This window comes from [Zimmermannella] alba NBRC 15616 (assembly GCF_001570905.1).
Classification (GTDB): Bacteria; Actinomycetota; Actinomycetes; order Actinomycetales; family Microbacteriaceae; genus Pseudoclavibacter; species Pseudoclavibacter albus.
Genome location: NZ_BCSO01000001.1, coordinates 56,660 through 111,331, shown reverse-complemented (window position 1 = coordinate 111,331; position 54,672 = coordinate 56,660). Strand labels below are relative to the sequence as shown.

General features: G+C 64.2%; 59 protein-coding genes and 2 pseudogenes (1 of these 61 running past the window's edge). 27 read left to right on the top strand and 34 right to left on the bottom strand.

Going from position 1 to position 54,672, the window contains the following annotated elements; all coding sequences use genetic code 11:
- The first annotated feature begins 98 nt into the window (after nt 1–98).
- Nucleotides 99–527 carry a thiol-disulfide oxidoreductase DCC family protein gene (locus ZAL01S_RS00555; RefSeq protein ID WP_066078197.1) on the top strand — a complete coding sequence of 143 codons (429 nt, stop codon included), beginning with the start codon at nt 99–101 and terminating at the stop codon, nt 525–527.
- Nucleotides 512–1,339 carry a CPBP family intramembrane glutamic endopeptidase gene (locus tag ZAL01S_RS00550; RefSeq protein WP_159421523.1) on the top strand — a complete coding sequence of 276 codons (828 nt, stop codon included), beginning with the start codon at nt 512–514 and terminating at the stop codon, nt 1,337–1,339. The genes ZAL01S_RS00555 and ZAL01S_RS00550 overlap by 16 nt, the downstream gene beginning before the upstream one ends.
- 21 nt (nt 1,340–1,360) lie before the next feature.
- Here the strand turns inward: ZAL01S_RS00550 and malQ are convergent, their stop codons facing one another.
- The 3 genes from malQ to ZAL01S_RS00535 all read right to left on the bottom strand — a co-directional run bounded on the left by malQ (nt 1,361) and on the right by ZAL01S_RS00535 (nt 5,643).
- Nucleotides 1,361–3,496 carry a 4-alpha-glucanotransferase gene (gene malQ / locus ZAL01S_RS00545; protein ID WP_244875280.1) on the bottom strand — a complete coding sequence of 712 codons (2,136 nt, stop codon included), beginning with the start codon at nt 3,494–3,496 and terminating at the stop codon, nt 1,361–1,363.
- A gap of 169 nt (nt 3,497–3,665) precedes the next feature.
- Entirely contained in the window at nt 3,666–4,103 is a 438-nt protein-coding gene (locus ZAL01S_RS00540; RefSeq protein ID WP_066078195.1) for a Rieske (2Fe-2S) protein, read from the bottom strand.
- A 112-nt stretch (nt 4,104–4,215) separates the two neighbouring features.
- Nucleotides 4,216–5,643: a hypothetical protein gene (locus ZAL01S_RS00535; protein WP_066078191.1), complete on the bottom strand. Its 1,428-nt coding sequence runs from the start codon at nt 5,641–5,643 to the stop codon at nt 4,216–4,218.
- Between the two features lie 265 nt (nt 5,644–5,908).
- Between ZAL01S_RS00535 and ZAL01S_RS00530 the strand changes: the two genes are divergently transcribed.
- From ZAL01S_RS00530 to ZAL01S_RS00520, 4 genes are all read left to right on the top strand, one after another.
- Nucleotides 5,909–8,131 (top strand): NADP-dependent isocitrate dehydrogenase, encoded by a 2,223-nt coding sequence (locus ZAL01S_RS00530; RefSeq protein WP_066078188.1) that lies wholly within the window; start codon nt 5,909–5,911, stop codon nt 8,129–8,131.
- Between the two features lie 212 nt (nt 8,132–8,343).
- A complete protein-coding gene (locus ZAL01S_RS00525; protein WP_159421522.1) occupies nt 8,344–9,030 on the top strand; it encodes a hypothetical protein in 687 nt (228 codons plus the stop codon).
- Between the two features lie 25 nt (nt 9,031–9,055).
- Entirely contained in the window at nt 9,056–9,265 is a 210-nt protein-coding gene (locus ZAL01S_RS10180; RefSeq protein ID WP_159421521.1) for a hypothetical protein, read from the top strand.
- Nucleotides 9,266–9,443: 178 nt separating this feature from the next.
- The gene (locus ZAL01S_RS00520; RefSeq protein WP_083522932.1) at nt 9,444–11,150 is read left to right on the top strand and encodes a cation:proton antiporter family protein; all 1,707 of its coding nucleotides are present in this window, start codon (nt 9,444–9,446) and stop codon (nt 11,148–11,150) included.
- A 5-nt stretch (nt 11,151–11,155) separates the two neighbouring features.
- Here ZAL01S_RS00520 and ZAL01S_RS00515 read toward each other — a convergent pair whose 3' ends face one another.
- From ZAL01S_RS00515 to ZAL01S_RS00505, 3 genes are read right to left on the bottom strand one after another with little or no spacing between them, the layout of a single operon-like run.
- Nucleotides 11,156–11,542: a YchJ family protein gene (locus tag ZAL01S_RS00515; protein WP_066078182.1), complete on the bottom strand. Its 387-nt coding sequence runs from the start codon at nt 11,540–11,542 to the stop codon at nt 11,156–11,158.
- On the bottom strand, nt 11,529–11,912 hold the full coding sequence (locus ZAL01S_RS00510) for a DUF488 domain-containing protein (RefSeq protein ID WP_206394546.1): 384 nt from the start codon (nt 11,910–11,912) through the stop codon (nt 11,529–11,531). The genes ZAL01S_RS00515 and ZAL01S_RS00510 overlap by 14 nt, the downstream gene beginning before the upstream one ends.
- Entirely contained in the window at nt 11,909–12,424 is a 516-nt protein-coding gene (locus ZAL01S_RS00505; RefSeq protein WP_066078177.1) for a hypothetical protein, read from the bottom strand. The genes ZAL01S_RS00510 and ZAL01S_RS00505 overlap by 4 nt, the downstream gene beginning before the upstream one ends.
- Before the next feature lie 43 nt (nt 12,425–12,467).
- Between ZAL01S_RS00505 and ZAL01S_RS00500 the strand changes: the two genes are divergently transcribed.
- From ZAL01S_RS00500 to ZAL01S_RS00495, 3 genes are all read left to right on the top strand, one after another.
- Nucleotides 12,468–13,397 carry a patatin-like phospholipase family protein gene (locus ZAL01S_RS00500; RefSeq protein ID WP_370664263.1) on the top strand — a complete coding sequence of 310 codons (930 nt, stop codon included), beginning with the start codon at nt 12,468–12,470 and terminating at the stop codon, nt 13,395–13,397.
- 106 nt (nt 13,398–13,503) lie between these two features.
- Complete coding sequence (locus ZAL01S_RS10700) at nt 13,504–13,785, top strand: aminotransferase class I/II-fold pyridoxal phosphate-dependent enzyme (RefSeq protein ID WP_306301584.1); 282 nt, start codon at nt 13,504–13,506, stop codon at nt 13,783–13,785.
- Nucleotides 13,786–13,823: 38 nt separating this feature from the next.
- On the top strand, nt 13,824–14,642 hold the full coding sequence (locus ZAL01S_RS00495; protein ID WP_370664262.1) for an aminotransferase class I/II-fold pyridoxal phosphate-dependent enzyme: 819 nt from the start codon (nt 13,824–13,826) through the stop codon (nt 14,640–14,642).
- Nucleotides 14,643–14,683: 41 nt separating this feature from the next.
- On the opposite strand, the gene ZAL01S_RS00490 is transcribed toward ZAL01S_RS00495, so the two are convergent.
- The 3 genes from ZAL01S_RS00490 to ZAL01S_RS00480 form a co-directional block, all read right to left on the bottom strand.
- Nucleotides 14,684–15,154, bottom strand: coding sequence for an SRPBCC family protein (locus tag ZAL01S_RS00490; RefSeq protein WP_066078173.1), 471 nt, complete (start codon nt 15,152–15,154; stop codon nt 14,684–14,686).
- Nucleotides 15,155–15,289: 135 nt separating this feature from the next.
- Nucleotides 15,290–15,721, bottom strand: a complete 432-nt coding sequence (locus tag ZAL01S_RS00485; RefSeq protein WP_206394542.1) for an NUDIX hydrolase — start codon at nt 15,719–15,721, stop codon at nt 15,290–15,292.
- Nucleotides 15,721–16,989, bottom strand: coding sequence for an alpha/beta fold hydrolase (locus ZAL01S_RS00480; protein ID WP_066078170.1), 1,269 nt, complete (start codon nt 16,987–16,989; stop codon nt 15,721–15,723). Before ZAL01S_RS00480 ends, ZAL01S_RS00485 begins: the two co-directional genes overlap by 1 nt.
- A gap of 121 nt (nt 16,990–17,110) precedes the next feature.
- Between ZAL01S_RS00480 and ZAL01S_RS00475 the strand changes: the two genes are divergently transcribed.
- The gene (locus tag ZAL01S_RS00475) at nt 17,111–18,568 is read left to right on the top strand and encodes an amino acid permease (protein WP_217995453.1); all 1,458 of its coding nucleotides are present in this window, start codon (nt 17,111–17,113) and stop codon (nt 18,566–18,568) included.
- Nucleotides 18,565–20,010 (top strand): amino acid permease, encoded by a 1,446-nt coding sequence (locus ZAL01S_RS00470; RefSeq protein WP_244875279.1) that lies wholly within the window; start codon nt 18,565–18,567, stop codon nt 20,008–20,010. The genes ZAL01S_RS00475 and ZAL01S_RS00470 overlap by 4 nt, the downstream gene beginning before the upstream one ends.
- Before the next feature lie 284 nt (nt 20,011–20,294).
- Here ZAL01S_RS00470 and ZAL01S_RS10470 read toward each other — a convergent pair whose 3' ends face one another.
- The 3 genes and pseudogenes from ZAL01S_RS10470 to ZAL01S_RS10740 all read right to left on the bottom strand — a co-directional run.
- Nucleotides 20,295–20,600, bottom strand: a complete 306-nt coding sequence (locus ZAL01S_RS10470) for a hypothetical protein (protein WP_217995461.1) — start codon at nt 20,598–20,600, stop codon at nt 20,295–20,297.
- A 32-nt stretch (nt 20,601–20,632) separates the two neighbouring features.
- A pseudogene (locus ZAL01S_RS10745) lies at nt 20,633–20,752 on the bottom strand (TRIC cation channel family protein); the annotation flags it as partial.
- A 101-nt stretch (nt 20,753–20,853) separates the two neighbouring features.
- Nucleotides 20,854–21,039 (bottom strand): annotated as a pseudogene (locus ZAL01S_RS10740) (TRIC cation channel family protein); the annotation flags it as partial.
- Between the two features lie 258 nt (nt 21,040–21,297).
- Between ZAL01S_RS10740 and ZAL01S_RS00460 the strand changes: the two are divergent.
- Both ZAL01S_RS00460 and ZAL01S_RS00455 read left to right on the top strand, forming a co-directional pair.
- Nucleotides 21,298–21,870, top strand: a complete 573-nt coding sequence (locus tag ZAL01S_RS00460) for a suppressor of fused domain protein (protein ID WP_066079241.1) — start codon at nt 21,298–21,300, stop codon at nt 21,868–21,870.
- 99 nt (nt 21,871–21,969) lie between these two features.
- The gene (locus ZAL01S_RS00455) at nt 21,970–23,313 is read left to right on the top strand and encodes a glycosyltransferase family 39 protein (protein WP_083522929.1); all 1,344 of its coding nucleotides are present in this window, start codon (nt 21,970–21,972) and stop codon (nt 23,311–23,313) included.
- Nucleotides 23,314–23,529: 216 nt separating this feature from the next.
- Here ZAL01S_RS00455 and ZAL01S_RS00450 read toward each other — a convergent pair whose 3' ends face one another.
- The 3 genes from ZAL01S_RS00450 to ZAL01S_RS00440 all read right to left on the bottom strand — a co-directional run bounded on the left by ZAL01S_RS00450 (nt 23,530) and on the right by ZAL01S_RS00440 (nt 27,149).
- A complete protein-coding gene (locus ZAL01S_RS00450; RefSeq protein WP_066078160.1) occupies nt 23,530–23,724 on the bottom strand; it encodes a hypothetical protein in 195 nt (64 codons plus the stop codon).
- A 103-nt stretch (nt 23,725–23,827) separates the two neighbouring features.
- Nucleotides 23,828–24,511, bottom strand: a complete 684-nt coding sequence (locus ZAL01S_RS00445; RefSeq protein ID WP_066078158.1) for a DUF2625 family protein — start codon at nt 24,509–24,511, stop codon at nt 23,828–23,830.
- A 103-nt stretch (nt 24,512–24,614) separates the two neighbouring features.
- Nucleotides 24,615–27,149, bottom strand: coding sequence for a DEAD/DEAH box helicase (locus ZAL01S_RS00440; protein ID WP_066078155.1), 2,535 nt, complete (start codon nt 27,147–27,149; stop codon nt 24,615–24,617).
- A gap of 286 nt (nt 27,150–27,435) precedes the next feature.
- On the opposite strand from ZAL01S_RS00440, the gene ZAL01S_RS00435 reads away from it, so the two are divergent.
- On the top strand, nt 27,436–27,762 hold the full coding sequence (locus ZAL01S_RS00435; RefSeq protein WP_066078151.1) for a putative quinol monooxygenase: 327 nt from the start codon (nt 27,436–27,438) through the stop codon (nt 27,760–27,762).
- On the opposite strand, the gene ZAL01S_RS00430 is transcribed toward ZAL01S_RS00435, so the two are convergent.
- A complete protein-coding gene (locus tag ZAL01S_RS00430) occupies nt 27,759–28,286 on the bottom strand; it encodes an HXXEE domain-containing protein (RefSeq protein ID WP_066078148.1) in 528 nt (175 codons plus the stop codon). The genes ZAL01S_RS00435 and ZAL01S_RS00430 overlap by 4 nt on opposite strands.
- Nucleotides 28,287–28,853: 567 nt before the next feature.
- On the opposite strand from ZAL01S_RS00430, the gene ZAL01S_RS00425 reads away from it, so the two are divergent.
- Nucleotides 28,854–30,116: a RidA family protein gene (locus tag ZAL01S_RS00425; RefSeq protein ID WP_066078145.1), complete on the top strand. Its 1,263-nt coding sequence runs from the start codon at nt 28,854–28,856 to the stop codon at nt 30,114–30,116.
- Between the two features lie 269 nt (nt 30,117–30,385).
- Here ZAL01S_RS00425 and ZAL01S_RS00420 read toward each other — a convergent pair whose 3' ends face one another.
- Together ZAL01S_RS00420 and ZAL01S_RS00415 are read right to left on the bottom strand one after the other, a co-directional pair.
- Nucleotides 30,386–30,598: a VOC family protein gene (locus ZAL01S_RS00420; protein WP_066078142.1), complete on the bottom strand. Its 213-nt coding sequence runs from the start codon at nt 30,596–30,598 to the stop codon at nt 30,386–30,388.
- A 126-nt stretch (nt 30,599–30,724) separates the two neighbouring features.
- Nucleotides 30,725–31,162, bottom strand: a complete 438-nt coding sequence (locus ZAL01S_RS00415; RefSeq protein ID WP_066078139.1) for a GNAT family N-acetyltransferase — start codon at nt 31,160–31,162, stop codon at nt 30,725–30,727.
- Between the two features lie 169 nt (nt 31,163–31,331).
- Here ZAL01S_RS00415 and ZAL01S_RS00410 point away from each other — a divergent pair, with 169 nt between their 5' ends.
- Complete coding sequence (locus ZAL01S_RS00410; RefSeq protein ID WP_066078136.1) at nt 31,332–32,528, top strand: MalY/PatB family protein; 1,197 nt, start codon at nt 31,332–31,334, stop codon at nt 32,526–32,528.
- Here ZAL01S_RS00410 and ZAL01S_RS00405 read toward each other — a convergent pair.
- From ZAL01S_RS00405 to ZAL01S_RS10735, 4 genes are all read right to left on the bottom strand, one after another.
- Entirely contained in the window at nt 32,525–32,902 is a 378-nt protein-coding gene (locus tag ZAL01S_RS00405) for a hypothetical protein (protein WP_066078133.1), read from the bottom strand. The genes ZAL01S_RS00410 and ZAL01S_RS00405 overlap by 4 nt on opposite strands.
- Nucleotides 32,903–33,000: 98 nt before the next feature.
- Complete coding sequence (gene pcp, locus ZAL01S_RS00400; RefSeq protein ID WP_066078129.1) at nt 33,001–33,645, bottom strand: pyroglutamyl-peptidase I; 645 nt, start codon at nt 33,643–33,645, stop codon at nt 33,001–33,003.
- Between the two features lie 20 nt (nt 33,646–33,665).
- Nucleotides 33,666–34,616 carry a patatin-like phospholipase family protein gene (locus ZAL01S_RS00395; protein ID WP_066078127.1) on the bottom strand — a complete coding sequence of 317 codons (951 nt, stop codon included), beginning with the start codon at nt 34,614–34,616 and terminating at the stop codon, nt 33,666–33,668.
- Complete coding sequence (locus tag ZAL01S_RS10735) at nt 34,552–34,818, bottom strand: TetR/AcrR family transcriptional regulator (protein WP_159421520.1); 267 nt, start codon at nt 34,816–34,818, stop codon at nt 34,552–34,554. Before ZAL01S_RS10735 ends, ZAL01S_RS00395 begins: the two co-directional genes overlap by 65 nt.
- Nucleotides 34,819–34,866: 48 nt before the next feature.
- Between ZAL01S_RS10735 and ZAL01S_RS00385 the strand changes: the two genes are divergently transcribed.
- Complete coding sequence (locus ZAL01S_RS00385) at nt 34,867–35,466, top strand: TetR/AcrR family transcriptional regulator (RefSeq protein ID WP_066078121.1); 600 nt, start codon at nt 34,867–34,869, stop codon at nt 35,464–35,466.
- A 2-nt stretch (nt 35,467–35,468) separates the two neighbouring features.
- Nucleotides 35,469–36,266 (top strand): hypothetical protein, encoded by a 798-nt coding sequence (locus ZAL01S_RS00380; protein ID WP_066078117.1) that lies wholly within the window; start codon nt 35,469–35,471, stop codon nt 36,264–36,266.
- A 19-nt stretch (nt 36,267–36,285) separates the two neighbouring features.
- Here the strand turns inward: ZAL01S_RS00380 and ZAL01S_RS00375 are convergent, their stop codons facing one another.
- Both ZAL01S_RS00375 and ZAL01S_RS00370 read right to left on the bottom strand, forming a co-directional pair.
- Nucleotides 36,286–37,248, bottom strand: a complete 963-nt coding sequence (locus ZAL01S_RS00375) for an LCP family protein (RefSeq protein ID WP_066078114.1) — start codon at nt 37,246–37,248, stop codon at nt 36,286–36,288.
- Between the two features lie 167 nt (nt 37,249–37,415).
- The gene (locus ZAL01S_RS00370; protein WP_066078111.1) at nt 37,416–37,688 is read right to left on the bottom strand and encodes a DUF1963 domain-containing protein; all 273 of its coding nucleotides are present in this window, start codon (nt 37,686–37,688) and stop codon (nt 37,416–37,418) included.
- Between the two features lie 230 nt (nt 37,689–37,918).
- Between ZAL01S_RS00370 and ZAL01S_RS09650 the strand changes: the two genes are divergently transcribed.
- Nucleotides 37,919–38,110, top strand: a complete 192-nt coding sequence (locus ZAL01S_RS09650) for an ATP-binding cassette domain-containing protein (RefSeq protein ID WP_083522926.1) — start codon at nt 37,919–37,921, stop codon at nt 38,108–38,110.
- Nucleotides 38,111–38,227: 117 nt separating this feature from the next.
- Nucleotides 38,228–38,863 carry a hypothetical protein gene (locus tag ZAL01S_RS00365; protein WP_159421519.1) on the top strand — a complete coding sequence of 212 codons (636 nt, stop codon included), beginning with the start codon at nt 38,228–38,230 and terminating at the stop codon, nt 38,861–38,863.
- Nucleotides 38,864–39,031: 168 nt separating this feature from the next.
- Here ZAL01S_RS00365 and ZAL01S_RS00360 read toward each other — a convergent pair whose 3' ends face one another.
- Nucleotides 39,032–39,409 (bottom strand): DUF5997 family protein, encoded by a 378-nt coding sequence (locus tag ZAL01S_RS00360; RefSeq protein ID WP_306301582.1) that lies wholly within the window; start codon nt 39,407–39,409, stop codon nt 39,032–39,034.
- A gap of 63 nt (nt 39,410–39,472) precedes the next feature.
- On the opposite strand from ZAL01S_RS00360, the gene ZAL01S_RS00355 reads away from it, so the two are divergent.
- A complete protein-coding gene (locus ZAL01S_RS00355; protein WP_066078103.1) occupies nt 39,473–40,168 on the top strand; it encodes a LysR family substrate-binding domain-containing protein in 696 nt (231 codons plus the stop codon).
- A 15-nt stretch (nt 40,169–40,183) separates the two neighbouring features.
- Here the strand turns inward: ZAL01S_RS00355 and ZAL01S_RS00350 are convergent, their stop codons facing one another.
- The 3 genes from ZAL01S_RS00350 to ZAL01S_RS00340 all read right to left on the bottom strand — a co-directional run bounded on the left by ZAL01S_RS00350 (nt 40,184) and on the right by ZAL01S_RS00340 (nt 43,997).
- The gene (locus tag ZAL01S_RS00350) at nt 40,184–40,609 is read right to left on the bottom strand and encodes a tetratricopeptide repeat protein (protein WP_066078100.1); all 426 of its coding nucleotides are present in this window, start codon (nt 40,607–40,609) and stop codon (nt 40,184–40,186) included.
- A 186-nt stretch (nt 40,610–40,795) separates the two neighbouring features.
- A complete protein-coding gene (locus tag ZAL01S_RS00345; RefSeq protein ID WP_066078097.1) occupies nt 40,796–41,320 on the bottom strand; it encodes a type 1 glutamine amidotransferase domain-containing protein in 525 nt (174 codons plus the stop codon).
- A gap of 73 nt (nt 41,321–41,393) precedes the next feature.
- Nucleotides 41,394–43,997, bottom strand: a complete 2,604-nt coding sequence (locus tag ZAL01S_RS00340) for an excinuclease ABC subunit UvrA (RefSeq protein WP_066078094.1) — start codon at nt 43,995–43,997, stop codon at nt 41,394–41,396.
- Nucleotides 43,998–44,188: 191 nt separating this feature from the next.
- On the opposite strand from ZAL01S_RS00340, the gene relB reads away from it, so the two are divergent.
- Together relB and ZAL01S_RS00330 are read left to right on the top strand one after the other, a co-directional pair.
- On the top strand, nt 44,189–44,404 hold the full coding sequence (gene relB, locus ZAL01S_RS00335; protein ID WP_066078091.1) for a type II toxin-antitoxin system RelB family antitoxin: 216 nt from the start codon (nt 44,189–44,191) through the stop codon (nt 44,402–44,404).
- A complete protein-coding gene (locus tag ZAL01S_RS00330) occupies nt 44,401–44,685 on the top strand; it encodes a type II toxin-antitoxin system RelE family toxin (RefSeq protein ID WP_066078089.1) in 285 nt (94 codons plus the stop codon). Before relB ends, ZAL01S_RS00330 begins: the two co-directional genes overlap by 4 nt.
- A gap of 390 nt (nt 44,686–45,075) precedes the next feature.
- On the opposite strand, the gene ZAL01S_RS00325 is transcribed toward ZAL01S_RS00330, so the two are convergent.
- The 4 genes from ZAL01S_RS00325 to ychF all read right to left on the bottom strand — a co-directional run bounded on the left by ZAL01S_RS00325 (nt 45,076) and on the right by ychF (nt 49,227).
- The gene (locus ZAL01S_RS00325; protein ID WP_083522925.1) at nt 45,076–46,584 is read right to left on the bottom strand and encodes an ATP-binding protein; all 1,509 of its coding nucleotides are present in this window, start codon (nt 46,582–46,584) and stop codon (nt 45,076–45,078) included.
- 185 nt (nt 46,585–46,769) lie between these two features.
- The gene (locus tag ZAL01S_RS00320; RefSeq protein ID WP_066078086.1) at nt 46,770–47,165 is read right to left on the bottom strand and encodes a VOC family protein; all 396 of its coding nucleotides are present in this window, start codon (nt 47,163–47,165) and stop codon (nt 46,770–46,772) included.
- 160 nt (nt 47,166–47,325) lie between these two features.
- A complete protein-coding gene (locus tag ZAL01S_RS00315; RefSeq protein ID WP_066078083.1) occupies nt 47,326–48,069 on the bottom strand; it encodes an ASCH domain-containing protein in 744 nt (247 codons plus the stop codon).
- Between the two features lie 84 nt (nt 48,070–48,153).
- On the bottom strand, nt 48,154–49,227 hold the full coding sequence (ychF, locus tag ZAL01S_RS00310) for a redox-regulated ATPase YchF (RefSeq protein WP_066078081.1): 1,074 nt from the start codon (nt 49,225–49,227) through the stop codon (nt 48,154–48,156).
- 189 nt (nt 49,228–49,416) lie between these two features.
- On the opposite strand from ychF, the gene ZAL01S_RS00305 reads away from it, so the two are divergent.
- On the top strand, nt 49,417–50,043 hold the full coding sequence (locus ZAL01S_RS00305; RefSeq protein WP_066078078.1) for a 3'-5' exonuclease: 627 nt from the start codon (nt 49,417–49,419) through the stop codon (nt 50,041–50,043).
- Here ZAL01S_RS00305 and ZAL01S_RS00300 read toward each other — a convergent pair.
- Nucleotides 50,040–50,555, bottom strand: a complete 516-nt coding sequence (locus ZAL01S_RS00300) for a hypothetical protein (protein ID WP_066078076.1) — start codon at nt 50,553–50,555, stop codon at nt 50,040–50,042. The two genes, ZAL01S_RS00305 and ZAL01S_RS00300, sit on opposite strands and share 4 nt — an antisense overlap.
- 113 nt (nt 50,556–50,668) lie before the next feature.
- Here ZAL01S_RS00300 and rmuC point away from each other — a divergent pair, with 113 nt between their 5' ends.
- Nucleotides 50,669–51,952: a DNA recombination protein RmuC gene (gene rmuC, locus ZAL01S_RS00295; RefSeq protein WP_066078073.1), complete on the top strand. Its 1,284-nt coding sequence runs from the start codon at nt 50,669–50,671 to the stop codon at nt 51,950–51,952.
- Nucleotides 51,953–52,245: 293 nt separating this feature from the next.
- Here rmuC and glpX read toward each other — a convergent pair whose 3' ends face one another.
- Complete coding sequence (gene glpX, locus ZAL01S_RS00290; protein ID WP_083522924.1) at nt 52,246–53,259, bottom strand: class II fructose-bisphosphatase; 1,014 nt, start codon at nt 53,257–53,259, stop codon at nt 52,246–52,248.
- Nucleotides 53,260–53,490: 231 nt separating this feature from the next.
- Here glpX and fbaA point away from each other — a divergent pair, with 231 nt between their 5' ends.
- The gene (gene fbaA, locus ZAL01S_RS00285) at nt 53,491–54,516 is read left to right on the top strand and encodes a class II fructose-bisphosphate aldolase (protein ID WP_066078070.1); all 1,026 of its coding nucleotides are present in this window, start codon (nt 53,491–53,493) and stop codon (nt 54,514–54,516) included.
- Nucleotides 54,516–54,672, top strand: partial view of a DUF6264 family protein gene (locus tag ZAL01S_RS00280; protein WP_066078068.1) — the start only. It continues 338 nt past the right edge of the window; 157 of the gene's 495 nt are visible here — the first part of the coding sequence; the start codon lies at nt 54,516–54,518; the stop codon falls past the right edge of the window. Before fbaA ends, ZAL01S_RS00280 begins: the two co-directional genes overlap by 1 nt.

Here is a 54,672-nt window from a genome sequence, read left to right as displayed (position 1 = left end):
GTTACTTTTGTGTCACACTCGGCAAATAAATGTTGTTCATTTCCACATGGGGAGCCCTCCCCATAGATGCAGGTGAACTGCGTCGTAGACTCACGGCTATGCCCGTGACGCAAGATGACACAGAGGATGCGGCCGTCGAGCTCCCGAGTTCCTGCCAGTACCTCCTCGTGTATGACGGCGACTGCTCATTCTGTGAGTGGACGCTCGCCGTCATCCAGCGCATTCTCCCCGCTCTGCCGAAGGCCGTTGACGGCCGCAGCTATGACCTCATGAGCCTCGGGCTCGACGAGGACGACGTCGACTACTCATCGTGGTTGCTTGTGGTCGACGGAGACACCGTCACGCACTACGCCGGGTGGGACGGCTTCGCCGAGCTCCTGCGCCGTCAGCGCTCGGACTTCTGGCGCTTCCTCGGTAACGCCCTCATGCTTCCCGGCATCCGTGTGATCGGTAATCGCGGCTACGACGTTGTAGCGAAGAACCGCTACCGCCTCCCCCACGGCACGGCAGCGTGCAAGCACGCGTAGAAAACCGTTCCCGTCCATCTCCCGCGGGAGCGCACGCGCTGACCGGCATCCTCGACCGTGGACGGGCATGGCGCGAAGTGCTTATTGTGCTCGCGCTCTCGCTTATCCCCTCGAGTCTCGTGGCGGTCGTGGCACTCATCGACCGGCTCACCCGTAGCGAAACGCTGGCACAGCAGACGGCGACGCTCAATGCTGCTGTGAGCGAGCGCTGGGTGTTTGACCTGCTGTACCGGTCGATCTCGATCTGTGCGGACCTCGTCGTGGTGCTCCTCGCGTTGTGGCTGCTGCGGATCATGCTCCCCGACGGTGGCTCGATTCCTGGAGCGCACCGGCTTGGGCTTCTCTCCCGCAAGATTGTCCCGGATGCAGGATTCGGCCTTGGACTGGCCGCCTGCATCGGCATTCCCGGGCTTGGCCTCTACCTTGCTGCTCGGGCGTTGGGGCTCGCGCCCCAGGTCGTCACGAATGCGGACACACTGCATCCTTCGACCGTCATCATCCTGCTGCTGGCAGCCCTCCGTGCCGCGCTCATCGAGGAAGTCATCGTGGTGGGCTACCTCATGACGAGACTCTCGGACCTCGACGTGAAGCCGTGGGTCATCATCGCCGCAAGCGCGCTCCTGCGCGGCTCGTATCACCTGTATCAGGGCATTCCGATGGGCTTGGGCAATGTCGCGATGGGGTTCCTGTGCGCCGTGTGGTTCCGGAAGACCGGGCGCGTGGGCCCTCTCATCGCTGCGCACTTCCTCTTGGATGCGGTGTCGTTTCTTGGTCTGCCGCTCGCGCAGGCGCTCTGGCCAGGCCTCGCCTAGGCGAGGAGTCCGCGTCCACTGCTAACGACGACTCGCCTCCAGGAGCGAGACGGCCCACTCACTTGCGATCACCTGCTCGAGTGTGACGCGCTCGCCCGAGCCATTGCCGAGCGGCACGCACCAGTTCGGATATTCACGGTGCGTTCCAGGTTGATTGACGCTGCGGGTGTCACCGGCGAGATCAGCCAAGCTCACGCCCATCAGGCGGGCGGATGAGGACGCCAGGTAGCGGTGGAGCGCGAGGGTGTGCTCCTCCACCGAGCTGGCCGCCGGCGCGAGCGCTCCGCGAGCTCGCAGTGTGTCGAGCACTTCCTCGATCGTGGCCCGCTCACGTTGAATTTCATCCTCGAGCGCGACTTCGAGCAGGCCAAGCTCGTGGCGCAGGCGTACGTGGTCGAGCTTGAGGTAACCGGCGGTCGGCGGCAGATCGTGCGTCGTCACCGAAGCAAGCGCGTGGACTCGGTAGTGCTCGGGCGCGAGCGGCTCATCCGACATGCCACGCTCGAACCAGAGCACCGAGGTGCCGTCGATGTTGAAGTGCGCGAGCGTGTCACGGGTTTCTGGCGGGACAACGCCCATGTCTTCGCCGACGACGAGTGCGCCAGCGCGTTCGGCTTCGAGCGCGAGGATGCCGAGCATGGCTTCGACGTCGTAGCGGACGTAGCAGCCTGCATCCGGCGTCTGACCTTCGGGGATCCACCAGAGCCGGAACAGACCCAGGATGTGGTCGATGCGGAGCGCGCCACCGCAGCGAAGGGCCGCGCGGAGCATGTCGCGGTACGGCTTGTAGCCGAGCTCGGCGAGACGGTCGGGGCGCCACGGCGGCTGCGACCAGTTCTGGCCCAGCTGGTTGAACATGTCCGGCGGTGCGCCAACGCTCACGCCGCGAGCGAGAGCTTCGGGCATGGCCCAGGAGTCCGCACCGTAGGGGTGTACGCCGACAGCGAGGTCGTGCATGATGCCGAGCGACATCCCGGCCTCACATGCGGAGCGCTGCACCTCGAGCAGCTGTTCTTCGGTGAGCCATTGCACCCAACGCCAGAACTCGACGCGATCGACACGGGTGTCACGGAACTCACTCACTGCCTGTCCACTGACGTCGTGCAGCGCCTGCGGCCAGGCGCGCCAGTCTGCTCCGAATTCCTCGGCCAACGCGCAGTAGGTGGCAAAGTCAACGAGTTCTTGGCCTTCGCGCTCGCAGAACATGCCGAACGCGCGCTTTCGGACAGGATCCTTGAGGTCGTAGTCGAAGAGGAGTTCGAGACCTTCGCGCTTCGCACGCCACACGACGTCGCGGTCGATCGTGGGCGTCGCGTTGAGGGCCGTTGCGCGGCGTGAGAGCGTGGCGAAGCGTTCAGCGTCGGGGCCCTCGAGCAGTTGAACCGCGGGGATGACGTCCAGGTGCAGCACGAGTGGGTCTCGGAAGCGGCGGCTCGTCGGCAAATACGGCGACGGCTCGATCGGCTCGACCGGAGCTGGCGCGTGCAGGGGGTTCACGAGCACGAAGCTCGCGCCCTGCCGAGCACCCCAGCCCGCGAGCGCGCCGAGGTCACGGGTGTCGCCAATCCCCCACGACGTGTTCGACCGGAGCTGATAGCTCTGCGCCATGATGCCGAAACGCTTCGTCTCGTCGTTCGCGGCGGCCGTGTTGAGGCGTTCAGGGACAGTGATGAGCGGGCAGCGCGCGATGCGTTCGGTTGCACCGACGTCGGTGATCGCGACGAAGAGCTCGTGCCAGCCACGCGGCATATCTGCGGGAACGACGATGGTGGCGCGCCCGGTGAGGACGCCGTCGACTTTGCGCGGGTCGATCCAGTTGTCAATCTGTGGGATGTCGCGCGTGCTGCCGTCTTCGAGCACCGCCCAAGCGCGGAACTGGGCTCCGTGCGGCAGATGGACGAAGATCCACGGCGTATCGCCTGCACGCTGGACGATGGATGCCGGGAGCGGGCGTCGCCACGGGGCAAGCTCAGTGTCGCCAAGGGCTGAGCGGATGGCATCCGGGGTGCTCGCGTCGACATCGAGGGCACGAAGTACGGCAATGAGCGTCGATGCGGAGACGGTCGTGAGGCGTCCTCGCCAGTCAACAAATTCGCGGCTCACGCCATAGCGGGCGGCCAGTTCGAGAAGGTCGGGCGTTGCGTGCTCGTCGATCACGTCGTCAGTGTAGGCACGCCCGGTGAACACAATCGGGGCTTCTCGTGAGAGCGCGCTGATGACCACCCGCGGTGCTCGAGTACGCCCACACGAAACCCGAGGTGCTCGAGTGCGCACGAAGTGCGTGCATCGAGAGCACCGCCCGCTACGCGGCGCCCTCCCCTACACGCTACGAACCAAAGACGAGCTCGTCGCCCTCAATGTGGAACGGAACTTCCTTGAGCGGGTCCTTGGGCGGACCAGCGATGGCAGCACCCGTGGACGGGTCATAGTAGCCCGAGTGGCAGGGACACTTGATGCCGTCGTTGGTCACCTCGGACACCGGGCAGTTCTGGTGCGTGCAGTTGCCATCGAACACCTTGTATTCACCCGCCGTCGGCTGCGTGATCGCGACGTTCTGGGCAGGCAGCACGATGCCACCACCGACGGGCACCTTGCTGAGTGCCACTTTGCCCGTGGGAACGGCGCCACCAGCGCCTGCGCTTCCCTGCGAGCCGCACGCCGTGAGCATGCCTCCCAGGGCGACGACGCCACCGCCAATGGCGGCGCCTCGAAGAACGGTCCGACGATCGATCGAGCCTTCGCTCGGAAGGATTTCAGCTGCCATGCCGAGATCATATGAGGCCGGTCAGGGCATCCGCCAAGGTCTGTTGAGGCCCCACAACCTCGCTCGATGCTGCTCGTGCGCCGCGTCAGGAAAGGTGCAGTTCTCTGCGCGCTCAGTCCTGCTCGCTTCGACGAACCACCGGAAGGGTGCCCGTCGCGGGTGCCGAATCGTGCGCTCCGTCCGGCGACGCCTTGGAGGGTGGGGACGGCTGGGAGGAGGAGCTGCTCGATTGCTTCCACGGAGCGCGAGGTCGATGATCGCGCGGTCCAGGGGCCGACGAAGCGGGCGCTACTGACAGCTCTGGGCCCGGACGCTCTGGCGCAGCAGGGGCTGCGCCCTGTGGCAGCACGGCGTCCTCTGGCGATATCCCATCCGCTGCTCGTTTCCGCTGCAGGACCTCACGCTGCTCAGGCGTGGCAAAAGCGGTGATGTCTGGCAGTGCCGCGTGTCGGGCAGCTTCCTCGCGCCGCCGAGTGCGGTTTCGCAGCCACATCCAGAAGAGTGCTGCGATAAGGAGCACCGCGACAGCGCCGATCACACTTGGCCACAGCCATGCCGGGACCTCAGCGCCCGGAGCCGGAGCGGGTGCTGGCACCGTGGACTCGGTGGGCGCGGCGCTCTCGCTCACTGCCATCGGCGCATGGCTCGCAGCCGTCGGCGAGGCCGATGCCCCCTCCCTCACTACGGCACGGAACTCCACGAACCCCACGGAAAAGGGCAGGTCTTCCATCTGCAGAGTGAAGGTGTTTCCCTCGCGTTTGAGGTTGATCTCACCGTTCGTCGTCTCAGCCGTCACATTCACGAGATGGAAACCCTTGACCGGCTTCACCGTGATACCCATCGTCGTGGCAGGGAAGAAGACGTCGGCATTCGTGCGGTACTTCGCACTGCCGTCATCCCTCGCCGGAATCGTGGCGCCGTTCGAGAGGAAGGAGATATCAGCGTGGCCGGAGACAGGCTTCAGGGAGTTTCCTTCCAGACCCACGGTCGCAACAGCCTGAATCCCGGTGATCGCGAACTCCCCCTTCGTCTCGCCGGCACCGATCGAGACGCTCGCTTCAGCCATCCGCGGACCCGCGTCAAGCGAGTGCGGGGACTGATGGCCAGCCGGGTCAATGTATGTGCCACCAGAGAATGAAACGTCCGTGCGCTGGTTGAGGACGGCACCAGTTGCGGCATCCCGGACGACGCTTTTCACCTCGGGCCCATCGACCGCGAAGTACAGCGTGCCAGCACCCGCTGCCACGTTCGGGAAGTAGTAGTCACCCGAAGCATCCGAAGAACCCGCAATCCAGGCACCGGATGCGTCGTGGAGGTAGGCAAAGCCGTCGCTCCGCTTCCCATCCCGCGAGCCTGATTTGTTCGAAGTGTTGCCAGAAAACACACCGTCTACGACTCGGTCGTCGAAGACCGTCACGCGCAGGCTTGAACCGGCCGCATGAGCTGCGGGGATGTGCACCCAAGGCATCAGGAAGGCAACGACGAGGGCGAGCAAGAGCAGCGCGCCCGCGTGCGGGCCCCGCAGCGTTCTCAGCGTCATGTGCTGACATCCTCCCTCCGAATAGGCGGACAGGGTACGGCCCCGAAACAAACAACAGCTTTCCCGGCGAGACCGCCCACCCCATTCGACGGGTCACGACCTCGCGCGCGCTGGTTCTCCGGCCCTCTCATTCAGCCCTTCCGCACGAGGATGTCGGTCGACTCGGCTACGCTCAATACCCGTCCGCGCGAGTGTGCTCGCCGTCCTGTTCCGGCCTGTCGACGCTCGCGAACCTCACCTGAGCCGCATCCGGAGGATTCGCCGCATGGCCAAGATCATCTACACGAACACCGACGAAGCACCGATGCTCGCGACTTACTCGTTCCTCCCCGTCGTCGAGGCCTTCGCAGCCCGCGCCGACATCGAGCTCGAGACCCGCGACATCTCGCTCGCTGGCCGCATCCTCGCCGTGTTCGCCGACCGTCTTCCCGAAGAGCAGCGCGTCGCCGACGCACTCGCCGAGCTTGGTGCCCTGGCAAAGATGCCAGAAGCCAACATCATCAAGCTGCCGAACATTTCCGCATCCGTGCCGCAGCTCGTCGCGGCGGTGAAGGAGCTCCAGGCCCTGGGTTACGAGCTCCCCGACTACCCGGAGTCACCCGCCACGGATGAAGAGCGTGACATCCGCGCCCGCTACGACAAGGTGAAGGGCTCGGCGGTGAACCCGGTCCTTCGCGAGGGCAACTCCGACCGCCGCGCCCCGATGGCGGTGAAGAACTACGCGAAGAAGCACCCGCACTCGATGGGCGCTTGGTCGGCAGACTCGAAGACTCGCGTCGCCACCATGAACGCTGACGACTTCCGCTCGAACGAGCGCTCGACCGTCTTCGAGCAGGCCGACGAACTCACGATCCAGCTTCGCGCTGCCGACGGCACCATCACGAAGCTCAAGCAGGGCCTCGCGGTGCTCGAGGGCGAAGTGATCGATGCGACCGTCATGTCGGCGAAGGCGCTCGACGCCTTCATCGCCCAGTCGATCGAGTCGGCCAAGCGCGACGGAGTCCTCTTCTCGGTGCACCTCAAGGCGACGATGATGAAGGTCTCCGACCCGATCATCTTTGGCCACATCGTGAAGGGGTTTTTCCCGGAGCTCTTCGCCCGCTACGGCGAGGTGCTCGCAGAGGCTGGCCTCTCGGCGTCGAACGGCCTCGCAGGCATCCTTGCCGGTGCTGAGGAGCTCCCCGAGGCAGAGCGCGCGGGTATCAAGCAGGCCATCGAGCAGGGCCTCAAGGACGGCCCGCGCCTCGCGATGGTGAACTCTGACAAGGGCATCACGAACCTCCACGTGCCGAGCGACGTCATCGTGGATGCCTCGATGCCGGCCATGATCCGCATCGGTGGACACATGTGGGGCCCGGACGGCGAGGAGGCCGACACCCTCGCAGTCCTCCCGGACTCGAGCTACGCCGGCATTTACCAGGCCGTCATCGACGACTGCAAGGAGCACGGCGCGCTCGACCCGACGACGATGGGTTCGGTCTCCAACGTCGGCCTCATGGCACAGAAGGCCGAGGAGTACGGCTCGCACGACAAGACCTTCGAGATCGAGGCCGATGGCGTCGTCGAGGTCGTGAACAGCGCGGGCGAGGTTGTTTTCTCGCACGAGGTTGCCGCCGGTGACATTTGGCGCGCGTGCCAGACGAAGGACGCCCCGATTCGCGACTGGGTGAAGCTTGCCGTCACACGTGCCCGCATCGAGGGTGTCCCCGCAGTCTTCTGGCTCGACCAGGAGCGCGCCCACGACGCGCAACTCATCACGAAGGTCGAGCGTTACCTCGCCAAGCACGACACCGAGGGGCTCGAGATCCGCATCCTCTCCCCCATCGAAGCGACAAAGTTCTCGCTCGAGCGCATGCGCCGCGGCGAGAACACGATCTCGGTGACCGGTAACGTCCTCCGCGACTACAACACCGACCTCTTCCCGATCCTCGAGGTCGGCACCTCGGCGAAGATGCTCTCGGTGGTGCCGCTCATGAACGGCGGCGGCCTCTTCGAGACCGGCGCTGGCGGCTCGGCACCGAAGCACGTACAGCAGCTCGTCGAAGAGAACCACCTGCGCTGGGACTCCCTCGGTGAGTTCCTCGCGCTCGCCGAAAGTCTGCGCCATCTCGCCCGCGCCGAGAACAACTCGCGTGCCGCAGTCCTCGCCTCGACCCTCGACGCCGCAACCGAACGTCTCCTCGACGAGGACAAGTCACCCCGTCGCAAGGCTGGCGAACTCGACAACCGCGGTTCGCATGCCTGGCTCGCCACCTTCTGGGCTGCGGAACTCGCGAAGCAGACGGACGACGAGGCACTCGCTGCCGAGTTCCAGGAGGCCGCGAAGCAGCTCACCGAACAGGCCGAGGCCATCCAGCAGGAGCTCGCTGCCGTACAGGGTTCTCCGGTTGACCTCGGCGGCTACTACCGCCCGGACGCCGAGAAGGTCGCCAAGGTGATGCGCCCCTCGAGCACCTTCAACAGCATCCTCGCTCAGCTCGCGAAGTAGCACATCGAGCGCACAACGGGTCGGCAGCTTCGGCGCCGGCCCGTTCTGCGTGCTCGCTGTCAATCGCGTGGTCATGTTGCATGGCGCGTTTGGACCGACAGATGAGGCGCCCCAGATCTGCGACAGATTTCCCCTTTTGCGGGACCTTGGAATGCTCTAAGCGTTTTGTCAGACCTGTTGCCCCCAAGCAAGCGCATGAAACAGTTGCATCGTTGTTCAAGGTCGATGAAGACCATTGCACGCAGCACGACAAAGGGAAGGCAGTGGCCTACTTCAGTTCACGACGCCTAGCAGCTCAGGCTCGATTGGTGTCAATCCTGGTATTGATCGCAGCGATCTTCATCACGATGGTCCCGAGCCCTGCCAGGGCAGACTCCGGGGCCTCGGGCCACGACACGACACAGACAGTCAACCTGCTGAACACGGCAGTGGACGGCGAGTTGAGGTCGTTTGACGCGCAGAAGGCGCGCGACCTCGGTGTCTCCACGGAAGACATCACGGACTTTGGAGCTGGTTACGCAGCTGGCGGTGGTCAGGTACTCAACATCGAGATTTCTCAAGACGAGGTCGACGCCCTGGCCGCTGCCACTGTTCAGCTCTACAGTGCCGCCCAATGTGCCGGGAAGAATGCCAACGATTACACAGGAGCACAATCGAACCTCTACATGGATTCATGCGCCACGCAGAAGGTCATCGCAGCTCTCTCGACAGGGGCGAGCGCAGCAGCCCTTGCGGGAGTGGTGGCCTCGGAAACCGGCGTTGACGGTGTAGCCGGCGCAATCATTTCAGGCATCCTTAGCCTTGGGGCAGGTGCGCTCGGTGCCTGCGCTGCCAATGGCACAGGAACCATCATTCGTCAGATTCCTCCGACTGGCGTCATTTGGTGCGATGCCCAATAGATCAGCAATCAAAGGACCCACAACAATGGCGAAGTCTCAGTTGCAAGTCACATTGGCCCTGCTCACTGCGGCTGGTGCGGGAGCTACCTTGGCAGTCGCGCTGATCGGCCTCTTGACGCCAGCTTCAACAGTCTGGCAAGTGCCGTTGATCATCGCCGGAATCTTCATGCTCGTTGCCGGAAGTGCGTATGCCGTGACAGCTCATCAACGCCGGCGCCCTGACAAACGCGATTGAGCGACCACATCACCGCACGCGATGTTCATGCACAGGACCCGACTGACGAAGTAGCACATCGAGCACACAACGGGTCGGCAGCTTCGGCACCGGCCCGTTCTGCATGCTCGCTACACTGCTGTCGTCGTCGCGTGTCCCCTGCCGCCCCATGCGCGACGGTGGAAGGACCTGTCGCGCCGTGGAGACCCTCATCCCCTACCTCGCTGTCACGATCGTTGGGGGTTTGCTGGCCTTCGCAGTGAAACTGCCGCCACTCATTGGCTTCCTCGGGGCAGGATTCGCGCTCGCTGCGCTCGGCGTGCAGCCGTTCGAGGGGCTCGACGCGATCGCCGATCTCGGCGTCACGCTCATGCTCTTCACGATCGGTTTGAAGTTCGACATCCGCACGCTCCTGCGGAAGGAAGTGTGGAGCGCGGGGCTCTCACACATGGCAGCGTCGACACTCGTCGGCGTGGGCGTGCTTGCCGTGCTCGCCATGTGTGCCGTTCCGATGCTCGTCCCGGGCGACTGGAAGGTCTTCGCGGTCGTCGCCTTCGCGCTCTCCTTCTCGAGTACCGTCGTGTGCATCAAGGTGCTTGAAGAACGCAACGACCTCGGCACCCTCTACGGCCAGACCGCGATCGGTATTCTCGTCATCCAGGACCTCGCGGCCGTGATCTTCATGACCCTCGCGCACGGCGAACCGCCGAGCCCGTGGGCGCTCGCGCTCATCGGTGTCGTTCCGGTGACGATCCTCGCGCGAAAGATCATGTCGAAGATCGCCTACCCGGAGCTCGTCGTCCTCATGGGCGTCGCGATGGCGCTCGTCCCCGGCTACTGGGCGTTCGACGCCGTGCACTTGAAGGGCGACCTCGGCGCGCTCGTCGTCGGCATGCTGCTCGCATCCCACCCGAAGGCGAGCGCCATGTCGAAGTCGCTCTTCGGCGTGAAGGAACTCTTCCTCGTCGCCTTCTTCGTCTCGATCGGTGCCGCTGGCCTCCCGACGCTCGAGGACTTCATTACCGCGGCGCTCCTCGTCATCACGCTCACGCTCCCGCAGATCGCACTGTACGTGCTCGTGTTCCGCACATACCGACTCCGCAACCGCACCGCTGTGCTCGCCGGGCTCCTCCTCGGCAACTTCTCCGAGTTCGCGATCATCGTCGCGCATGTGGGTGCTGAGGAAGGCTTCCTCGACGGCCGCTGGCTCACGATCCTCTCGCTCGCCGTCGCGATGAGCTTCGTGCTCGCCACCATGCTGAACCGGCCCGACCTCAAGCTCGTCGACTGGATCGTGGAACGTACCCCGAAGCAGAACCCCGACAAGATTTCAAAGCGCGACCGGCTCGTGGATGTGGGCCGTGCGAACGCCATCGTGCTCGGTATGGGTCGTGTGGGCCGCGCCGCCTACGACCGGCTCGCGAACGACTACCAGTGGTCGGTAGTGGGTGTGGAGAACAACCACACCCGTGCCGAGGAACTCAAGGCGGCCGGATACCGTGTGCTCGAGGGCGACGGCACGGATGCCGAGTTCTGGCAGCGAGTACAATCAGCAGACTGCGTGGAGATGGCGCTCCTTGCGATGCCGCAGCATCACTCAAACGAGTACGCCTACGACCACTTGAAGACGGCTGGGTTCTCGGGCCGGATCGCGGTCGTCGTGCAGCGGGATGACGATGCTGAGGCGATGCGTGCGCGCGGCGCGGTCGACATCCTCCACCTGTACGAGGGTGCCGGTATTGAGCTTGCCGATCGGGCGGTTCATGCCACGCGTGAGGCTGAGCATCTCGAGGACCCGACGCCGAAAGACGCACCCCGCGGCGACAACGGCCCGCTCACGGGCCCGCAGCCGCAGGGCCGTGGCTGGATGACCGACGACACCGACGAGCCCGCCGACAACAGCTGACTGGCTCAGTGAACCTCACCGTCGAGGTAGACCCAGCGGCGGGCACGGCGCACGAAGCGCGAACGCTCCTGCATGACGAACACCTCGCCGTCCTGCACCCCGTGCGCCCGAAACTCGACAATGCCGTCCTCGTCGTCGGCGCCACCGTCGACCGTGTCGAGCACCTCAAGCCGCTGCCACGTTGTGCCCGGCGAAATGAGCGGCGGTTCCGGCCGTGTCCGCGGATGCCAGCTGCGCATGAGGTGCGACTCGAGCTGCAGCGCGAAGGCGGAGTACCGAGAGCGCATGAGCGCCTCCGCAGTCACCGCATCCTCCCCTTCATGGATGGGCATGCAGCACTCGGCATACCGCTGGCCACTCGAACAGGGGCAGGGCTCGTCAGCGAGTCGCATCAAGACCACCTTCCAGGATCCAGTCATGCAGCACCGTCGCGTGGTTGAACTCGGTGTTCGCGGCGTCAAAGAGCAGCGTCACCGTCTCGTGCTCGGCGAGCAGGCGGCGAAGCTCCACTCGGGCTTCTGCTCGCGCTTCATCATCAGCTTCGAGTTCGCCACGATAGGCGGCCGCAAAGGCATCCGCATCAAGCTCACCGCCGTGGTAAGCCTTCCGGAGCTCGGTGCTTGGCGTGATCTCCTTTAGCCACATCGTGAGTGCCGCGCGTTCCTTCGAGATGCCGCGGGGCCAGAGCCGGTTCACGAGGATGCGCGCGCCGTCGCGCTCATCCGCTGCGTCCCGAATCCGCTTCATCTGAATGGTCGTCAACGTGTCGTCCCCCGTTGCTGGATGAGGAGTTCAATGCGCTCCTCGAGGTAGTCGGCAAGTGACCTCAGCGCGGCGCCCGGCATCGTCGACCAGCGCACCGCGAGCACGCCTCCGTCCTCAACAAGCGGCCCGGCAACCGTGAGCGACGGCTCCCCCGGGCGCCGCAACAGCTGCGGGTCAATGTGGACGGCGCTCCCGATCGGGATGCCCGCACGGGACGCCATGGTGCGCAGCTCATCCCGGGCTCGCTGGCGTTCCGAGGTGTAACCGATGGGGCGGTCCTCACGTGGCGTCACCGTGTCGCCAGCCGCAAAGAGGCTCTCGTCGTCGCCAAGAAGGAGCTGACCGAGCGGCCACACCGGGACATCCAATTCGAGCCGAGCGCGCCGCGGGATGCCGAGGATTCGCTTCGGTGTAACGACCCGCGCATGCCGATCGAGCGGCACTCCAGCGTCGTCGAGCCGGACACGCGCGCTGGCGAGCAATTCTGGCAGCTGGGCTCGGCTCGTCATACCCTCAAGAGTACGCGGAGGCCGACGAGCGAGGAGCGTGCACGTGGAGGACACACCGGAGCTGCACCGCACGCGTCCGCGCACCGCGGAAGAGCTTGCCCCAAATGTGCCCGGTGTTGCGCTCGTCTTTGAGGGCGGCGGAATGCGCGCCAGCCTCACGAGCGCCGTTGTTGTGCGTCTCATCCGGGAGGGCATCCGCTTCCCCTTCGTCTCGGGCATTTCGGCCGGCTCCTCGAACACGGCGAACTACCTCGCGCAACAGGCTGGACGTGCCCGCCGCTCCTTCGTCGAGTTTGCGAACGACCCGAAGCTTGGAAATCTGCGCACCTTCGCGCGCGGCGATGGCCTGTTCAACGCGAAGTACATCTACGAGGAAACGGGCCTCCCCGACCAGGCGCTCCCCTTCGACTGGGAGACGTTCTGCACGAATCCCGCCGAGCGCCGCTTTGGTGCCTTCGACGCGGACTCGGGCGAGCAGGTGTGGTGGTCGCAGAAGGATTTCCATGAGATGAACGACCTCATGGTGCGGGTGCGTGCTTCGTCGACGATGCCCGTGCTCATGCCGCCCGTGCACCTGGATGGCCGCGTCTACGTTGACGGCGCGCTCGGGCCCTCCGGCGGCATCCCGATCGACGTTGCTGAAGCATCCGGCTACGAGAAGTTCTTCGTCGTCCTCACGCGCGAGCGCGGCTATGTGAAGCGTCCGGAACGGTTCCCCGCGTTCTATCGCCGCTACTTCCGTCGCCACCCGGCGGTTGCGGATGCGCTCGAGCAGCGTTGGCGCCGCTACAACGCGACCCGCGAGCTTCTCTTCGAGCTCGAACAGGAGGGCAAGGCGTACCTCTTTGTGCCGGAGCGGATGCCGGTGTCAAATGGCGAGCGCAAGGTTCGAAAGCTTCGCGCCGCGCACGAGCTGGGCCTCGCGCAGATCGACCGCGAGCTGCCGAGGCTGCGCGAGTTCCTCGGCATCTAGCCCGGCGCCGTTGTCGTTTCGTTCGCACGGCAAGGTGCAGCGCTCGCCCCAGGATCAGCCGATGTGGCTGTGGCAGGGTGTTGAAATGGCGCAACTAGTTCAACGAATGACGAAGTTCGGAACGGCAATCTTCACGGAGATGACACTGCTCGCGCAGGAGCACGACGCCATCAACCTCGGCCAGGGAGCGCCCGATAACCAGGCGCCCGCCATTGTCCACGAGCGAGCTATCGAGGCGATCCGCGACGGGCACAACCAGTACGCGCCCGACATCGGCATCCCGGAGCTACGCGAGGCGATCGCCCACCACCAGCAGCACCACTACGACATCACGCTCGACCCGGCGACGCAGGTGCAGGCTTCGGCAGGTGCTGCGCCGAGGCGCTGACGGCATCCATCCTCGCCTTGTGCGAACCGGGCGATGAGGTGATCGTCTTCGAGCCCTACTTCGATGTGTATCCGGCTGCGATTGAGCTTGCGCAGGGTGTGCTCGTGCCGCTGCGTCTTGAGGCGCCGGAGTTCCGCGTGGATGAGGCGAAGCTGCGCTCGCTCGTGACTGAACGCACGAAGCTCATCCTCGTGAACACGCCGCACAACCCGACCGGGCACCTCGTGACGGTGCCTGAGCTTGGGATCATCGCGCAAGTGGCGATCGAGCACGATCTCACAGTCATCACGGATGAGGTGTACGAGCACCTGGCCTTTGATGGCCGCGAGCACACGCCGATCGCGTCGCTGCCGGGCATGTTTGAGCGCACGCTCACCATCTCGTCATCCGGCAAGACCTTTTCGACGACAGGTTGGAAGATTGGCTGGTTCTCGGGGCCTGAGCACCTCGTGGAGGCGGTTGGGACCGTGAAGCAGTTCCTCACCTTCGCGAACGGTCACCCGTTCCAGTACGGGATTGCGGCGGGGCTGCAGCTGCCGGATTCGGAGTTCCACGCAATTCGTGACCGTCTCTGGCGGCAGCGCGATGTGCTCGTGCCTGCGCTCGAGCACGCGGGCTTTGAGGTGCTCGCGGCGGATGCAGGCTATTTCGTGTCGGTGGATGTCGCGCCGCTCGGCTACGACAACTCGTATGACTTCTGCCGTGAGCTGCCCGCGAAGGCCGGCGTTGCGGCGATCCCGATGATCCCGTTCTACACGGATGCGTCAGGTGCGGAGACTCTCGTGCGCTTCGCGTTCTGCAAGCGCGTCGAGGTGCTCGAAGAAGCCGCCACCCGCCTCGAACGCGCCTTCCGCTGATCCCGCGCTGAGAGGGTCGACGAGTTTGGGCGGCGACGAGTTCAGTGAGCGAGCGACGAGTTCTCGCTGAGGCAACGCTCGAGCGCCTCAAGTGAACGCTGCAGATAATCCTCATTCGTGGCGAGCGCACGGGCGTACCGCGTTTCGTCCTCGAGGCGCGTCCAATCGTAGGTGTGCGTCACCTTCGTCTGGCCGTCTTCGAGAGGCTCGAGCTCCCACCGCCAGAGGTGCCCGCGCGGCTGTTCGCCGACCGGGGCCGGAAGCCAGGCAATGAGCCGCTTTTCTTCGAACTCCACGACGTGGTTCTCGCGAGTCTCACCGTTCGTGAGTTCCATCGTGAAGACGTCCCCGACGGCGCTCACGCGCTGCTGGCCGTCGGTCGCGCTGAGATTGTCGTTCCCGTCAATGCGGATCTGCTCGGCGGGGGTCGCCACCAACGCGAAAATCTGCTCGGCGGGAGCCGCGATGGTTCGGCTGGCGGTGACAATGCGGGCGGAGTCGGTTCCGGTCATGGCCCCATCACACCATCCATGGCTGAACGCCAGGTTGACCCGAGGCACTCGTCGAGCGTGCCGCTACTTCCCGAAGGCTGGGCCACGCGGCGGCGAGATGGAGTTTCCCCTCACCCACGCCGCGGCGGGACAGAGCTATCCTTCGGCGCCCATATGCAGCAGCATCGGCAACACCTGCTCGACGAGCATCGGTGCGAGGTCGTCCGGCAGCGGCTCAACCGTCACGTCGAGCCAGCGGATCTCCTCAATCTCGGCTGCGGCGGCAAGGTCATCCGCCACAACCGGCGAGAGCGCACGGTAGGTGGTGCCCTCAACCTGAAACCCCGCTTCATTGGCAGCGGCGGCACGCACCACACCGATCAGCGCAAGGTCATCCGGATTGAGCGTGATCTGCAACTCTTCACCGACTTCTCGAACGGCGGTCTCAAGCGGCGTTTCACCCGGTTCTGGCTTGCCGCCCGGCAGCATGAAGCGGTCAGTGCCGCGCTTTCGCACCGTGAGGATGCGGCCAGCTTCGTCGCGGAGGACGACTGCCGACACGACAATGAGCCCCGCATCACCCGCCACTAGCGCACCACCCGACCGTGCGCGAGTTCGATGAGCTGAGCGAGGACAGCGCCACCCGAAGCACGGAGGCCGTTGTGCTCGTGGGCGCTCGTCACAAACAGCTCAACGTTCGGCAGGAGCTTCGCCGTCTCGAGCGAGAACTCGAGCGGCACGAAGAGGTCATTCACGTACACCGAGGCGGCACCGCGCACACCGGATGCGGCGATCGCATCCTTGTCGTACAGCGTCGGCCACTCGGTCTGGGCGATCTTCTCGGCGACACCCTTCCACGGCTGGAAGTCGGGCACCGTATCGAGCCATTCGCGGAACACGTGCTCACCCGTGAGGAGCGTGGCATCCTCACGGAAGTCGTCCGGGAGCGTGCGCTCGGCCGACCAGTTTGTCACACAGCCATCCGAGTAGCTCGACTCGTGGATGACGTAGTAGAGCGGGTTGCGGCCAGTGAACGGCATGAGCGCGGCAAGGTCGTGGCGGAACGCGTTCGAGCGGTGGTCGTGATCGAGGAGTTCGTGGATGAGCTGCCAGCCGTCGTTCGTGCCGAGGCGGTGGCCGATCGAGCGAAGACGCGTTTCGGACACAATCTCGCCGTTCGGCAGCTCGACGCGACCCTCGCGTGCGTGGTCGACGAGGGCGCGCATCCGGTTCCGGTCCTCCGGGAAGCGGCGGTAGTACTGCTCGGAGATGAAGCGGGTCTTCTCGTAGCAGAGCGAGTACACGTCATCCACGTGGCGGCCGACTGCTGAGAGACCGCCGGTGATGAGCACTTCCCGGAGCGAGCTCGCGTACCGGCTCAGGTAGTGCAGCGTCGTGAAACCGCCGAAGGACTGGCCGAGCACCGTCCACTGCTCGACGCCCAGGAACTCCCGCACCGCTTCGCAGTCGCGCACGATCGAGTCGGCACGAAGGTGCGTGAGGTGCTCGACGAGGACATCCTCCCCCATCGCGAGATCGTCGTCGCTCACGGGCGTCGAACGACCAGTGCCGCGCTGGTCGAGCATCACGACGCGGTAGTGCGCGAGTGCCGAGTCGAGCCAGTTCGGCTGGCGCGGCGCGAAGCTCGGGCGGGGAGCCTCGCATCCCGGGCCGCCCTGCAGGAACACGAGGTACGGCAGCTCTTCGCCACCGGCACGCGTGATGACGCGAGCAAACACGTCGATCGTGCGCGAATCGGTCGGGGCGTCCCACACGAGCGGCAGCGCGAAGAGGTGCTCGCTCAGGGAAAGGTCTCCGAGGGTGGTCGTGGTCGTGGTGACGTTCGGCTGCAGCATGCCTCGATGGTAGGGCTTCGCTGTGCCTGCGCACTGGATCCCTCGTGCAGGGCCGCCGCCGACCAAGCTGAGAAAACGCTTAGAATGAGGCTTCGATCCCAACGCGCCAAGGAAGGCCAACGTGAGTGCCCCATCGACCTCGCCGATCCCCGTCCAGAGTTCGACGAAGGGTTCGAGCGAGCGTCATCACGAGCTCACGAAGGGACTCACGACCAGACACATCCAGTTCATCGCCCTCGGTTCGGCGATCGGTACCGGCCTGTTCTACGGTTCCGCGGGCGCCATCGAGCTCGCCGGTCCTGCCGTGCTCCTCGCGTACGTTGTCGCTGGCCTTGCTGTGTTCATGGTCATGCGTTCGCTCGGCGAAATGGCGCTTCGTGAGCCCAACGCCGGCGGCTCCTTCGGCCGCTACGCCCGCCAGTACATGGGTCCGGGCGCGGGCTTCCTCGTCGGCTGGATGTTCGTCATCGAAATGCTCGTCGTCGCGATCGCCGACGTGACTGCCCTCGCCGTGTACCTCGGCCGCTGGTGGCCGGATGTCCCCGCCTGGGTGTGGATCACCGCGGTGATTCTCCTCGTGACCGGCCTCAACCTCATCCACGTGAAGGTCTTTGGTGAGACCGAGTTCTGGCTGTCGATCCTCAAGGTCGGTGCGATCATCGCGATGATCCTCGGTGGCCTCGCCATCATCGTGTTCCACCTCGGCCAGCCGGGCAGCGCCCCCGTTGGCGCCCAGAATCTCGTCGAGCACGGCGGATTCGCACCGAACGGCATGCTCGGCATCCTGCTCTCGTTCACGGTCGTCGTCTTCGCCTTCGGTGGCGTTGAGACGCTCGGTCTCGCCTCGGCCGAAGCCACCGAGCCGACGAAGGCCGTCCCACGCGCGATCAACACGATCCCGTGGCGCATCCTGCTCTTCTACATCCTCGCGATCTCGGTCATCCTCTGCCTGATCCCGTGGACGGAGATCACCGGCGATGAGAGCCCCTTCGTACAGATCTTCGACGCGCTTGGCTTCCCGTGGGCGGCAGACCTCCTCAACGTGATCGTCATCACGGCAGCGTTCTCAGCCCTCAACGCGGACAGCTTCGCGATCGGCCGCATGCTGCACGGGCTCGCTGCCCAGGGTGACGCCCCGGCTCGCTTCGCCCGCACGAACGGCCGCGGTGTCCCCTTCGTGGCCGTGCTCATGGTGGCGACTGCCCTCGTGATTGGCCTCATCCTCAACGTCCTCATCCCCGAGAACGTGTTCACCGTGATTGCCGCGATCGCCACCTTCGCGACCGTGTTCGTGTGGGTCATCATCCTGCTCTCGCACCTCGGCATGAAGCGGAAGATCGCCCGCGGCGAGATCGAGCAGGGCCCCTTCTCGACGCCGGGCTGGCCTGTCGCCAGCTGGTTGGCGCTCGTGTTCATGGTGCTCGTCATCGTGTTGTTCGCATTCGACGAATCGACGCAGCCGGCCCTCTGGGCGGGTATCGTCGGCACCATCGCGCTCGTCGCGATCGAACGCTTCCTCGTGCGTCCGCGCCGCAGCGCGCAGGACGCCGCCACCCCGTCACGTGAAAGTACCTTGTGAGCTCATCATCGGAGATTGACGGACCGCGCCCGAACGGCGACGTCCAGCAGCTCGCCACCTCGAACCCCGAACACGAGAAGACCGCGCTCTCGCGAGGGTTGACGACCCGCCACATCCAGTTCATCGCGCTCGGGTCCGCGATCGGCACGGGCCTGTTCCTGGGTTCCGCGGGCGCCATCCAGATGGCAGGTCCTGCTGTCCTCCTCGCCTACCTCGCGTCCGGTGCGGCCGTGTACATGGTCATGCGCGCCCTCGGCGAGATGTCGCTGCGGGATCCGCTCAAGGGTGGTTCTTTCAGCCGCTACGCGCACGAGCACCTCGGCTCAACGGCCGGCTTCACGATGGGATGGCTGTTCATCCTCGAGATGCTCGTCGTCGCCATGGCCGATGTGACAGCCTTCGCCACGTACCTCGGGCGCTGGTTCCCAGCGGTGCCGGCGTGGGCGTGGATCATCCTCGCGATCTCGCTCGTGACGCTCCTCAACATGGTGCACGTGAAGGTATTTGGCGAGACCGAGTTCTGGCTCTCGACGATCAAGGTGCTCGCGGTGATCGCCATGATCGTCGCCGGCATCTTCATCCTCATCTTCCATCTCGGCTCCCCCACCGGCGCTCCCACGGGTGTGCAGAACCTGTGGGATCACGGTGGCTTCGCGCCGAACGGCGTCATGGGCGTGCTCTTCTCGCTCACGATCGTCGTGTTCGCCTTCGGTGGTGTGGAGACGCTCGGCCTTGCCTCGGCTGAGGCGAAGGATCCGGGGAAGGCTGTGCCGCGCGCGATCAAGACGATCCCCGTGCGCATCCTCCTCTTCTACATCGGCGCGGTCGGGGTCATGCTGTGCCTCGCACCGTGGAGCGACATCACGAGCGAGACGAGCCCCTTCGTGCAGATCTTCGACCTCGTGGGACTGCCGGCTGCAGCGGATGTGCTCAACTTCATCGTCATCACTGCCGCGTTCTCGGGACTCAACGGTGTGACCTTCTCGATCGGCCGCATGCTGCACGGGCTCGCTGAGCTCGGGGATGCGCCGAAGCGCCTCGCGCACACGAGCGGTCGCGGCACCCCGGTCGCGGCGATCCTCATGGTCGCGGTCGCACTCGGTGTCGTCCTCGTCCTGGGGCTCATCATCCCCGAGGGCGTGTTCATGATGGTCGCCTCGATCGCCTCGTTCGCGACGGTGTTCGTATGGCTGCTCATCCTCGCCTCCCACATTGCGATGAAGCGACGTATTGCGCGCGGCGAAATCGAGCAGGGGCCGTTCCCGGTGCCGATGTGGCCGTTCGCGAGCTGGGCTGCGGCGCTCTTCATCGTGGGCGTCATCGTGCTGCTCGGCATTGACGAGCCGTCACGCCCCGCACTCATCGTGGGGGCGGTGACGACGGCGCTCCTCGTCGTCATCGAGCGCCTCGTGCGCCACCGCCGGGCGTCCCATCAGGGCTAATTCGAGCCGCATGGCGTGAACAGCCGCCGCCTTTCGATGGCTGCGTGCGTGAATCTGCAATATGTGGGCAGCCGAGGCACTATTTTCATCGGCTGCCCACATATTGCAATTTCACGCAGCCGACTAGAGCTCTTCGGCTGCGCTGCCCTCAGTTCGAGTCGGCTACTCCGCGTCGGGGCGAGCTGAATCAGACCCCGTCGCGTCGGGCCACTCCGCTTCGCGCGGCGGTGCGTCAGACCGACCGGCGTCGCCCGGGGTGTCTAGCCGACCGGCGTCGCGCTGCTTCACGCCGTCCGACCTCCGTGCGCGTGCCCGCGAGCTGAGCGCGTGTGCTTGCGCGAATTGCGGCGCCACCAACGCTTCGTTTCGTTCGCGTTCGGCAGGTGGTCAGGCAGCAGTTCCTCCGCCTCTTCCGAATTCGGCAACCTCCAGCCACGTTCACGTGCCAGAAGCGTCAAGCCGGTGCCGACCACGACACTCGTGGCGAGGGCGATGTTCGGCATCCCGATCCGCTCGAGCAGCACGAGCACCCCGGAGGCAAGCAAGGCAGACGAGGCGTACAGAGTGCCGCTTCGAAACACCGCCAGCACGCGCTGCAAGAGGATGTCACGGATGACCCGCCGATGCCCGTAATGAGCCCAAGGAGCGTTGCCGGCATCCAATCCATGCCGTAGGCGAGCGCCCGATCTGCACTGGCCGCAGCCCAGAGCCCCAGTAGCAGCGCGTCAAGCCATGGGTACACGCGGTCCCAGAGCTTGCCGCGGATCGGCAGCACGTACGCGACAAATGCCCCCACAATCGCCAGCACGATGTAGATGGAGTCAGTGAGTGTGACGGTGTGCCCTTCTGGATGAGCGTGTCGCGGACGATCCCGCCGCCAAGCCCCGAGGCGATCGCGATGACGACGAAGCCGACCGGGTCGAGCTTGTCGGCTCGAGCGAGCACGCCACCGAGTAGGGCAGCCAAGAACACGCCCGAGAGATCAATGATCTGCGAGAAGAGCGAGATATCAACTTGTGCAGTGTGCATGGAGTGGGTTCCACTTCCCGGGGGTCGCACAAGCACATCAGGGGGACCGCTCGTGTGACCACCGTTGGGGGACAGTTCGGGCAGGTCGCGTGGCCGAGTGGAGCAGCCGCCGCGGAATTGCCAAGCTAGCCAGGGACAGGCCAAGCGGGCTGGCATTCACCTCACTTCGTGAGGGCCGTGATCAGGGTTTCTCCCGCACGACGCGTGTCGACACGCAGCATCCCGCTCCTCCACAACGTCGGCTGCGATGATGGAGGTGTGAGCGAGACACACGAGACTGCAAGCCGCCTCGAGCAGTACCTTGACTACCTCGACGAACTCGTCGGTGAGGCGGAATCAGGTGAAGACCGGGTCGAGTCGACAATGAAGGGCGTCCCGGATGTCCTTGCGATCGACTACGAGGACGCTCCCGAAGAAGGCCTCATGATCGGCTTCACCTACGGCCTCTCGCTCGTCACCCATGAGGACTGGACGAAGGCACGCCCCGAACTCTGCATTTGTGTCGAAAGTGACGACCCGGTCTGGGCGCTTCGCATTGCCGAGCTTGCGGAGCGCGAACGCGGCATCTCGGGCTTCGAGTATGGCGAAGTCTTCGAACTCGATGATCCGATTGCGCCGGACACCGACATGGATGGCTTCTTCGTCGCAAATCCGATCGTCATGGATGAACCACTTGCCATTGTCGAGGTGGGCGAAGACCTCCCCATCCGAATCTTGGGCGTGTACCCGGTGTACGCGAGCGAGCGCGACTACATCGACGAGTACGGTGTGGAGGCGTTCTGGGAGCTCGATTGGGATCCGTACGATCCGAAGCGCTCCCCCGCCATCTAGCCGCGCGCCGTTCCTTTCTACGTCGATCGCCGCTGATACATTGCCGCGCGGAATGGTGCGGCGAAGTTTGACTGCCGCGTGGTGGGACGTGAGGACAATATGTCGAGCTCAGAGCGGCTGCCCGGGGCACGTTCGTTGACGCTTCGCATCCCAGACTCCGTGTCCAAGCACGGGGACGTCATTTGGCGCGTGCTGCTCGTGCTCCTCGCGATCGCCTGGGTGGGAGCGAACGTGTATTTCCACGGCGGCATCCTCTCGGCGTATGACGAGTGGGTCTACGTCGACTACCTGGACAAGCTGCCCGAGCAGCCCTACGTGAAGCAGGGCGAGACCATCGGCCCGTTCACTGGCGGGCTCATGTCCTGCTTCGGCATTGAACGCACCGGCCCTATCGGCGCGCCGTGTGGCGGTGACTACTCGAATCCGCTCGACTACCCGCAAGCCGGCGTCTCGGGTGCAGCAGCCTATCCCCCGGTGTTTTTCTGGGTGACTTGGGCGGTGTCTCGCGTCTTCGCGATCGTTCCCGGCGTGGATGAGCTCGGCGCGTTTCGACTCACCGGCATGGTGTGGCTCATCCCCACCGTGCTCATCATCTACCAGCTCGTCCGCTACCTCTCGGTGTCACGGTTCACGGCGTTCTGCCTGAGCGCGCTGTTCATCGTGACGCCGTTCTCGTGGTGGACGTACACCTTCGTGTCGACGGATGCCCCGGTGGCAGGTCTCGGGGCGCTCTCGCTGCTGCTTGCCTTGCGCGCCCTTCGCGACGAAGGATCTCTGTGGCCGCTCGTCGTGGTGAGCTTCGCGGGTGGGCTCGTGAAACTCACGCCGGTGTTCGGTTTGGGCCTCGCGGTGCTCGTGCTGCTCGTGCGGCGGTGGCGCGGTGAGACGGAGCTTTCCTGGCGGCGCGTTCTCGTCGGGAGCGGCGCCTCGGTGCTCGCGCTCGTCGTGCCGCAGGCGGCGTGGATGGTGTTTGCGAAGGTGACGGCCGTTGGTGCTCCGCCAGACCAGGGCATCCTGCTGCCCCGTTCCTCGCTGCCTGTGGCGATCCAGGAGACGATCACGCTGTTCCTGGATGACACGGTGCCGGTGCGCTCGCAGATGGAGTTTTACGCCATCACCGAGACGCTGACGTTCTTCCTCCACGCGATCATCGTCGTGGGTGTGATCGGGACGGCGTTGCTTGCGGCGCGCGGCACCGAGGAGCGCGCGCTCGGGATGTCAACGCTCATCGCGGCGCTCGTCTTCGGCCCGGTACTCATGCTGAGCCTTGCCGTGATCGGTTCTGCGTTCCCGCTGCCTGCGCGCTACGGTGCCGGGCTTGTGCCGGCGTTCTTCCTGTGCGCGGGCCTGTTTGCGCAGCGTGCGACGACCCGCTGGCCGTTTGCGTTCGTGTCGCTCGCCGTGGTCGCGTTCCAGCTCGTGCGCATCCCCGCCTCGGCCTAGCTCAGATTATTGCGTACCGCCAAAGGCGGTGTATCGAGACCACCGGCGTGGGTACGTGTGTCCGGTTTTGGTTATATAGCGGCTATCTCGCTCCCTACGCGAGATGCGCAACATATAGCCGAAACCGGACACACATCCGGCGCGTGCCACCGAACCTGAGGTGGTCAAGTGCGGAGCGGAGCTCCGTGTATCGAGACCACCAGCCCCGCACCGCCGCTACGCGACCTGTTCGCCGCAGACGTTGCACACGCCGGTGAGACTCACGGCCACCCAGCAGCTCTGGCAGACGGGCGTCGTGACTTCGATGCGTTCTGCCGCCTGTTGGGCACGCTTGCGCGCGGCGTCCTCGGGCGCGTGATCCGCGATGGTCGGGGTGGTCTTTGTGCGTTCGATCGTGCTGGACTGGCTCATCTCGCTTGCCTCCCGTATCCATGCTCGCGAGCGAAACTGAAGTTGGCACGAGCGCGAACCGATCACTTCCTGACGATCGGGTGACGCGCAGTTGACGCGGCGGCTATGCCTCGGCTGGCGCGGCCTTGTAGTGCGGGACGGGATGCGGCGCGTGGCCGTCGATTTGCGTCGCAATGTCAACGTTGAACGCGACGAGTTCAGCCACCGGCACGGCCCGACGACTCGCTTTCTCGAGGGGCTTGGATTCGCGGGTGCACAGGAGCGGGTACACGTGGATGCCTTCGTCGAGCGCAAGCGTCGCGACTTCGGCTTCCCAGCCGTCCCAGCGGAGGCCCTCGTAAAACTCGGCGTCGTGACCGTCGAGCATGGCGGAGATGAAGGTGTGCAGGCCTGCTTCGAGATCGGTCCAGTCGAGGGTGTCGGGTGCCCAGTAGTGGAGCTGCCCGTCGGCACGCTCAAAGGCGCCACCATCGATGGCGTAGAGGCCGCCGAGGACGTCGGCACCAACCACGTACAGTCCAGCTCCACGGTCGTTAGCCTCGTCGAGGGATGGCAGACGCGGCCCCGTGGCGGGTGCGCCGACGCCGCCGAGGAGTCGAACCCATCCGTCGGCGAGAAGCACTCCCCCGGTGTGCTTCGTGAGCGCGCCGAGCGCTGAACGCTCTGAGAGGCCGGTCACCGCGAAGGTCGGTGAGTTCTCGCTCACGGGGATGACCGCCGCGCGCGAGCCCGGCGCGTCAAGTTGTGCGGAGAGTTCTGGCCAAAGTGCCTCGTGCCCCAATCGCATACCCCGAGGCTACCGGGCGGCGCGTTGCCACACCGCGTGATCTCGATACGGGCTACGCCCTACTCGACCAGCTCAGCGGTGAGACTCGACGAGCTCAGTGGGGCTACAGGCGGCGGAGGGCGGTGATGTGGAGGATGAGCTCCCCCGCCTCATCGCACGCATCGAGGTCGACCGTCGCTTCGAGGCGCCAGTCGTGGTTGCCCGCCGGGTCATGGATCGTCTGCACGACCTCCCACACGCGGCCACGCGGCACGATCGAGAGCATCGCGGGGCCGCGGGCGTCCGCATCCACGAGCATCTCTTCGTGTTCGTCCCAGTAGTCGCCGAGCGCGCGGTCCCAAGCATCCTCGCTCATGACCGGGTCCGGATCGTTCGCGTCAAGCGCCGCGAGCTGCTCGACGCGGTCGCGAGACATGAGTTCCACGCGGTGCCACATCGCATTCCGCACCATGACACGGAAGGCACGCTCATTGCCGGTGACCGGACGCTGCGCCATGAGCGGATGCTGCGCCTGCTCGACTCGCTCCTGCCCCGACTTCGACGGGTCAGTGAGCGCCTCCCACTCGTCAATGAGCGAGGAGTCGGTGAGCCGGATGACCTCGCCAAGCCACTCCACGAGATCGTCAAACTCCTCGGTCACGTACCGCTCGGGCACGGTCTGGCGGAGCGCACGGTACGCGTCCGAGAGGTAGCGGAGCAAGAGCCCCTCGCTGCGCTGCACCTTGTAATGCGCGACAAACTCACCGAATCCCATCGCCCGGGAGTACATGTCACGCACGATCGACTTCGGTGCGAGGGCGTTCTCCCCCACCCACGGGTGGCTCGGGAGATACGCGAGATACGCCTCCGTGAGGAGTTCCTCAAGCGGTTTCGGCCACTCGATTCCCTCGAGCACCTCCATCCGTTCCTCGTAGTCGTAACCATCAGCCTTCATCTCGGCGACCGCCTCACCGCGCACAATGAACTGCTGCTGCACGAGGATCGCCATCGGGTTGTCGAGCGTCGCTTCGATGACGCTCACGATGTCGAGCACAAAATCGGGGCTTGCCGGGTCGAGCAGCTCCAGTGAAGCAATCGCAAACTCCGAGAGCGGCTGGTTGAGCGCGAAGCCATCCTGGAGGTCCATGTTCAAGCGGTAGCGCTTACCGCTCGGGAGCGGCTCGGGCAGTCGCTCCACCGTGCCGGCGTCCAGGAGCGACTTCCCGAGCGCCAGGGCACGCTTTCGGAGCTTGCGCTCCTCGGTCTCGTCCCGCGCCGACTCGTGGATGAGGTTCGCAACCGCCTGCACAGTGTCCGCGTCTCGCTCGAGAAGGTTGAGGAGCATCGCGTGCGTCATCTTCATGCGCGGATGCAAGGTCTCTGGCACCGAGGCGATGAGCTTCTCGAAACTCGCTTCCGTCCACGACACAAAGCCCTCGGGCGGTTTCTTCTTCTGCACCTTGCGGCGTTTCTTCGGATCGTCCCCCGCCTTCGCGAGTGCACGCTCATTCTCAATGACATGCTCGGGCGCCTGCGCGACGACGTGGCCGATCGTGTCGAAGCCTGCGCGGCCTGCACGTCCCGCAATCTGGTGGAATTCTCGGCTGCGGAGGATGCGCATCCGCCGACCGTCGAACTTCGTGAGGCTCGTGAAGAGCACGGTTCGGATGGGGACGTTGATGCCAACGCCGAGCGTGTCCGTGCCGCAGATCGCCTTGAGCAGCCCCTGCTGCGCAAGCGTCTCGACGAGACGGCGGTAGCGCGGCAGCATGCCGGCATGGTGGACGCCGATGCCCTGCAGGACGAGCTTCTTGAGGGTCTGCCCGAAGCCTTTCGTGAAGCGGAAGTGGCCGAGGGCCTCAGTGATCTGGGCTTTCTCGTCCTTTGAGATGAGCTGCACCGACATGAGCGACTGGGCGCGTTCGAGCGCTGCGGCCTGCGTCGAGTGGACGATGTAGACGGGCGCCTGCCCCTTGTCGACGATCTCCTGCACGGTCTCGTGGAGGGGCGTCATCGCCCAGCGGTAGTCGAGCGGGACGGGACGCTCTGCACCCGCGATGATCGCGGTCTCGCGGCCGGTGCGGCGGGTGAGGTCGTCCTGAAGCTGGTTCACGTCGCCGAGTGTCGCACTCATGCAGGTGAACTGTGCCTGCGGAAGCTCGGTGACGCCGACCTGCCAGGCCCAGCCTCGGTCGGGCTCGGCGATGAAGTGGAACTCGTCCATGACGACATTGCTGACGTCGGCCTCACGGCCTTCGCGGAGGGCGATGTTCGCGAGGATCTCGGCGGTGCAGCAGATGATCGGGGCGTCGGCGTTGACGGATGCGTCACCGGTCACCATGCCGACGTTGTCGGCACCAAAGATGTCGCAGAGGGCGAAGAACTTTTCGCTCACGAGTGCCTTGATCGGCGCGGTGTAGAAGGAGACGCCGTCGGTGGCGATGGCGCGATAGTGGGCAGCGAGTGCGATGAGAGACTTGCCGGAGCCGGTCGGTGTGGTGATGATCGCGTTCGCGCCGGTGAAGATCTCGAGGGCGGCCTCGTCCTGGTGCGGGTAGAGCGTGGTCCCGTTGGATTCGGCCCAGACGGTGAAGTGTTCGTAGAGATCGTCGGCGGTGGGCTCAGAGCCGAGCTCGGAAAGCGTGTCGATGAGGCGCATTGTGCCTCCATCGTCCCATGCGGCGTGACGAGGTGGCCGAGTGCCAGGCTGAGGTGGCCGAGCGCCGCCGGAGGCGGTGTATCGAGACCACCGGCGTGAGTTGGGCTGACCGATTTTGGTCATATAGCGACTATCTCGCCGTATTTGAGGGGATGCGCGATATATAGCCAAAACTGGTCACCGTTCAAGCGCGGCTGCCACACCGTGTGATCTCGATACGGGCTGCGCCCTACTCGATCAGCTCAGTTTGGGGCCTCAATCAGCCCGGTTTCGTAGGGTCGGGGCCATGATCCTCATCAATGTGAAGTTCCCGGTAAAGCCTGAGCACGCCGACAACTGGCCCGAAATCGTCCGCCCCTTCACGGAGGCAACGCGCGCCGAGCCCGGCAACAAGTGGTTCGAATGGTCGCGCAGCATCGACGACCCGAACGCCTACGTCCTCATCGAAGCATTCGAGGATGAGGGCGCCGCCCCGCACGTCAACTCGGAGCACTTCAAGCAGATGCAGCAGGACTTCCCGCAGTACCTGAGCGCGACCCCGCAGATCGTCTCGCAGCAGGTCGACTGCGAGGGTTGGGGTCCGATGGGCGAGCTGCAGGTGGACGAGGCTTAGCGCGTCATCTCAAGTTCGGGCTCGTGCCGCCTCGCGCCCAGCCACGTGGCGCGCGGCAGTGCGAGGCGCGCGAGCCCGTGAGAGAGCAGCGCGAGCGACAGCAAGAAGCCGATCCCGCGCAGCCCATCTGGAAACGTCAGCGGCCGCCCCAGTTCGGCGAGTTCCTGACGAGCCCGCCGAGCACCCGGCAGCATGACGAGCGGCGCCGTCACCAAACCCGCCGTGTAGCCCCGACGCGCAACGCTCGCGAGGACATGCGTGAGCACATGCAACTCCAGGCCAGCTACTGTCCCCCGGTACAGCCGCGAGTGCCCCTTGCTCGCCGCGCCACGCTGGCACGCGTACCGGACGCCGAGCCCGGCAAGCGTCACCGCGAGCCACGACTGCGCTGCGGTTATCCGAAGGGGTGCGATGCCGGTCAGGACGGCGAGGTCGTCGCAGGTGCTCGGAAACGCGAGGGCTTCCTCGACGTCATGGATGAGCCAGGCGCGAAACAGTTGACTCGGTCCTTCCAGGCGTTTCACGACTCCCCCGTTTCTGCCTCGCGCCGCATGAACACGCTCGAACGCGGCCGCCAGAGCAAATGCGACGCCGGCGAATCGAATTCAGAGAATTTTGAGTCACGAATCGTGGCACACATTCAGCCGCACCCTCAACAGCTTCACGCAGTGTTCACGCGAAGAATTCTCTTCACATCAACATATTCTAGGGCAGCCAATTACACCAGGCTCGCAAGGAGTCGAGCGCAGCACACAAAGCAGTATCCGGACATTTTGTACAGGGCTACCCCCTCGCCGTCAAGCCCCGAGTTCGCTAGATGACAAGCGCCTGGGCACAACCTCCACGGTCCTTGTCATATTCACCAATGGGGGTGACGCACCTGATGTTCGAGAGTACGGTGAGGCAAAACACACCACATCTTTGATGCGCGTGTGTGTAGCGCTTGAAGCAATATTTCACCGCTTCAAGTGCGCAGCAATTGCATCATTGTCGCGAACACGGCAACGCATTTGCTGCGGAACTTGATGTCATTTGTTTGACACCGAGATATTCCGTATTGCCAAGTTCCACCACCTCCCAAGGAGCTGTTCATGAGCGCATTCAACGAGGTCCTCGCCCGCAACACGGACCAGGCCCCCAAGGTCGAGTCCGCATCGCAGACCGTCGCTTTCTCGCACTACAACCACTTCTCGGCCATCCTGCCGATCGACCCTGCAACCGGCGAGCTCGTTGAGGGCGGCGCCCTCGAGCAGGCCACCCGCTCCTTCGAGAGCCTCAAGGCCATCCTTGAGAGCATCGACCGCAAGCTCGACGACGTCGTGCGCATCACGGTCCTGCTCACGGACATCACTGACCTCGAGGCAGTGAACGAAGCACAGAAGAAGTTCTACGGCGAGTACTTCCCGACCCGCACGGTCATCGCTGTTCAGGAGCTCCAGAAGGGCGCCAAGCTCGCCATCGAGGCAGTCGTCTCGCACGGCCTCGGCACCATCCCGAACGCTCCGCAGGCTGACGACCTCGTCAAGCTCGCCCGCAACACCGACCATGCTCCCAAGTGCGACGTTGCCACCCAGACCGTCGCCTTCTCGCACTACAACAACATCTCGGCTCAGCTCGGCATCGACCCCGAGACGGGCAAGGTCGTTGAGGGCGGCATTGAGGCAGAGGCCAAGCAGGCTTTCGATAACCTCAAGGCCATCCTCGAGTCGGTCGACGCTCCGTTCGACGACATCGTGAAGATCACGATCTTCCTCAAGGACCTCGCAGACCTCGAGGCAGTCAACACGGTCTACACGACCTTCTTCCCCGACAGCGCCATCGCTCGCGCCATCGCCTACGTCCCGGCTCGCACCGTCGTCGAGGTTGCTGACCTCCCCCACGGCGCACGCGTCTCGGTCGAGGCTGTTGTCTCGCACGGTGACGGCACCCCGCCGCAGGCTGTTGAGGACCGCCACGGCATCGTCATCTGGGCCAGCAACACGGACCAGGCTCCGCGCAGCGAGCTCTCGACGCAGACCGTCGCCTTCTCGCACTACAACAACCTCTCGGCACAGATCGGTGTCGACCTCGAGGGCAAGCTCGTTGAGGGTGGCGTGAAGGCTGAGGCCAAGCAGGCTCTCGAGCACATCAAGGCCATCGTGGAGCACATCGACCACAAGCTCGCCGACATCGTCAAGATCAACCTCTACCTCACCGACCTCGCTGACCTCGCTGCAGTTGAAGAGGTTTACGGCGAGTACTTCCCGGAGGGCACCCCTGCTCGCCGCGTCGTCAAGGTTGGCAAGCTTGCCGAGGGCGCTTCGGTCATGATCGACGCCGTCGTGTCGAACGCCGAGGGCACCCCTCGCAAGTAGTAACAACCGATTGAATCCGGCCGGGGATTCATGACACGAGGCGGGTCCGGGGCTTGATGCTCCGGACCCGCCTTCGTTGTGTGCTCAAGCCTCGAGTGGACAGCCTGCGCGGCGCCGATTAGGCAGCCCGCAGCACCGACTCGACCGAGCGCCCCGGCAGCGCGACGGTGATCTGCGTACTCCACGGGTTGCGCGTGACGACACGGTCACCGTGGTCTTCAAAGGGGAGGCTTGTGCGCGTGAGACGCTCACGAAGGGCATCGAGCTCGTCACGAGCCGTGACCGTGATCGTGACATCCCCGAGGCCCAGGCTTGCCGCGCGCGGGCCTGCGCTGCGCGCGTTCCTCGAGCGGTTCCATTGCGAGCGCCCGCTCGTAGTAGCTCGACATGTTGTCGAGGTCGCCGACCAGCAGCGTGACGAGATCCATGTGCGTGTCAACGGCGAGACGCTGACTGTCGACGTGCGGTGTGGGCTGTTCCATGAGCGGATTCCTTCATCGGGCCGCCTGACCCACCCCGCAAGCTTAGTTGTAGCCGCAACCAGTTGCAAGGGATGAGGACGCTCCGCGCACCGATGGTCTCGATATCGAGATCACCGCACGCGAGCGCTAGTTCGCGGGCTGGCGGAGCATCGGTGTGTGCGGGATGCCATCCTCAAGGAACTCCGAGCCGCTCGCCCGGTAACCAAAGCGTTCATACCAGTGTGTGAGGTACGACTGCGCATCGAGCGTCGACACCTGCGATCCGATCCGTTCCACAGCAGCGTTCATGAGCTTCGTCGGGTAGCCCTTGCCGCGGTAGCCCGCGTTGCAGACGACGCGCCCAATTCGGGCCATGTCGCCATCCTCAAGAATGCGCAGGTACGCGACGGGAACATCGTGCTCCTCGATCCACATGTGCACGGTCGCCGACTCCATGTCGCGACCATCGAGCTCGGGATACGGACACTCCTGCTCGACGACGAACACGTCGCCGCGCAGCTTCCACAGCAAATATGCCGTGCGGGTATCGAGTTCGGCGAAGGTTGCGGTGCGAATCTCACTCATAAATCAAGTGTGACGAACACCCCAGCGCTGTGCCTGCGAATTCGCACCGCGACAAACCGTGTTGTCTTCCATCTTGCGCCGAATGGCCAACAGCACGGCAGCGGCGTACGCTCACCTGCATCAGCGCAGTGCTGCACCCAATTCCGCAATGGTCAAGACAGGACGTTTCATGTCGTACGATTTCTCGACGCTCGTGTGCCGCACGAATTCCGGATCAAAGAAGTGGGATTTGATGGCGGCATCATGCCCGAATGTGGCAACCGGCATCGCGCCGTTCTCGGTGGCCGATCTTGACATTCCGCACGCGCCAGAAATTGTTTCGGCGCTCACCGATTTCCTCTCGAGCGGCGGCATTCTCGGCTATGCACAGCCAAGCGTCGCATATCTCGATGCCGTGGCGTCGTGGATGCGGCGTCGTCATGGATGGGATATCGAGCCATCGTGGGTGTGCATGACCCCGGGCATCGTGCCCGCGATCTACACCGCCATCCGCGCGTTGAGCGAACCGGGCGATGCCGTCATCATCAGTACGCCCGTCTACTACCCGTTCTTTGAGGCGATCGAGCGCACGGGCCGCACGCTCGCCCGCAACCCACTCATTCTCGAGGACGGCCACTACCGCTACGACTTCGAACAGCTCGAGGAACTGGCATCCCACCCCAGCACGAAGATGATGCTGCTATGTTCGCCGCACAACCCGATCGGCCAGGCGTGGTCGCGCGACGATCTGCACCGGATCGCCGACATCTGCCTCGCCCACGATGTCGTGCTCGTGAGTGACGAAATCCACTTCGACCTCGTTATGCCGGGCACCACGCACACCGTGACGGCGCTCGCGCATCCCGAGATCTCCCGCCAGCTCATCGTGTGTACGGCACCGAGCAAGAGCTTCAACATTGCGGGTCTCGCAACGAGCAACATCATCATTCCGGATGCCGAGATGCGCCGCCGTTTCCTCGCCGAGCACGCCGCGCAGGGCGAGACGGCCGTGAACACGCTCGGCTACATCGCCTGCCAGGCCGCGTACGAGCGCGCCGAGGGCTGGCTGGATGCGCTCATCGAGCACGTGCAGCAGAACCACGAGGTGCTTCGTGACTTCCTCGCGGCACGGATGCCGGAGATCGTCGTCCACAAGCTTGAGGCGACCTACCTGCAGTGGCTTGATCTGCGTCCGCTCGGCATCGTGCCGGAACGTCTCGAAGAGCTCTTCACGCAGGAGGCGCAGGTGTTCTTCGACGAGGGGTACATCTTCGGCGAGGAGGGCGCGGGGTTCGAGAGGATGAACATCGCCTGCCCGACGAAAACGATGCTCGCGGGCCTTGAGCGCATGATCGCCGTGCTTGAACGGGAGCTCGGCCGCGCCTAGCTCAGGTAGCGGTCTTCACGGGGCAGCTGCTCCCACGTCACGGCGATGCCATCCACGTGTTTGAGCGAAGCGACAGCGCTTTCTGCGCCCGCGATGACGCCGTCGGCGACGTCCTCTCCCCCGGACGTGATGTCGAGCTGAATCGCTTCAGCTTCCCGGGAGACTTCATCCACGCGCCAGCCCGCTTCGCCACGGACACCATTGCTGTCGGTGCTGAGTGTCGAGATCCAGGCAGCGACGGCTTCCCGAATGACGGCGGGTTCGCCACTGACCGTCATGCGCAGGGTCGCCTGCGTGCCGTCGTTGCCGGGTTTCCGCCCCCAGAACCAGTCGTAGTCCGGCTCATAGGGCTTCACGGAGGAGTTGCGCGTCATGCGAGCACCGTACCCCGCCGACCCGTGAGCCGCTCGAGAACCGAACCTCAGCTGATCGAGTAGCGCGAAGCGCGTAGCGAGATCACAACCACCTCGGGCTAGTGGGTAGCACCGAGCGCGATCTTGGGGTCGTCCCCGACCGCGACAACCGCCTCAATGGCTGCAGTGAGGGCCCGCACGATGTTATCTAGCGGCCATGACGCCGCGCCCTCGTGCCGAGCCGCCTGCTCTGGCACGAACGGCACATGGACGAAACCTGCCCGAACCGCAGTTCGCCCGGTCACGGCAAGGTGGTGCAGCACCCCGTACATGAGGTCGTTGCAGACGAAGGTGCCGGCGCTGTTCGAGAGGGACGCTGGGAGCCCTGCATCCCGAATCGCGGCCACCATTGCCTTCACCGGCAGGGTTGAAAAGTAGGCGGCAGGGCCGTCGTCTGCCACGGGCACATCGATCGGCTGCGCACCGGCGTTGTCGGGGATGCGGGCATCCTCCAGATTGATCGCGACGCGTTCTGGCGTGACATCCGCCCGTCCGCCGGCCTGCCCGACGAGCACGACGGCATCCGGCGCAAGCTCGTCAATAGCCTCCGAAACCTCAGCGGTCGCACGCCGAAATTCGGTCGGCACGCACTTCGTGACGATCTCAGCGCCTGCGATCTGCTCCGACAGCTGGCTTACCGCATCCCAACTCGGGTTGCACGATTCGCCGTCGAAGGGGTCAAAACCGGTCACCAGAATGCGCATGGCGTCAGTCTACGAAGCGGTCACAGTCCGACGCGGTCGAAGGTGTCGCGCGCGATCGAACGGCCAACTTCAATGACGCGTTCTGCCTCGTGGAAATCGAACACTTCGCAGGTCTCGGTCGGGATACTCACCGCGACATCGGGCCGGTTCATGGCCGTGCGGCCCTGCTCGATTTGTCCCTGCATGATGTCGAGCGTCGTCGACATCATCGTGAAGGCCGACATGTTCGTGTCTTGGCGGCGAAGCGCGTTCTGGAGCAGCGTCGTGTTCGTGTCGGGGTCGCCACTGTGACCGGGGTTCGCGCGGTTGGTGAGCGGCAGCGGCGGCAGGAGGTTCCGGACGCTTTGGGTGAGGTTCGGCCAGCGCCATCCAGCGTCATCCTTGTCGGCGCTTGCTCCGTGGTCGGGCGAGCTCGGGTCGAGTCCCAAGCGTCGGCCGAAGAGCGAAACACCGATGCTGAGTTCCGCGTCCTCTTGCAGTGCTGGCTCCATCGGGAGCGGGTTCAGGACGCCGCCGTCGACGAGCAGGCGACCGTCGATGCGCACCGGTGTGAAGACGGTCGGGATGGAGAAGGAGGCGCGCATTGCGGGAACAAGCAGCCCCTCGCGAAGCCATACTTCGCGGCGTCGCTCGATATCGGTCGCGACGGCGGTGTACGGGATCGGCAGGTCTTCGATGCGGACGTCGCCGACCATTTCTTCGAGAACCGACATGAGCTTGCCTGCGCGAAGGAAACCACTCGAGCTCAGCGTGACGTCCGCATACCGCAAGACTTCCTTGCGCGAGAGCTCTTTCGCAAAGCGGGTGTAATCGTCGAGGGCGCCAGCAGCGAGGAGGCCAGCGACGAGGGCGCCCATTGAGCTTCCACTCACCGCCACGACCTCGTGGCCGCGCGCGTGCAGCTCTTCAATGACGCCGATGTGCGCATAGCCGCGAGCGCCACCGGAGCCGAGCACAAGTGCGATCTTCATGTGGGCCTCCGCTGCGCAGGGTAGCTGCCGAACATGTCAGCCGAGCGAGGGCGTGTTGCTCAGCCTGCGTGTCGAAAGTGAGCGGCAGTTCGCCGGTGAGGTCGCGCTGGATCGTTGGGCCGACGGTCGCGACGAGGTCGTCACGGCTCATGCTCGCGAGCGGTTCGAGCTTGAGGATGTGCCGCCTCATGATGATGCCCATGGCTTGCTTCCCCTTCCCTCAGCACCTCACGCAATCTAGAATGCAAGTATGTACTTGCACACACCGGATGGTTCGCCGCGGGAGCGAATCCTAGGCGCTGCCGTCGCCCTCTTCGGCCAGCGCGGCTACTCGGCAACGACGACCAAGGCCATCGCCGAGCAAGCGTCCGTAAATGAGGTGACCCTCTTCCGACACTTCGGCAGCAAGCAGGGCATCCTCGAAGCCATCGGCTCCGGGATGCGCGAATCCACCGCACCGGCCGGCCTCGACGCGGATGCTGCCGACATCCGTGCGGCGCTCCAGCGCGCGGCGGCCGCCGAAGCTGAACGCCTCCCCGAGCTCGGCCCATTCGCGCTCCGACTCGCAATGGATGCAGCGACCACCCCCGAAATCGCCGAGGCACTGGGCTCGGCGGCTGGCCCCGCCGCACAGCTCGAGCAGATGGCATCCGTCTTTGCCGCCTGGCAAGAGCAGGGCCGTGTCCGGCACGACATCGCGGCGCAGCTCCTCGCCGAGTCCTTCAGCGCGCTCAGCAGCAACCTGCTCCTCACCCGGCTCGCGCTCGGGCTTCCCTCCGCCACCCCCACCGACGACGTCGCCACCCTCGTCAACATGTTCTGCGACGCCATTCTCGTCACCCAGGGCTGACCATGACTCGCACGCCTCTCGCCCGCAAGATCCCGGCACTCATCAACGCCATCGCCGTGTGCACGATCGTTGCCCTCGGGCCGGCCGCAGCGAACCTCATCCACTACCGAGTAAGCCCGGGCGCGCTCGCCCAGTACATCGGTTGCGAACCGATCACGCTGTTTGCTGGCCTCACGCTCGCTTGGATCGCCTTCTCGAGCTCGCAGCGTGGGTCACTGCTTGGCGTGGGTGCGGGCACCTACATCATCTACACGATGGTGACGGTCGTCTTTGGGCAGGACTATTCGCGCTATGACGGCAATGGCGAGCTCTTCTTTCCGCTGATTGTTGTCGTCACCGCTTCAGCACTCTTCACGGTCGTGGAATGTGTGAGCGAACTCGTGAAGCACCAACCGCTCGCCGTATCCCGCCGTCATCGCGTCATGTTGTTCGTGCTTGGCACAATGTTTGCATTCATGTGGATCAGCACACTTGCGCAGAGCAATTGGGACAGCAATCCCGAATATCAGGCTGACCCGACCCTGTTTTGGCTCGTCAAATATCTCGACCTCAGCGTCATTATTCCCACGGCGCTCGTGAGTGCCTTCGTGTGGCGCGGAACGTATCGCGTGGCCGGCATGTGCGTGCTCGCATTCTCGGGATGGATGACACTGGCCATTGCCGGGATGCAAATCGCGATGGTCGCGCTCGAGTTCTCGCCCGTCGGGGCACTCATTGTTGCTGGCGTCATGCTTGCTGCTGCGAGCGTTGCGGCATGGCTCATGTTCACGCTCAAGGAACCCGTCGAGCGGCACAACTGAGTGGCCCCATGCCCCGCCGCTACCCGACCGCGTACTCGGTGCCGTACTTCTCGATGTAGCTGGAGACGTCGCCCTGCTTGAGCGCTTCGCCGAGCTCTGCGGCCCTTGCTTCGTCAACCATGTTCACCGACTGTCCGCCGACGTTGCCGAAGCCGGAGAGCGGCAGCATGAGCGAGTTGATGTTCTCGGTGTCGATCTGCATGAGCGGGGTCACGAGGTCGGGGACCTGCGCCTTGTCTAGACCGGAGATTTGGCACTGGTCGGCGAGATTCTTCGCAAGCTTCGAGAACGTCGTCGGTGACTTCTCGTTCCACTTCTGGAGGCCCTTCAGCAAGCCGGTGATGAGGGCGCGGTGACGCTCCGCGCGGTCGAGGTCGCCGTTCGGGAGCGCCTTTCGTTCGCGCGCGTAAATGAGGGCATCCGTGTTCTCGAGGAGAATCTCACCTTCCTCGAACACGACTTCGCGGCCGGTCGACTGCACGACGGTCGTGTTCTTGTGCTTGTTGAAGACCGTGATGCCTTCCATCCAGCGGGTAATGCTGACGAAGCCGGTGAAGTTCGTGTGCGCGGTGAGGTGGATGTCGATGCCACCGAGCGCGTCGGAGACGGTCTTCTTGAGGAGGTCGATGCCGCCAGCCGGGTAGGCGGCATTCGCCTTGTTGCCATTGAGATAGGTGTCGCGCGCAATCGACACGAGCGTCATGGTCTTCCGATCCGCGGAGATCTGGGCGACCATGATCGCGTCGGTATTGCCGCTGAAGTCCTTGTTGCGCGAATCGGTTCCGATGATGATCGCGTTCACGATGCCGGTGGGCAGCGGATCGGCGGGGCCCGTTGGCGTGGGCGTCGCATTCGCACCGCTATTGCCCTCGGCTGGCGAGCCGTCGCTGCTCTGCTGCGTGTTTCCGGAGGCGCATCCGACGAGCGCCAGGACACCGGTGGCGAGCAGCGAGAGGAGCGCACTTCGACGGGTCAGCGACATGGCGGCATCGTATCGAGGTGAGGTGATGGGATGCCGAGCGTCAGAAATTTAGTCGCCTCCGCCGTCGCTGCCCGAGCACAAGAACACCTCCCAGCCGGAGAGCAGCACTTCATCGAAATGCGGGCTTACCTCACTGCGAGCCATGGATTTCAAATCGGCCAGGTGCACTACCCGGCGTCACTTGAAATGTTGCTGAAGTCTCCCGAGGCGAGAGCCTCCCGTGAAATGAACATTTGGAGATAGTCTTCGTCATTCCAGCACCACTCAAGTTCGTCGCGGCTGGTCAACGTCAGAAATGGAATGGTGCCTTCCGGTGTGGGATCGTAGGCCAGACTCGTAGAGTCGGTGTAACCAAAGAGGTGATCGACCGGGCAGCACTCATCTAGGAATTCGTCGTACTGGTCCTCGTACTCGTCCAGCGGCCATTCTTCGACCAGCACATCGTATGGGACCACGCTCCTGTCAACGCGCGAATGACGCAAAAGAGACTTGTAACGGCAGCGACCGTTCCGCAAGAGGCCTTGATTTCCCACCCCTGGCCTCTACTTCGTTACCCTGGTCGAGCACAACCGCTTTCCCCGCCCATAAGGAGCAGGTGCGGCCAATGGGCGTCTGATCGCCACTCGGCGCTGCCGAGACGCAACTCTTTTCGAAGACGCCGGAGATCAGAGTGCCTTTTCTCGACGTCAACGACCTGTCTTTCTCCTACACTGGTGCACCTCTGCTCTGTGGTGTGTCTTTTCGTGTCAGCGACGGTGAGCGGGCCTGCATCGTTGGCGCAAACGGGGCAGGAAAATCAACGCTCCTCATCCGCTCCTCTTGCTTGCTGAGACACGGCGCCCGGAGGATCATCACGAAGTAGCTTGCGCGTCGCCCGGGGCTAACCCACGCTAGCGGCATGGCGACATGCAAGCACTCCATCGCAGACCTTCAAGCTGAACTCTCTGTCCGCGTTAGCCGCACGACACGCGAGGGATGGTTGGCAACCCTCAACAGCTGGATCGAACGCCTCGGCGAGCCTGACTTCACCTATGGACCAACACTCTCGATGCGATGGCTCCTCGCTGATGGTGCCTTCGAGCTCTCACCAAATCCTCATGCGGACAGCTGCACCGTCTTTGCGCATGTCCTTGATAATGAGGATCTTGAGGCGTTCGACGAGGAGGTTGATCGCGATAGCCGCGGCGGGAGCGCATTCGCCCATGAAAGCTACCTCTGGTTCTTCTGGTCTCCCGATGCCGCCGTCCCGCACGGCACCTTCTGTCACGGAGGTTTCCTCGCCGAGGACGTTGACGATCTCGCGAACGTGTTGAAGGAATCACTCGGCTCGCTCATGTCGGTCCTGCCGTATTTTCCTGCCGCATGGCAGCAGCACGCGACAGTCTCATGGCAGGCACCGGTTCAAGCGTCCATCACGGTCTCTGCAGAGGCAGTCCGCGTGAGCGTTCACGACAAGGAGCGCTTCGCTGGCGATTCTTCGATGGACAGCCTCGGGGAGGCGATCAAGGTGTTCGTGGATGCCGTTCGCGAGTATGCCACTGACGTTGACCTGTATGAGATCGAGCGCCGGGGTTCGTTTTCCTACGGGCAGTGGTCGATGGTGACCACTGGCTAACCCTGCCGTCTCTCGTCAGTGCCGAGCCGTGCGAAACGTCATCACAAGCAGCCCATGCACGAAGCCATGATTGCGTGGGGTCTCCTGCCGGCTTCCCCTTTACAACGCCCTCGGCCGTCAGCTCCGCAAGAAAAAGTAAGAACGCGACCGCGCCATGCAGTGCCCCTCCTAGTCTTCGCCAGCTGACCGCGCCTTGCGTGCTTCCGTCTGACGGGCAGCCTCCGCGACGACCTCACGGTGCACGGCGCGCTCGTGGATGAGCCACTCCGGCGGGTTGGCGATGAGTACGCCAATTTCGTCCGAGTCGAGCGGCTCAGTAATGCCACCGCGGACGAGGCCCGACTTCGAGACGCCGAGCTTCTGGGCGATGACGTCGCGCGGGAACGGGCCCTTCTTGCGGAGTTCCGTGAGCCAGGCTGGCGGGTCGGCGCGGAGCGCGTCGAGCTCGTCGCGGGAAATCGTTGACTGCTGGAACGACTCCGGCGCAGCAGAGAGCAGGATCCCGAGCTTCTGGGCTGCGGTGGACGGCTTCATGTCTTGACTCACGGGTGTGAGCGTATCCCAGCTCGGCGCACGGCGCGGCTGGACCCAGCCAGTTAGCCTGCCTCTGTGAGCGAAAACACAACGACCGAAGCTGGGCTGCGCATTGGACACGTGCGCGGTGTGACGCTCGCGAAATGGCGCCGGATTTGGGCGGAACGCTACACGGAACCCCTGCTCGTGTCGGAGGTTCCGGACAGTGAGCAGCTGGATGGTCTGCGCGACGGCAGCCTCGACATATGCTTCGTGCGGCTCCCCATCGAGCGCGAGGGCCTCCACGCGATCCCGCTCTACGAGGAGACGATCGTCGCGTGGGTCGCGAAGGATCACGTGCTCACGGCTGCCGATGAACTGACGCTCGCCGATCTGGAAGGTGAGACGGTGCTCAACGACCCCTCGGGAATCGCGCTCGACCGCGTGCTCGGCGGGGCGGTCCTCGTCGTCCCCATGTCGATTGCGCGCGGCGCGAGTCGACGCGACCTTCGCTACCGGCCGATTGTTGACGCCGAGACCTCGCAGGTTGCGCTCGTCTGGCGCGTGGATGACGAGAACCCGCTCATTGAGGAGTTCATCGGCGTGGTGCGTGGACGCGGGGCGAACAGCTCACGCGGGCGCGCAGCGCAGGGGCCGGATGCGGGTGCGGCGAGGAAAGCGACGAAGAACCCTGACCGCCGCGACCGCTCCACCCCTACGCCGACAAGCAAAGGCCAGGCGAAGCGCCGTGGCGGCGCGTCATCCCGCGCACGCGGGCGCAGGCCGCGCTGAGTTCAACTGCCACCGTCAGTTCGGCCGTTCGATGTGCGGTGCACGCGTCGCCAAGAAGTCAAGATATTTCGTGTCCTCCATGGCGAAAATCTCCGGCCCTGCACCCATGTAGGCACGCATGAGTTCGTCCGCAGCACGCGGCAGATTGCCAAGTTCGAACTGTGCTTGGCCCAGTCGCAAGTGGATGAACGGGTTTCCGATCGCGTCAGGACAGTACATGCACGCCGTCAACGCTTCGTGTGCCGAAGAAAAGTCCCCGCGAAGAACGTGCGCGTCACCGATGCTCGCGAGCAGCCACGTCGCTTGCGGCCACTGCATCTTCGGCTCCGGCAGATGAAGCCATGCCTGGTCGAAACACTTCACCGCCCCGATGAAGTCGTCGGCCTCCATGCATGCATTCCCACGCTCCGAAAGCGCTTGGATCTCGTCTTCCCACGTCACGTTGACCCTCCCTCTCTCGTGGTGTGGAGGGTGGCACGCGGGTCTGGGTAGATGCTCAGGGCTGCCGCGTGCCGCGTGCTCGTGACGCGCCATGCCGTCCAGTGCTTGGAACGTCGCGCCGAGCTGCGGGTGGGTTGCCGCCGTCGCGCCGTGGTGTCTTCTGTCACCTGCGGCCTCAGGTTCGGGCTACTTCCCGAACACCTCGATGAGCTTCGCGTTGAATGCCGGGAGATCCTTCGGCGTACGCGAGCTGACAATTCCGCCGTCCTCAACAACTTCCTCGTCGACCCACGTTGCGCCGGCGTTGCGGAGGTCGGTCTTCAACGACGGATACGAGGTGACGGTGCGTCCGCGAACGGCATCCGCTTCAATGAGCAGCCAGGCAGCGTGGCAAATCGCGCCAATCGGGCGGCCAGCGGAGACGTGATCACGAACGATCGCCACTGCATCTTCGTCCATGCGAATTTTGTCAGCGTTGCCCGTTCCGCCAGGTAGGACGATTGCGTCGTACTGGGTGCCCGTTGAGGCGGCGGTTGTAGCATCCACCGAGACCGTCGCGCCGTTTTTGCCGGTGATCTCGCCCGTCTCGGTCGAGAGCACCGTGACCGTCGCGCCAGCCTCCTTCACCGCAGTCAAGGGGTCAAGCAGTTCGGAGTCCTCAAAACCGTTCGTCGCAATGATCGCGATCGAGGTGTTCGAAAGTGCAGACATCAATTCCTCCTTCGGTCGTGTCGGCACGGTAACAAGCGGTGCCGGATGACATCCGACTTCTCCAAGCTGGCGTTCAGTCTCGTCCTGCGCTGTCTCGGGCTGGGACGTCACCTCGCCCAGCCAGTGCTTTTGCAAGGTAGGGTGCGCTCGCGCTGCCTGGGTGACGAGCAACATCCTCCGGTGTGCCCGCCGCAACAACTGTGCCGCCTTCGACACCTGCTCCCGGCCCGAGGTCGATGACGTGATCGGCCTCCGCAACGAGACGCATGTCAAGCTCAGCCATGATGACCGTTCCGCCGTCAGCCACGAGGCGGTGTAGGTGCCCCATGAGCCGATCGGCGTCTGCGGGGTGCAGGCCCGCGGTCGGCTCATCGAGGATGTACAAGGTGGTGCCTCGTCCTGAACGCTGCAGTTCCGTCGCGAGCTTCACGCGTTGCGCTTCTCCACCCGAGAGTTCGGTGGCCGGCTGCCCGAGGCGCACATACCCGAGGCCCACATCGTGAAGGGCATGCAACGCGGCAAGGATTCGCTCCTGCCCACCGAAGAGGCTGATCGCCTCGTCGACGCTGCAGGCAAGGACATCCGCGATGGAATGCTCACGCCATGTGATCTCGAGCGTGTTCGGCTCGTAGCGGGTGCCGCCACATTCGGGGCACGGCGAGTAGATACTCGGCATGAAGAGGAGCTCGACCATGACAGCGCCTTCGCCCTCGCACCTCGGACAGCGACCGCCCGCAACGTTGAAGGAGAACCGGCTCGCCGTGTACTTGCGCCGCTTCGCTTCGGGGGTTGCGGCGAACAGTCGTCGGACGCTGTCGAAGAGGCCCGTGTAGGTGGCGACGTTGGAGCGAGGAGTCCGACCAATTGGCTTCTGATCGATGACGACGACCCGCTTCACCTGGCTGCGCTCGAAGGTTGCCGTGCCGCGCACCGTGACGGTGTTGCCGCCGAGGAGCAGCTCGGCTTCCTCGTTGGTGGCGTCCGGTTCTTCCGTCGGGGCGGCTTGACCGAGCTGTTGACGGACGAGTTCCGGGAGCGCCCTCCCAATGAGACTCGACTTGCCTGCGCCTGAGACGCCGGTCACAGCGGTGAGGCAGCCGAGCGGGAAGGTGACGTCGAGGCCGCGAATGGTGTTGCACTCGACACTCGTCAAGGTGAGGTGGCCTTGCGGCTGGCGGTGCTTGCTTGACCGTGCAGTGCGGCCGGATGACGTCAGGTAGCGACGTGTGACGGAGGCTTCGACATCCGCGATTCCTGCCGGAGGCCCGCTGTAGAGCACACGCCCGCCTTGGTCTCCCGCGCCAGGCCCAATGTCGACGAGCCAGTCTGCTTCGGCGATGACGGCAAGAGAGTGCTCCACCACGAGCACGCTGTTGCCGCGTTCCCTGAGGCCGTGAAGGATGCCCACGAGCGCGTCCAGGTCGCGCGGGTGAAGGCCAGCGGACGGCTCATCGAGGACGTAGGCGACACCGAAAAGTTTGGAAGAGAGTTGCGTTGCGAGCCGCAAGCGCTGACGTTCGCCGCCCGAGAGTGTTGGGGCTGCCCGGTCGAGCGAGAGATAGCCGAGGCCGAGCGCGATCATAGGTTCGAGACGTGTTGCGAGGTCGTTCGCGAGCTTGCGGGTGACGGCTGGGTCGCTGAAGGTGCTCGTATGTGCCGCGGCGTGGCGTACCTCGCCGCTCGCGAGTGTTGTTGCAAGCTGCTGCAACTCAGCGAGCGGGAGCGCCGAGAAGTCGGCGATGTTGTGCCCCACGACCGTGACGCGCAGGGCCTCCGCCTTGATGCGCGAACCCTCGCAGTGCGGGCAAAGCACGCCGCGCACGAACTGCACCACGCGCCGCTTCATCACCTCGCTCTTCGTGTTCGCGAAGGTGTCGAGCACGTAGCGGCGGGCGCCGACGAAGGTGCCCATGTAGCTGGGTTCTCTCCCCTGCTGCCGGGCTTTGCGAGTTTGCGCTGGTGTGAGGCCCGCATAGACGGGCTCGGTGGGGCGTTCTTCTGTGTAAAGAATCCAGTCGCGCGTCTTCTTCGGCAGCTTCCGCCATGGAATATCGACGTCGATCCCGCGCGAGACGAGGATGTCGCGCTGGTTCTGCCCTGCCCAGGCGACGGGCCACGAGGCGACAGCACGTTCGCGAATCGTGAGGGAGTCATCCGGCACCATGAGCTCCTCGGGCACGTCGAAGACGCGACCCATGCCGTGGCATTCCGGGCAGGCACCTTCTGGCGTGTTTGGAGAGAAATCTTCCGCGTACAGCATCGGCTGGTTCGGCGGATACTCCCCTGCTCGAGAGAAGAGCATGCGGACGACGCTCGAGAGCTGCGTCGTCGTGGCGACGTCGGAGCGTCCACTCGAGCCGCCTCGAGCCTGCTGCAGCGCAACCGCTGGTGGCATCCCCTCGAGTTCGTCGACGTCCGGGATACCAGCCTGATCGATGAGCCGGCGAGCGTACGGCGAGACAGATTCAAGATAGCGCCGCTGGGCTTCCGCAAAGATCGTGCCGAACGCGAGGGATGACTTCCCGGAGCCGGAGACGCCGGTGAAGGCAACGATGGCGTCGCGTGGCAGGTCGAGATCCACGTTGTGCAGGTTGTGCGTACGTGCGCCTCGGACTCGGATGCCGTCTGCCCAGGGGTGCGTGTTGGCGTTTTCGGTTGTGGGGGCATCCGGGGTCATGTTTCGCACGATATCGGGGTGGGATCAGTGGGAGGTGGGTGTGCTGGGCGTCGAATTGGAACTAGGCCCCGTTCGAGGCATACAGCTATCTCCTGCCGAGCGTGCATTGAAGATAGCCGCGACGGGAAGCGACCCATTGCTACCAGAAAGGAGCTTGAATACACTGTATTCACATCGAATCAGGAGGAAGCATGAGCACCATGACCGTGCGCATGAGCGAGCAGGACGCCGAGCTTGTCCGTAAGTTCGCCAAGTTCGAGGGCGTCACTATCTCTGACTTCGCTCGCACCGCAATCCTCGAGAAAATCGAGGACTCCTACGACCTCCAGGAGCTGCGTGAGGCAATCGCGCAGGATTCCGGAGAGCGCTTCAGCATCGACGAGATCATCTCCGAACTCGACCAATGACCGGAGAGAGGGGTCCATACCGCGTCGAGCTCACCTCGCGAGCACGCAAGCAGCTCACGAAGTTGGACCGCTTCGATGCGAAGATCCTCGCCACGTGGATCAAGAACAACCTCGATGGATGCACCGACCCGCGCGCATTCGGCAAAGGGCTGACAGCCAACCGTTCAGGCGAATGGCGCTACCGCGTGGGGTCGTATCGGATTCTCGCGCTCATCCAAGACGACGTCGTCACCGTTGAGGTCTTTTCGATCGGCCGCCGCGACAAGGTCTACAGCGGGTAGGGGCCCATCAACGCTAGATCAGAACATGGGCTGAGTTCCGCGTCAACGCCTGAGCCGGCCTTGGTCGTGGCTGGACAAAATATGGTGACAGCGCGTCCAGCATTTCGATTCCAAGACGGTGCCTGACATGATTGATTGCGCACCCCAGATCTGACGTTGAGAGTTGGACGAAAACTGGCAACTGGGCCACCGCGGGATCTCGCCTCTGCTCGGCACGAACTCGTCGCTTTTGAGCATCGTTCCTACCCTGGACATCGTGCCGGGATAGCCTCATGTCAACAGCTGCCGCGGTAAGGGGCTCTTCTCGATCACGGCGGGAACGCGCCCTGGATGGCGAGAGACTGGGAGTCAGACTCTCGGTTCTGGAGTCTTACTTGCAGTCTGGGCGGTTCACTGCAAGCGGTAGCGGGTGGATTTGACTCCCTGCTTGCCCTCCATGATGACGATGCCATCCTCGAGGGGCTGGTTGAGGGCGTAGCGAACCTGGCCGATCGTCATGCCAGTCGCGTCGACAACCTCATGGACCGTGAGCGGGCCGTCAGCTGAGGCCAGAGCGGCCAAGATCGTGTGCTCGTTTCGAGTGGGAGACGAACTTCGAGGTACCACCACCGTGCTCCTTGCTGTGCCGGGCGTCCGAGGCGCAGAATCCTTGGAGACATCTCGGCTGCGCCAGAGCAGGGCCTTGAACTGGACGCCTGTGTCGATGAGTTGCGGGCGGGGTAGTCCTCGCGCCTCCGTGGAGCGGAACACTTCGCGGATACCGCCACCTTCGCCCTCAATGATCGATGCGCCGTCGGGCGTCGTCAATCGCTTGGTGATCTGGTAGAGCCGTTGGTTCACCGCCGCCTGAGCGTGCTCAACACTTTCGATCTGTGCGAGTGACACTCCACGGAGGCCTCCGGGGCTCTGGATGAAGAGGTTTCGGGGCGTGAGGCGTACCTGGATCTGTTTGCCGGTTCCCAACGTGTTTGGCCCCAGGTCACGATGGACCAGAGCGTTGGCCAAGAGCTCTCGTACAGCATTGAGTGGTAGCTCCGGGATGACCTCCATATGCCCGTCATCGCGGTACTTGTTGACGGTATCCAGGTTTGACGCCACCCAGTCGAGGAGATCGGTCAGAAGAACAGGAACCGGGCCAGTGAAGTCTTGGAGGTTGCGGTTGCGCGGCTGACCTTCACCCCCAGGCAGCTGAACGGCTGCGGTCACAGTCAATGCCGGATACTGCCCTTGCGGGTAAGTCCCGAGAGCGTAGAGCCCGGCGAGCGTTGGCTCGCCAGCTGCCGTCAGGACGTTCGTCATGCGAAGGATTTGGGAGTCATCGCAGTCTCGTAGTCGACGGTCGTGAGCGCGCACTGCTCGGACATAGGCTGAACAGAGGATTTCATCCAGATCATCACGGTTGCGGCCACGAGCGGGCGCAAGATCGTAGTCCACCTGCTCGTCACTGTGCAGGCGCGCAACCTCGATCATGCGCTCCTCATGCGGATGCATGGCGTAGTCGCCATCGGCTTGACGTAGAAATGCTCTGCCTGCAACGCGCGCAGGCTTCTCGGTAACGGACAACGGGGCAATGTGTGCGATGACGATCGGCTTCGCGTCGACCGTGATGGTTAGGAAGTCGATCCGCGGAGCTGGGTGGACTGCTTCGCGTGCCATGTTGGCGATCCCCGCCTCGAGCTGCGCGATATTGGGGACTCCCACGACGGAGAATTCGCCAGCCCCCTCGTCGACTCCAAGGATCACGGTGCCACCGTCAGGCATGTTGGCGAACGCACACAGGGTCTCCGCCATCTGGGGGACACCACCCGCGGCGCGCTTGACCTCGATCGATGTGCTGTCGCCGCGTCGCGCTCGCATCTGCTCAAGGGCTTGTGCGAGGTCATCCGGCGTCCACAGCATGACGTCAGACTACAACTCACACTGTGAATTTTGAAGTGTGACTTGCAGTCTCCCGCGACTCTCGAATTGAGGCTCTGCTAGGCCGACGGTCATCAGATAGAGAATGTGGGCGATTTGGAATGATTTTGGATGAACTATGCAGTTCCGGTCGTACATGACGAACAGCCGAAGAGGCGGTGCGCGGCTCAGTCAACAACGATCTCCAGCTCGAACCCCTCGCTGTTTTCGAGGAACAGCGCGGTGTGCTCGGGTCCGCCAGCGTGGGGGTACTTGTCGGCAAACAACTCAGTCCATCCGTGGTTCGAGCAGTCTCGTTGGATTTCATCGAGAAGCATTCGATCTATGGCGCGGAGAGCAAGATGGTTCAACCCCGCTCGCGTGCGGTCGTGTGGTCCCGTGAGAGCAGGCGATTCTTCCAGCACCACGTATGCTCCGCCGGGGTGGAGCCATGTTCTTCCTTGCGGCCAATTTGGATCGTGTTGGGCCTGCCATCCCAGTCGGCCAAGGAGCCAATTGAAAGAGACTGCCGACCTGCGCACGTCGGTTGTCCACAATTCGATGTGGTGAACGGGGTTGCTCATGTCTGGAGGCTACCCGCACCTGTCGCAGGCTTCCGTTCCTCAACTGGGATTCGTCTGCCGCCTCTTTGCTGCCGCGGCTCAGATTGCGTGCTGGTGCTGGATCACATTTGATCCAACATGCTCAACGATCTCGGAAGTCGTTCGAATCCCGGTTCAATAACTAATCTTGAGGACTGGGACTGCATCCTGCGGGGTTGCTCAGTTCAAAGGCCACGATGTCGATGCTGTCTTCCATCTCAAGGCCGGGGTAGTGCATGTCGAGGGCTTCGTGCAGGTCCGCCAGTGAGGCGAAGCCGTCGCGTTGTGCGTGTTCCTCGGTGAGGTCGCAGCGACGTGTGGCCAACACGGAAGTGATGTTCGCATCGAGGGTGATGGTCTCGCCGCTTTCCTTCTCGAAGACGAGCTGCGCTGACCCAGGTCGGAAGGGATCGTCGACGCGGATGGTCTGACGTTTGGACCCGTCTCTGATGGCCGACTCGTAGCCCTCCCACATGAAGACCTGTTGTGGGCGTTCCATGGCGCGCCAGTCATAGGCGTGAGGAAGAAGCTCGGAGACGGTCAGCGCTTCGAGGCCGTTGCTGCCCCGGACAACGCATTGGATGGCTGGGTCGATGTCGAACAACACCTGACGGCACTTTCCACATGGGGAGATCACTTGGCCGGTCGGCCCGTAGACTGCGACGATGGCGTCGATGGGATCATCGGCGCACGTGGCCGCGTGGTTAGCAAGGGCAGAGATCTCGCCGCATGGGCCACCTAGGAAATGGAACGCGTTCACACCAAGCACGGTCTGGCCTGATCTGGTCAGCAGTGCGGCGGCGACTGTGTGATCCTTGCCATCGTTGCACTGCTGCGCATGCGCATTGGCAGTCTCCACGAGCTGTCGAAGTGCGGCGGTGATCATGTCCCCATTTTCCTCTGCAGAGAGAAATCCTTCAACGGCGCTTCCGTGAAGAGGAGTGAGGGTTCTAGTGCTACGCCGTAGCAACTACACATTGAAGCGGAATTCGACGACGTCGCCGTCTTGCATGACGTAGTCCTTGCCTTCGAGGCGCATCTTGCCGGCCGACTTTGCGGCGGCTTCCGAACCGGCCTCAACGAGGTCATCGAAGGAGACAACCTCGGCCTTGATGAAGCCCTTTTCGAAGTCGGTGTGGATGACGCCTGCAGCCTGCGGGGCCTTCCAGCCCTTGCGGATCGTCCAGGCGCGCGCTTCCTTCGGACCAGCCGTGAGGTAGGTCTGCAGGCCGAGCGTGTCGAAGCCGATGCGGGCGAGCTGGTCGAGACCGGACTCCTCCTGGCCGAGGCTCGCGAGGAGCTCCTGTGCCTCCTCCGGGTCGAGGTCGATGAGCTCGGACTCGGTCTTGGCGTCGAGGAAGATCGCCTTCGCGGGAGCCACGAGCGCAGCAAGTTCGTCAAGCTTGGCCTGGTCGCCGAGGATCGTCTCGTCCACGTTGAACACGAAGATGACGGGCTTTGCGGTGAGCAGGCCGAGCTCGCGGATCGGCTCGAGGTCAACGCTCGTCTGCGAGAGGAGCTTGCCCTCTTCGAGCGCGGCCTTCGCTTCCTGCGCGGCGGTGAGCACCGAGCTATCGAGCTTTTTGTGCTTCACCTCCTTCTCGTAACGCGGGAGGGCCTTCTCGAGCGTCTCGAGGTCGGCGAGGATGAGCTCGGTGTTGATCGTCTCCATGTCTGAGGCGGGCTCGACCTTGCCGTCGACATGCACGACGTCACCGTCAGTGAAGCCGCGCACAACCTGGCAGATCGCGTCAGCCTCGCGGATGTTGGCGAGGAACTTGTTGCCGAGGCCTTCACCTTCGCTCGCACCCTTCACGATGCCCGCGATGTCAACGAACGACACGGTGGCGGGGAGGATGCGCTCGCTGCCGAAGATCTCGGCGAGCTTCTTGAGACGCGGGTCCGGAAGCTCCACCACACCCACGTTCGGTTCGATCGTTGCGAACGGGTAGTTGGCGGCGAGGACCTGGTTCTTCGTGAGTGCGTTGAACAGGGTCGACTTGCCGACGTTGGGGAGACCGACGATTCCGAGAGTAAGAGCCACGAGAGGCAAGCCTACCCGGTGCTGCCGCAGGTGCTCGGGGTGCGGCGGCCGGGTGCGTGCATAAATGGCAGCATTTGCGGCTTCGAGGCGCACGGAGGCTTGAAGCCCCAAATACTGCCATTACTGCACATGCCTGCCACCGCTTTGAGCCGGGATGCGATGTAGGTGGCCCGTGCCACGATGGTTGCCATGCCAGTGAACTTCACCGCAATCGACTTCGAGACCGCGAATAGCGACCCTGCTTCGGCCTGCGCGGTCGGTCTCGTCCGGGTCCGGCGCGGCGAGGTTGTGGCGCGCGACGGCTGGCTCATCAAGCCGCCAGCTGGCCACGACGAGTTCATGCCCTTCAATGTGCAACTCCACGGTGTCTCCCGCGAGCGCGTGCAGTCGGCCCCGACGTGGAGCGAGCAACTCCCCCGCTTGCTCTCCTGGGTCGGCAGCGATGTGCTCGTGGCACACAACGCGAATTTCGACCTCGGCGTGATCGCTGCGGCATGCATGGCAACCGCGAGCGAGCACGAACAGTTGCCGCCGCTCAAGTACTTCTGCAGCCTGCGCCTCGCGCGGAAGGTCTACGAGCTGCCCCGGTACCGCCTCCCCGTTGCTGCTGAAGCTGCGGGCTTCATCGAGCTCAACCACCACGACCCCATTTCGGATGCCGAAGCCGCAGCTTGGATCGTCATCGACTCAGCTGCCCGCATGAAGGCGCCAGACATCTACCGTCTTGGCAAGGTCAGCGGTGTGCAGATCAGCGAGCTCGACCTCGAGGCTCGCCGCGCCGCAGCCCTCGAGCTCGTCAAAGACGCCACCTTCTAACTCGGGAGCTGTTTGAGCCCTGCTGGCGTGCGCTCCCATCGGCATCCGAAGGCGTCGGTGAACTTGATCGACCGAACCATTCGCACACCGCCGCCAGGGATCATGATGACGCCCTCGCCCGCCGGGTACAGGTTGAAGTGTTCACCCACAACTTGCCCGGATTCATCCTTCATTTGGTCACGGTGAACGGTAAATGCTCCCGGCGGAAGCGTCGTGAAGACGCGATCTTCCTGCGGGTTCCCCCTCAGCGTCTGATGGCTGACAACCACATCAAACACGGTGGCCGTTGAGCCGTTGAGGAGCTGCAGCGTCCAGTCCTTGCTGCCCTTCTTTGCTCCCCAGGCGGAAATGCTGGAGGCCTGGGCACGCCGGTCGTGTTCTTCATCTCGCAAATCGCGAGCTTGTTCAACTCGCATGAGACGGAGCGACGCAAATCCGGCCACTGCCGCCGCGACGAGCGCCGCAGCTGCAACACCAACATTTGCCCAGTCAGCGATTGTCCCCGGTTCCATCGCTCCCCCATTCGCCGATCTCCACATCCAGCAAAACTGTTGAAAGTGAACGCGATCTGAGCGCGAGCGCGAGCCGAAAACGGAATGTCGGTGGTGGGTGCGAGGCTCGAAGCATGGAACAGATCTTGTTGCTCGTCGCGGTTTCGGCGCTCATGCTTGCGCTTGGTATCACCGTCGGCTTTGTCGCGGCTCGGCACCGTCATGCGGCCGTGCTTGCGACCTTGCGAACGCGGGTTTCCGGGCTTGGTGCTGAACTTGAGCGAGCGGATGCTGAACTCGAGCGATCGCGCGGCGATGCTGCTGTGGTTCGCGCCGAGAACGACGCATTCCGCGAGGCCGAGCGCGAGCGCGCCGAGCAGCAGAGTTCCGCGCGCGAACAAGATCACCGCGTGCTCGAAGCAATCGCCCCGGTACGTCAGCAGCTTGAGCTCATGCAGCGCACCGTCATGGCGATGGAAGAACAGCGCAACGCCCAACACGGCGAACTCGCTGAGCAGCTTCGGGCGCAGCATGCCTCAGAGCTGCGCCTGCACGAGGTGACAGGTTCACTCGCCTCGGCGCTCCGCAACAACGCCGCGCGAGGAAGCTGGGGCGAGGCGCAGCTGCGCAACATCGTTGAGGCCGCGGGCCTCATGGAGCGGGTCGACTTCGTTGAGCAGCTCGCGGTGCAGACGGAGGCCGGCAAGGGGCGACCAGACCTTGTCGTCCACCTTCCGGGCGGCGCGCAGCTCGCCGTGGATGCGAAGGCGCCGCTCGCTGAGTACCTCGCGGCGAGCGAGCTCAGTGCGACAGGCTCCGAGGCCGAGCAGCACGAACGTGAGCAACGGCTCATGCGGCATGCACGGGCGGTTCGCGGCCACGTCGACGCGCTCGCGAAACGCAACTATGCCAGCGCGTTCCGCGGGTCGCCCGAATTCGTCGTCTGCTTCATCCCGAGCGAAGCTGCGCTGTCGGCTGCTCTCGCCCAGGATGCGAGCCTCCTCGAGGATGCCTTTGCCGAGGGCATCGCACTCACAAGCCCGGTGAGTCTCTGGTCCACGCTCAAAGCTGTCGCCTCAAGCTGGCGCCACGAGCAACTCACCGAGTCCGCTGAAGAAGTGATCGCCCTCGGCGCGCAGCTCACGAGGCGTCTCGCCACCACCGCAGGGCATCTCGACAAGCTCGGGCGCTCCATCAACGCCACCGTCGGCGCATACAACCAAGCCATTGGCTCCATCGAATCGCGCGTACTCCCGAGCGCCCGCAAGCTTGCCGCGCTCGAAGGCGTCGCCGAGCCAGCGGCCCCACAGTCGCTCGACGAGACCACGCGCACGCTCTCAGCCCGCGAACTCACCGAAGCGCTCGAGCTCGCGAATCCGCCGGTCCAATCACGACGAGAGGAGCGAGCCGCAGGCTAGTTGTGACAACCAACGCGCATACGCGAGCAAACACAGGCACGACCCCACTGAGCGTGACAGCCGACACGTACCGAAACACGAGACGGCGAAACCTGCGTCAGGAAACCAATCGCAGCCAACGCTTGCACGCGCGAGAGCCGGGCTTCTCAACTTGCGCTGAGGACCGACCGCAGGTGCCTCTACAGCCACGGATGGATCCCACAACGAGTTGAGGGCCCCACCATTTCGGTGAAGCCCCCAACATCAGTTCATCAGCGCCTCAACGGGTCACTGCAAGCGCATCCAGATACCCGCTAGAGCCACTTCGTCTCGAGGTGCTCCGCGATCACGCGGCGGAGCGTACCCGAGTGAGCGCGCAGCACGACCGAGTCAGTGTGGATGCGGTCGCGCACGCGGCGCACACCTTGCACGAGGCCACCGTCGGTGACACCAGTCGCCACGAAGTAGCAGTTGTCGGTCTTCACGAGGTCGTCCGCCGAGAGCACCGCGTCGAGGTCGTGGCCGGCCGCAATCGCGCGCTCACGCTCCTCCTCGTTGCGCGGGTACCAGCGTCCCTGCATGACACCGCCGAGCGACTTGATCGCGCAGGCCGTGATGATGCCCTCCGGCGTGCCACCGATACCAGCGCACATGTCGATGCGCGGCTCGTGACGTGCAGCGTTAATGCCACCGGCAACATCACCGTCAAGGATGAGCTCTGTACCAGCGCCAGCCTCACGGATTTCGCGGATGAGCTGCTCATGACGCGGACGGTCAAGCACCGCGACAACCATCTCTTCGACCGGCTTGCCCTTGGCCTTCGCAAGGGCGCGAATGTTCTCGCCGATCGGCTTGTCGAGGTCGATAATGCCCTGACCCTCGGGACCCGTCACGATCTTGTCCATATAGAACAGGTCCTTCGGGTTGTACATCGTGCCACGGTCAGCAACCGCGATCACCGACAGCGCGTTCGGGCGGCCAGCAGCGGTCAGCGAGGTGCCATCGATCGGGTCAACCGCAATGTCACACAGCGGGCCGCGGCCGTTACCGACGATCTCACCGTTGAAGAGCATCGGAGCTTCGTCCTTCTCGCCCTCACCGATAACAACCTGGCCCTGGAACTCGACCGTGGCAAGGAACTTGCGCATCGCATCAACCGCAGCACCATCGGCAGCGTTCTTGTCACCGCGACCGATGAACGGCACCGCACGAATTGCGGCAGCCTCCGTCGCGCGAACAAGCTCCATCGCGAGGTTGCGGTCGGGGTGGGTGATCAGCTTCTCTTCGCCGGCGCCAGCCCCGGCAACATTGGCGGACGATTCAGTCATGCCACCAGCCTATCCGCGGCAAGCCGCGCATCGGCAGCATTCGACAACACCGCCAGAACTTTCTCAACTGCAGCCGCACAACCTCCGCCACCTCCCGGCGGAAATTCACGCATCCGACAACGCCGCATAGGGCGGAATGTCGGCGGTGATCGCTAGACTCCGAACCGGTACAGAAACCGCGCACGTTCACGCGCGAACGCTGGACGCTGACGACACCAAAAGGAGCGCCACATGCCCATCGCAACCCCGGATCAGTACGCAGAAATGCTCGACCGCGCGAAGCAGGAAGCCTTCGCGTATCCGGCCATCAACGTCTCGTCCTCGCAGACGATCAACGCGGTCCTCCAGGGCCTCACCGAGGCAGGCTCCGACGGCATCATCCAGGTCACCACCGGTGGCGCCGACTACTTCGCCGGCCAGAGCGTCAAGGCTCGCGCATCAGGCGCCCTTGCCATGGCCGCCTTCGTTCACGAAGCCGCAAAGAACTACCCGATCACGGTCGCCCTCCACACCGACCACTGCCCGAAGAATGCGCTCGACGACTTCGTCTACCCGCTCATTCAGGCCTCGAACGAGGTCGTGAAGAACGGCGGCGAACCCATCTTCCAGTCGCACATGTGGGATGGCTCGGCAGTTCCGCTCGACGAGAACCTCGAGATCGCCAAGCAGATCCTCGCCCTCACCAAGGCCAACAACCAGATCCTCGAAGTTGAGATCGGGGTCGTCGGTGGCGAAGAGGACGGCGTTGCCAACGAAATCAACGAGCAGCTCTACACGACCCTCGACGACGCAGTGAAGACCGTCGAAGCCCTCGGCCTCGGCGAGAACGGCCGCTACATGGCCGCCCTCACCTTCGGCAACGTGCACGGCGTCTACAAGCCCGGCAACGTCAAGCTCCGCCCGGGCCTCCTCGGCGACATCCAGAAGGGCCTCCAGGAGAAGTACGGCACGAGCGAGAAGCCGCTCGACCTCGTCTTCCACGGTGGCTCAGGCTCGACCGCTGAAGAGATCGCCGAGGCCGTCGCGAACGGTGTCGTCAAGATGAACATCGACACCGACACGCAGTACGCCTACTCGCGCTCGGTCGCCGACTCGGTCATGAAGAACTACGACGGCTTCCTCAAGATCGACGGCGAGGTCGGCAACAAGAAGATCTATGACCCGCGCTCGTGGGGCAAGAAGGCCGAGGCCGCCATGGCCAAGCGTGTCGTCGAGGCGACGCAGCAGCTCGGCTCCTTCGGCCACTCGAAGTCCTAATGGCGTCCGGCGCCAAGAAGCCGAACCGGAACCCGGACCTCTCAGGGTTCACTCCCGCAGGCGGCGGCCTCATCGACAAGCAGCAGCTCGATGAGGCCCGCCGTCGCGCGGACAAGACCTCCGGTATCGCCATGCTCATCATCGGCATCTTCGCCA

Bases quoted from the DNA above. Each gene is read 5' to 3' on its own strand.
- ZAL01S_RS00505 (WP_066078177.1), bottom strand. From the start codon at position 12,424: ATGACGAGCCGAGCCCAGCTGCCAGAATTGCTCGCCAGCGCGCGTGTC.
- ZAL01S_RS00450 (WP_066078160.1), bottom strand. From the start codon at position 23,724: ATGAGCCAGTCCAGCACGATCGAACGCACAAAGACCACCCCGACCATC.
- ZAL01S_RS00455 (WP_083522929.1), top strand. From the start codon at position 21,970: ATGTCGAGCTCAGAGCGGCTGCCCGGGGCACGTTCGTTGACGCTTCGC.
- glpX (WP_083522924.1), bottom strand. From the start codon at position 53,259: ATGACTGAATCGTCCGCCAATGTTGCCGGGGCTGGCGCCGGCGAAGAG.
- ZAL01S_RS00300 (WP_066078076.1), bottom strand. From the start codon at position 50,555: ATGGAACCGGGGACAATCGCTGACTGGGCAAATGTTGGTGTTGCAGCT.
- ZAL01S_RS00320 (WP_066078086.1), bottom strand. From the start codon at position 47,165: ATGAGCAACCCCGTTCACCACATCGAATTGTGGACAACCGACGTGCGC.
- ZAL01S_RS00405 (WP_066078133.1), bottom strand. From the start codon at position 32,902: ATGACGCGCAACTCCTCCGTGAAGCCCTATGAGCCGGACTACGACTGG.
- ZAL01S_RS00330 (WP_066078089.1), top strand. From the start codon at position 44,401: ATGACCGGAGAGAGGGGTCCATACCGCGTCGAGCTCACCTCGCGAGCA.
- rmuC (WP_066078073.1), top strand. From the start codon at position 50,669: ATGGAACAGATCTTGTTGCTCGTCGCGGTTTCGGCGCTCATGCTTGCG.
- ZAL01S_RS00375 (WP_066078114.1), bottom strand. From the start codon at position 37,248: ATGTCGCTGACCCGTCGAAGTGCGCTCCTCTCGCTGCTCGCCACCGGT.
- ZAL01S_RS00480 (WP_066078170.1), bottom strand. From the start codon at position 16,989: ATGCTGCAGCCGAACGTCACCACGACCACGACCACCCTCGGAGACCTT.
- relB (WP_066078091.1), top strand. From the start codon at position 44,189: ATGAGCACCATGACCGTGCGCATGAGCGAGCAGGACGCCGAGCTTGTC.
- ZAL01S_RS00385 (WP_066078121.1), top strand. From the start codon at position 34,867: ATGTACTTGCACACACCGGATGGTTCGCCGCGGGAGCGAATCCTAGGC.
- fbaA (WP_066078070.1), top strand. From the start codon at position 53,491: ATGCCCATCGCAACCCCGGATCAGTACGCAGAAATGCTCGACCGCGCG.
- ZAL01S_RS00515 (WP_066078182.1), bottom strand. From the start codon at position 11,542: ATGCGACTCGCTGACGAGCCCTGCCCCTGTTCGAGTGGCCAGCGGTAT.
- ZAL01S_RS00380 (WP_066078117.1), top strand. From the start codon at position 35,469: ATGACTCGCACGCCTCTCGCCCGCAAGATCCCGGCACTCATCAACGCC.
- ZAL01S_RS00440 (WP_066078155.1), bottom strand. From the start codon at position 27,149: ATGCGCCTCATCGACACGCTTTCCGAGCTCGGCTCTGAGCCCACCGCC.
- ZAL01S_RS00305 (WP_066078078.1), top strand. From the start codon at position 49,417: ATGCCAGTGAACTTCACCGCAATCGACTTCGAGACCGCGAATAGCGAC.
- ZAL01S_RS00445 (WP_066078158.1), bottom strand. From the start codon at position 24,511: ATGCGATTGGGGCACGAGGCACTTTGGCCAGAACTCTCCGCACAACTT.
- ZAL01S_RS00555 (WP_066078197.1), top strand. From the start codon at position 99: ATGCCCGTGACGCAAGATGACACAGAGGATGCGGCCGTCGAGCTCCCG.
- ZAL01S_RS10735 (WP_159421520.1), bottom strand. From the start codon at position 34,818: ATGGGCATCATCATGAGGCGGCACATCCTCAAGCTCGAACCGCTCGCG.
- ZAL01S_RS00325 (WP_083522925.1), bottom strand. From the start codon at position 46,584: ATGCTGTGGACGCCGGATGACCTCGCACAAGCCCTTGAGCAGATGCGA.
- ZAL01S_RS00535 (WP_066078191.1), bottom strand. From the start codon at position 5,643: ATGACGCTGAGAACGCTGCGGGGCCCGCACGCGGGCGCGCTGCTCTTG.
- ZAL01S_RS00435 (WP_066078151.1), top strand. From the start codon at position 27,436: ATGATCCTCATCAATGTGAAGTTCCCGGTAAAGCCTGAGCACGCCGAC.
- ZAL01S_RS00415 (WP_066078139.1), bottom strand. From the start codon at position 31,162: ATGAGTGAGATTCGCACCGCAACCTTCGCCGAACTCGATACCCGCACG.
- ZAL01S_RS00395 (WP_066078127.1), bottom strand. From the start codon at position 34,616: ATGAAGATCGCACTTGTGCTCGGCTCCGGTGGCGCTCGCGGCTATGCG.
- ZAL01S_RS00420 (WP_066078142.1), bottom strand. From the start codon at position 30,598: ATGGAACAGCCCACACCGCACGTCGACAGTCAGCGTCTCGCCGTTGAC.
- ZAL01S_RS10180 (WP_159421521.1), top strand. From the start codon at position 9,056: ATGGCGAAGTCTCAGTTGCAAGTCACATTGGCCCTGCTCACTGCGGCT.
- ZAL01S_RS00410 (WP_066078136.1), top strand. From the start codon at position 31,332: ATGTCGTACGATTTCTCGACGCTCGTGTGCCGCACGAATTCCGGATCA.
- ZAL01S_RS00345 (WP_066078097.1), bottom strand. From the start codon at position 41,320: ATGTCTGCACTTTCGAACACCTCGATCGCGATCATTGCGACGAACGGT.
- ZAL01S_RS00490 (WP_066078173.1), bottom strand. From the start codon at position 15,154: ATGACCGGAACCGACTCCGCCCGCATTGTCACCGCCAGCCGAACCATC.
- ZAL01S_RS00315 (WP_066078083.1), bottom strand. From the start codon at position 48,069: ATGATCACCGCCGCACTTCGACAGCTCGTGGAGACTGCCAATGCGCAT.
- ZAL01S_RS00340 (WP_066078094.1), bottom strand. From the start codon at position 43,997: ATGACCCCGGATGCCCCCACAACCGAAAACGCCAACACGCACCCCTGG.
- pcp (WP_066078129.1), bottom strand. From the start codon at position 33,645: ATGCGCATTCTGGTGACCGGTTTTGACCCCTTCGACGGCGAATCGTGC.
- ZAL01S_RS00540 (WP_066078195.1), bottom strand. From the start codon at position 4,103: ATGGCAGCTGAAATCCTTCCGAGCGAAGGCTCGATCGATCGTCGGACC.
- ZAL01S_RS00530 (WP_066078188.1), top strand. From the start codon at position 5,909: ATGGCCAAGATCATCTACACGAACACCGACGAAGCACCGATGCTCGCG.
- ZAL01S_RS10700 (WP_306301584.1), top strand. From the start codon at position 13,504: ATGACGAAGTTCGGAACGGCAATCTTCACGGAGATGACACTGCTCGCG.
- ZAL01S_RS00425 (WP_066078145.1), top strand. From the start codon at position 28,854: ATGAGCGCATTCAACGAGGTCCTCGCCCGCAACACGGACCAGGCCCCC.